This window comes from Amycolatopsis thermalba (assembly GCF_023376025.1).
Classification (GTDB): Bacteria; Actinomycetota; Actinomycetes; order Mycobacteriales; family Pseudonocardiaceae; genus Amycolatopsis_E; species Amycolatopsis_E thermalba.
On record NZ_CP091196.1, the window covers coordinates 1415755 to 1471438 of the forward strand.

Genomic DNA, 55684 nt, shown 5'->3' on the forward strand with positions numbered 1-55684 from the left:
GTCCGGCAGGTGGGCACCGTTGATCGCGTCGACCGCCTGCCCGGCGTCGGTGATGGTCGACGAGCAGACCGACAGCAGGTAGTCCGGCACGGTCAGCGCCGGGTCGGTGCAGCCGACCACCGGCGTGCCGACGGCGGTGACCAGCGGGAACACCGTGCCGGGAATGCCGATCGCGGCTTCCGCGCGGGCCGAGGCCTGCACCGAGGGCACGTCGCTGATCTCGTAGCGGTCCCACAGCGAGCGGTCCTCACGCGGGTGCAGGCCGACGAGGATCCGCTTCCCGGCGGCCGCGAGCTTCTCCGCCGAGGCGAGCAGCAGTTCGGTGCCCGGTGCGGCGGCGCCCGTGCCGTCCGGGTGGGTGACGCTGGTGAGCACCAGGACCAGGCCGGGTTCCGGTGCGCGGACGGGGAGGTTGTCGGTCTGCGGCGAGCCGACGATCCGGATGCGCCGCCGGGTGCCGAGGTAGGCGCCGAACGCGCGCGCCTCGGCGGGGGAGGACGACGTGATCAGCCGCGGGTGCAGTTGCTTCGCGCGCGGGGCCTCGACCGGCTGCTGGTAGGCGAGCGAACTGGCGACGAGGGGCAGGTGCCGGAACCGGGCCGCGCAGTCGGCGGGCCAGTCCCCGGCGCCGGTGACGACGAGCAGGTCCGCGCGTGGGGCGGTGTCCGGGGTCGCCACGGGCACCGGGTCGCCGGGGGTGACGCCGGTGCGGTCCGGCACCAGCTGGGTGAGCCGCCAGCCGCGCCGCGCGGCCTCCGCGAGCAGCGGTTTCACGTGGTAGGTGCCCCACGGTTCGTTCGTCGCGATCAGCACGCGCGGGGCTCGGGACGCGCTGGCGGTTCCGCCACCGAGGGCGGCGAGCGCGAGGGCACCGCCGAGGACCGCGCGCCGGGACACCGGGTTCGTCATGATCGACAAGCTAGGCGCCGTGGGCGGCGGTCAGGTGAACTCCGGATGTCAGCCCCGCGTCACCTGTTCGGCGTAGTGCTTCGTCAGTTCGGCCGTGCGGTCTTCCGGCCAGGGGCAGCGGATGTCGCCGAAGGTGGCGGCGAAGAACAGCTCCAGGTGGGTGTGCCAGGCGGCGAGGGCCTCGGCCCGCAGGTGCGCGAGCGCGGCCGGGACGGTGTGCGTCAGCTCGATCCGCGTGCCCAGCTCCTGGTCCGCCACGACCTCGAAGCGGACCCGCCCGGCCGGTGCGCCGCCGTGCAGCCACTCGTACTCCAGCACGTGCGGCGCCGACGCGGTGACGACCCGGCCCGCCGGGACGTAGCCGTTCGTGGCCGGCAGCGGGGCCGGGTCGCCGGGTTGGGCCGTGCCGTCCTCGGTGAGCAGCCGCCAGATCTCCTCGGCCGGCTTCCAGACCAGGTCGCGCGCGAACCGCAACTGGTAGCCCTCCGCGGTGTCGTGGACCGAGCCCTCGCCGAGGCCGAACTCCTCGGTGTAGCGCTCCACCTCCGCGAGCCAGTCCGGCTGGGGCGGGGCCTCGGTGCCGTCCAGCCGCGCGGTCAGGCCGTCGAGGCAGACGTTCCAGCCGATGGCGTTGCGCCCGGCGGACAGCCGCCCGACGTCGCCGCCGCCGATCGTCTGGGTGAACACCAGCAGGCAGCCGTCACCGTCGGGCACCAGCTCGAACCGCAGCACGTCGAGGTTCCAGCTGAAGGCGAACACCTTCGGCGGGTCGAACTCCAGGACCTCGCCGGTGCCGCCGTCGTCGACCGGCGCTTCGTCGGGGAAGACGAACCGGATGGGCGCGCCGATCCGCGCTTGCGTTTCCACGCGCGCCGGGAACCAGTGCGCGAGCTCGGCCGGGTCGGTGATGGCCAGCCAGACCTTCTCGGGCCGGTGCCGCAGCCGCCGTTCGAAGCGCAGCACGGGTTTGCCTGCGATGGTGCGGAATTCGGTCACCGCGGATCCTCCATCGAGTCCAGGTGGCGTTCGAGGGCGTCCAGGCTGGCGTGCCACATGCGCCGGTAGGGGGCCAGCCACGCGTCGATCTCGGCGAGCGGTTCCGGGCGCAGCCGGTACCAGCGGCGTTGCGCGTCCTGCCGGACCTCGACCAGCCCGGCCTCGCGGAGCACCTTGAGGTGCTTGGACACGGCGGGCTGGGTCAGGCGCAGGCGCTCGACCAGGTCGCCGACCGGCCGCTCGGACGTGCGGAGCAGGTCGAGGATCTCGCGTCGCCGTGGCTCGGCGAGCACCTCGAACGTTGATGCCATATGAGGAATATAGCCAGTGTGGAATATAAGTCAAGTGGACCGCTGGTAGTCGCTCGGCGCCTCCCGTGACATCGATGTTCCCCAGGCGCCCGGAAGTGCCTTCTTCCGCGGCCGCGAAGGCTTCGGTGCCCGGAGGAGAAGCTCATCCGGATGAGCTCGACCGCGGACCGCGCGAAGTGCGCAACCTGCGCCGGGACCCGCGCGCGGTGCTGCACGTCGTGGCGCCGCACGGGATGGCGTACGTCGACGTGTCGCCGGTCAGCACCGAACCGGGGGATGCGACCGGGCGGGAGATGGCCGAGTACGCCAGCCGGTTCGAGGACCCCTACGTCGACCTCGACCGCTTCTACCAGCGCATGGTCGACGAACAGCGCGTGGTGGTCCGGCTCCCGGTGTCGCGGGTGTACGGCCTGCCGCCGGGCGCCCTGCCCGTGCCGGATTAGAGGCCGAGGCCGCGCAGCAGGATGGCGAACCCCTGCCGGAACTCCTCCTCCGGCGGAATCGACCTCGCCTGCGCGGCCGTTTCGGAGAGGATCGGGAACTCCTCGGGCGGCAGCTCGGCCAGCGCGGCGGTGCCCGGGCCGGACAGCGCCCCGAAGTGCTCGACCTGCAGCGCGCCGAACACGTACCCCATGATCGCCCGGAACGCGATCGCCCGGCGCTTGCCGGTGATGCCCGCGTCGGTCAGGACGCTCAGCATCGTCTCGCCCCACCGCGTCGAGCTGGGCGCGCGGTGGCGGTGGATCAGCAGCAGCGGCACGACCGCCGGATGCCGCGACACCGCGACCCGGACCCGGTCGGCCAGCACGCTCAACCGCCTGCCGGCCGAGCCGCGCGGCACCGTCAGGTCGATCGCCCGCAGCACCAGCTCGACGACCAGCCCTTCGAGCTGGTCGCGATCGGACACGTAGCGGTAGAGCGACATCGTGCCCATGCCGAGTTCGCCGGCGACCGTGCGCATCGACAGCGCGTCCAGTCCCTCGCGGTCGAGCACGGCCAGCGCCGCGGCGGCGATCTGCTCGGTGGTCAGCGAACGGGGTCGTGGCATGGCGTTTGACAGCGTACAGGATACGCGCATACGGTCGTAGGCGTACACCGCACGCCTACGAAGGGATTCCCCGATGCGTGAGTTCGAGCTGGTGACCGTCACCGGTGAGCGGGTCCGCGTGCCCGACCCGGGGCGCCTGGTCCACCTCCAGTTCCGGAGATTCGCCGGCTGCCCGATCTGCAACCTGCACCTGCGCTCGGTCGTGCAGCGGCACGACGAGATCGCCGCCGCCGGCATCCGCGAGGTGGTGTTCTTCCACTCGCCCGCCGACGAGCTGCGCGACTACGACCTGCCGTTCGCCGTCGTCGCCGATCCGGAGAAGCGGTACTACCGCGAGTTCGGTGTGGAATCGGGCCGCCGCGCGCTGCTGCACCCACGCACGTGGGGTGCGATCCTGCGCGGCTCGGCGCTGACGCTGCTCGGCAAGTACCGGCCGCCCGCGGCGCGGCAGGAGGGCGGGCGGCTCGGGCTGCCCGCGGACTTCCTGATCGACCCCACCGGCCGGGTGATCGCGGCGAAACACGGCGAGCACGCCTACGACCAGTGGCCGGTCGACGAGCTGCTGGCCCTCGCGCGCACGGCGGTGGTCCGGTGAAGCACGGGCTGATGCTGTTCACCGACTCCTTCGGCAGCGACGCGCCGTCGACGGACGTGCTCGGCTGGGCGCTCACCTACGCCGCCGAGGCCGAACGCGCCGGCTGGGACGAGGTGTGGACCACCGAGCACCACTTCACGTCCGCGGTGCACACGCCCTCGGCGATCGCGATGGCCGCGTTCCTGCTCGGGCGCACCGGCCTCGGCGTCGGCACCGCCGTCGCGGTCCTGCCCAACCACCACCCGGTCGCGCTCGCCGAGCAGACCGCGCTGCTGCACCACGTCGGCGACGGGCGGTTCACGCTCGGCGTCGGACGCGGGCAGCCGCGCGGAGACCTGGAGGTGTTCGGCGACGGCCTGGCCGGGTACCGCGACATCTCGGGCAGGCTCGCGCTGCTGGAGTCGGCGCTGCGAGCGGGCGAGTTCGAGGACGTGCGGCTGGTGCCGGACGTGCCGGAGCGGCCGCCGCTCGCGTTGTCCGCCGCGTCGGTGCCCACCGCGCGGCTGGCGGGGCAGCACGGGATCCCGCTCATCCTCGGCCCGTTCGTGAGCCTCGCCGACAAGCGCGCGATGCTCGACGCGCACGCGGAAACGGCGGCCGGGCACGGGCACCGGATCGACCCGGCGGACCACATCGACTCGACCTACTTCGCGATCGCCGACACCACGGACGCGGCGCGGGAGCTGCTGATCGACGGGCTGCGGGCGCAGTTGCTGCGCGGCGCGCCGGGCACGCGGTCGCTGGTCGAGCAGCCGGAGCTGACCGCCGAGGGCGCCGACGCGATGGCGCGGAAGCTCGCCGCCAACGTCGTCGCGGGTGATCCGGACGAGTGCGCCCGGCAGTTGCGGGAGCGGGAGGAGCTGCTCGGCACTGGGCGGATCATCTTGATGCCGGAGGGCGCGGGTTCGGTCGAGGCGGTGCTGACCACCGTGCGGCGGGCCGGTGCGGAGGTCTTCCCAGGTGCGTGTCGCCCCGCTTGAATCGGATGATGAGCACAGGCGGCTTGTCCGAGGCCCGGCTGGACCGGCTCCACGACGTGATGGCCGGTTACGTGGAACGCGGCGAGGTCCCGGGGGTGATCACGCTCGTCGAACGCCACGGTGAGGTGCCGGCCGGCGGGTGCTGACCCGGATCGACGGACCGCTGGCGGAGACGGTGCCCGCCGGGCGGGCCATCACGCTGCGGGACCTGCTGACCTTCCGGATGGGGTTCGGCCAGCTGTACCTGCCGGAGGAGCCGCCGATCGTGCGGGCGGCGAACGAGGCCGGCATCGCGATGGGGCCGCCGAAACCGTCGGAGATGCCGGAGCCGGACGAGTGGATGCGCCGGCTCGGCTCGTTGCCGCTGATGTGCCCGCCGGGTGGCCGCCGGCTCTACGGCACCGGCTCGGACGTGCTGGGCGTGCTACTGGCGCGGGTGGGCGGTGCGCTGGAGGAGGTGCTGCGCGAGACCGTGCTGGACCCGCTGGGGATGGACGACACCCGGTTCACCGCGGACGCCGAGCGGCTGGTCACCTCGTACGGCGGCGACCTGACGGTCGTCGACCCGCCGGATGGCGAGTGGTCCCGCCCGCCCCGGTTCCCGTCCGCGGCGGGCGGGCTCGTGTCCACAGTGGATGACCTGCTGCGCTTCGGCCGAATGATGCTCCACTTCGGACGGTTCGGCAGCGAGCGGGTGCTGGCGCGGCCCACGGTCGAGGTGATGGTGACCGACCAGCTGACGCCGGGGGACAAGGCGGTGTCCGGCTTCTACCCCGGCTACTTCGACACGCGCGGCTGGGGATTCGGCCTGTCGATGACGACCGCGCGCGACGGCATCGCGTCGGTGCCCGGCCGCTTCGGCTGGGACGGCGGGCTCGGCACGTCGTGGTTCTCCGACCCGGCGGAGGACCTGGTCGGGATCCTGCTCACGCAGAAGGCCGGGTTCCCGCAGGACAGCAACCTGTACCTGGACTTCTGGACCTCGGTGTACCAGTCGATCGCCGATTGGGGAGTCATAGCGGGCGGCGCGTGTGGCCAGAGGCCCGCAGCTGGATCAATTACCGGGCACTCGCCAGCGCGGCCTCCTCCTCGGGGGTGAGCCCGGCCTTGCGCGGGCGGTCCAGGCCGCGGGCGCGTTCCTCGTCGAGCGCGGCGTGCACGGTGTCGGCGAGCGGGCGGATCTCCAGCCCGGCCGCGCGTGCCGCCGACGCGTCGTGCGCGGCGAGGCCGTGGTGGCTCTCCGGCAGCCACAGCGGCAGCGACTTCGGCCCGGACCACGGCTGCACACCCGCCGCCAACAGGGCCTCCTCGGCGACCGGGACCAGTTCGGTGCCGGGCGGGGCAACGAGGTCCGCGATCTCCTCCAGGACGGGGCCGAGCGGGGTGGTGGGGCTGACCGCGTCGAAGGCGCCGGTGAGGCGCTGCTCGCCGGCCGTCACGATCCACGCGGCGAGGTCGCGCACGTCGATGTGCTGGAACGGCTGCTTCGGGGTGTCCGGCACCACGACGCGTCCGCCGCGGGTGAAGCGAGCCGGCCAGTAGCCGAAGCGGTCCATGTAGTCACCCGGCCCGGTGATCTGGCTCGGTCGCACGATGAACAGCCGGTCACCGAGTGCGTCGCGGGCCGCGTGCTCGCAGGCGACCTGGACCCCGCCGTAGACCTCGGGCGTCATCTCCGCCAGGTCGATCCGGTCGCGTTCGATCGGGTCGTGCTGCGGGGAATCCGCGGTCTGGCCGAGCGTCGCGGTGTCGGCGTAGGTGTTGATCGTGGAGACGTACGTCCAGTGCCGCGTGGTGATGGTGCGCAGCGCGTCCCGGACCCAGCGCAGCCCGGTGTAGGCGATGTCGACCACCGCGTCGAAGCGCTCGCCGGCCAGGACGTCGATGGAGCCCGGCTCGTCCCGGTCGACACGCACGTGCCGCGCGCCCTCCGGCACGCTCCCCGACACCCCGCGAGCCGCGCACACGACGTCGTGGCCGCGCCGGACCGCTTCCGCCGCAACGGTTTTCGACAGGAACGACGTGCCACCCAGAACGAGAACCCGCATGTGATCGACTTTGCCCGAGAACGGCCGCGCGGGCCAGGAATTTCGCCCAGAGCGAGATCAGCCCAGCGGGGTGAGCAACCGGTGCGGTTCACGCAGGGCGACGCTGACCGGATCGTCCCGGTAGTCGGGTTTGGCGCCCGGGCCGAGGCTCACCACCAGGTCGGCCGGGGCCGGCACCGACTGGCAGCGCGGGCACAGCCCGGACGCGGTCACGGTAGTGCCGCAGGCGGCGTGGCTGAAGACGCGCCGGGGCCCGGCCGGGGGCCCGAACTCGTGCTCCCCCCACTGCGCCAGGGCGAACACCGCGGGCCACAGGGCGATCCCGCGCCCGGTGAGGACGTAGTCGTGGCCGGACGGGCGCGGGCGCCGTTCCAGCAGGCCCGCGGCGACCAGGGATTTCAGCCGGTCGGTCAGAACGGCGCGCGGGATGTCGAGGTGCGCGCACAGGTCGCCGAACCGCCGGACCCCGTAGAAGCAGTCCCGCAGGACGAGCAGCGTCCACCGCTCGCCGACGACCTCGAGAGCCCTGGCCAGTGAGCAGTCCTGGGTCGCGTAGTCCTTGCCGAGTGCCACGCGCCCCAGCTTACCGCCTGGTTCAGTTATTGAACTTCTCCTGCTAGGGTCCGTTTCAGTTCAATCACTGAACCGGAGGGGTGATGGCAACTCTGGTGATCGCCAGCGCGGCGGCGTTCCTGGTCCTGGTGAACTTCACCGCGCCGCTGGCCACGCTCGGCGAGATCGCGGGCGCGCTCGGCGCGGGGCCAGCCGGGCAGACGTGGATGCTCGGGAGCATCAGCCTCGGCCTGGCCGCGGCGCTGCTGATCGCCGGCGGTTTCGCCGACACGTTCGGTCGCAGGCGCGTGTTCGTGCTGGGCGGATCGGGGCTCGCGGTGGGCAGCGTGCTGTGCGCCGTCGCGCCAGTGACCTGGATGTTCGTGCTGGGGCGGATCGTGCAGGGCGTGGCGAGCGCGGCGCTGCTGGTGTCGAGCCTGGGACTGCTCGCGCACGCCTACCCGGCCGGGGCGGAACGGGTGCGGGCGACCGGGTGGTGGGGCGCCATGCTCGGCGGCGGGATCGCGGTCGGGCCGGTGCTGGCCGCGCTGCTGACCGCTCCGGCGGGCTGGCGGTCCGTCTACTGGCTGATCGCGGTGCTCGGCGTGGCGGTGGCGGCCGGAGGTGCGCGCCTGGCCGAGTCGCGGGGGATCCCGCGCCCGACGGACTTCGCCGGTCTGGTGACGCTGGGGCCGGGGATCGCGTTGCTGGTCGCCGCGCTGACCGAGGCGCGCGCGGGGTGGGGAGCCGCCGTGCTGGCCTGGGCGGCGCCGGCGGTGGTGCTGCTGGCCGTGTTCGTCGTGGTCGAACTGCGGTCCGCCGAGCCGATGATCGACCTGCGGTTGTTGCGTGCGCCGGCCTTCCGCGCGGCGACGGCGGGGGCGTTGACCAGCGGGATCGCGGTGGTGTCGTTCATGACGTACCTGCCCGGCCTGCTGCACCGCCTGCTCGGGCTGACCCCGCTGGCCGCGGCCGCGGTGGTGTCGATCTGGTCCGGGGTGTCGTTCGTGGTGGCCGCCCAGGCGCGGCGGGTGACCGCGTGGCTGGGCGACCGCCGCCAGGCGGCGCTGGGACTCGGGCTGTGCGCGGCCGGGGAGCTGGCCACGCTCGGGCTGACCGCGCAGTCGTCGTGGTGGCATTTCGCGCCCGGCCTGGCGATCGCGGGCGTCGGGACGGGATTGTGCAACGCGGCCCTGGCGGGACTGTCGGTGCGCACGGTGCCGGCCGACCGCGCCGCGATGGGCACCGGGGCGAACAACACGGCCCGGTACCTCGGTTCGGCGCTGGGCATCGCGCTGGTCGCGGTGGTGCTGGCGGCCGCGCCCGGCACCGCCGGGGTGAACTACACCGCGGCGATCACCGGCACGCTGGCCCTGCTGGGAGCCCTGATGACCGCGGCGAGCCGGGAGCGAGCGCCGGCGCGGGTGGGTTCGTAGGGCGCAGCCGCGCTACCGGGTCAGGAGGTCGCGCAGCGCCTTGATCACCTCGGCCGGCCCCTCCTCCGCCATGAAGTGCCCGGACGTGACCGTGCGGTGGTCCAGGTCCGGTGCCCAGGCCCGCCACAGCGCCTCGGCGTCGAAGCCCAGCGCCGCGCCCCAGTCCTGCTGCAGCACGGTCACCGGCATCGCCAGGCGGCGGCCGGCCTCGCGGTCGGCGGTGTCGTGCGTGATGTCGATCGTCGCGGTGGCGCGGTAGTCGGCGACGATCGAGGTCACCGCCTCGCGGGACGCGCGCAGGTACTCGGCCCGCACGTCCGCGGGGATGGCGTCCGGGTTCTGCGTCCAGGCGTCCAGGAAGTAGCCGAAGAACTCGTCGGGCACCGCGCCGATCATCTTCTCCGCCAGCCCGGGCGGCTGCGCCATCAGGTACAGGTGGAACCCGACCGCCGCGCTCGCGCCGTGCATCACGTCCCACATGTCCAGCGTCGGCAGCACGTCGAGCGAGGCCAGGTGCGTCACCGCGTCCGGGTGGTCCAGACCGGCCCGGATCGCGACCAGCGCGCCGCGGTCGTGCCCGGCCAGCGCGAACCGCGGGTGCCCGAACGCCCGGGCCACCGCCACGACGTCGGCCGCCATCGTGCGCTTCGAGTACGTCTCGCCGGTGTCCGCGGGCTTGTCGCTGTCGCCGTAGCCGCGCAGGTCCGGCACGATCACGGTGTGGTCGGCGGCGAGGTCGGCGGCCACGTGCCGCCACATCAGGTGGGTCTGCGGGAACCCGTGCAACAGCACGATCGGGCTGCCGGAGCCGCCGATCGCCACGTTCAGTGAGACGCCCTCGGCGACGGAAACCCGCTGGTAGTCGAATCCGGTGATCTGCATGATCCGAGCGTGCACCGGCCGGATCAGCAACGAATCAGCACGCGCTGAGCGGTTACAGTGCCCGGTGATGGGCTCGTCCGTGCGGTTCGCCGTGCTCGGGCCGCTGGTCGCCGAGACCGAGCACGGTCAGCTCGACCTCAAGGGACCGCGGCACCGGGCGGTCCTCGCGCGCCTGCTGATCGCCCGCGGCCGGGTGGTCCCGGTCGACCGCCTCGTCGACGACCTGTGGGCCGACCCGCCGGACGGCGCGGTCGGGGCCATCCAGACGTTCGTCGCGGCGCTCCGCCGCGCGCTGGAACCCGACCGGCCGCCGCGTGCCCCCGCGCGGCTCCTCGTCACCACCGGCTCCGGCTACGCCCTGCGCGCCGAGGAGGTCGATGCCTGGCGCTTCGAGGAGGCGGTCACGAAGGCCGCGGATCTGGCACCCGCGGCGGCACTGTCCGTTGTGGACGAGGCGCTGGGCTGGTGGCGCGGTCCCGCCTACGCCGAGTTCGCCGACCAGGGCTGGGCCCGCGCGGAGATCGCCCGGCTGGACGAGCTGCACCTGCTCGCCCTCGAACGCCGGGCGGAAGCGTTGCTGGGACTCGGGCGCGCGGCCGAAGCCGTGCCCGGCCTGGAGGCCCACACCGGCGCGCATCCGTTGCGGGAGGACGCGTGGCGGCTCCTCGCGCTCGCGCTGTACCGGGCCGGCCGGCAGGGCGACGCGCTCGCCGCGTTGCGCCGGGCGCGGCAGGTGCTCGCCGACGAACTGGGCGTCGATCCCGGTCCCGCGCTGCGTGAGCTGGAGGCCGGCATCCTCGCCCAGACGCCCGCGCTGACCGCCGCCGTGCCCAGCAGCCTGGTCGGACGGGATGCCGAACTGGCGCGGCTCACGGAGGCCGCCGGACGGGCGCGGCTGGCCCTGATCTCCGGCGAGGCCGGCGCTGGCAAGACCGCGCTCGCCGAGGCGTTCACCGCGTCGATGGAGGCCCGCGGGTGGACCGTCGCGTGGGGCGTCAACCCGGAGCACGAAGGCGTGCCCGCGGCGTGGCCGTGGACGCGGATCCTCGGCGCGCTCGGCATTTCCGTGCCGGACGAGCCGAACCGGTTCCAGTGGCACCGGGCGGTGCGCGAGCAGCTCACCCGGCGGGGGAAGTTGTTGCTGGTCCTCGACGATCTGCACTGGGCGGGGGAGGAAACCCTGGCCCTGTTGTCCGCGTTGGTCACCGATCCGCTGCCCGGGCCGGTGCTGATCGTGGGCACGTACCGCAGCACGGACGTCGCGCCCGGCCTCGCTGGTTTCCTGGGCAGGATCGCGCGCGCCGAGCCGGTGCGGATCTACCTCGGCGGGCTGCGGGCGGAGGAGGTGCCCGCGCTGGTGCGGGCCACGACGGGGCGGGAGGTCGACCCCGGGACGGCGCGCACCATCTACGAGCGCAGCGGTGGAAACCCGTTCTTCGTGCGGGAACTCGCGCGGGTGCTCGACACCGGGGGCGCGCTGTCGGCGGTACCCCCGGGCGTGCGCGACGTGGTCCGGTACCGGGTGGCGCAACTGCCGGCGGCGGTGCAGGCGGTGCTGCGGCAGGCCGCGGTCATCGGAACGGAGATCGACCTCGATTTGCTACCCGCGGACGCTGCGGCGCCCACGGCCGGGCGCGGGCCGGGCGGGTTCCGTCGTGACCTGCCGCCCGGGGAGGCGGGCGGCGTTTCGGAACTCACTGCCGGGCGCGGGCCGGGTGCGTTGCGCCGTGATCTGCCGCCCGGGGATGCGGGCGGCGTTTCGGAACTCTCTGCCGGGCGCGGTCCGGGCCGGGGCCTTCCGCCCGGTGACGCGGCTGAGGCTTCGGAACTCACCGCCGGGCGCGGGCGGGGCGGGTTTCGTCGTGACCTGCCGCCCGGGGAGGCGCGTGACGCTTCGGAACTCACTGCCGGGCGCGGGCCGGGTGCGTTGCGCCGTGATCTGCCGCCCGGGGACGTGCTCGACGCGCTCGAACTCGCCGCCGAGCGTGGGTTTCTCGTCGAGCACGGGGCCGGCCGGTTCCGGTTCGCGCACGCGCTGGTCCGCGACACGATCTACCAGGACCTGTCCCAGTCGCGCCGGGCGCGCCTGCACGCGCGGATCGGCGAGACGATCGAACGCCTGCGGCCTGGCGATGTCGCCGCGCTGGCGCACCACTTCCTGCTCGCCGAGGCACCCGAGGCGGTCCGGTACGCGCGGGCGGCGGCCGAGGACGCCGAGCGCCGGTTCGCCCCGCACGAAGCCGCCCGGTTGTGGCAGGCCGCGCTCGACCACGCCGGTGCGGCGGGTGTGTCGGAGCGGCTCGAACTGATCATGGGCCTGGTGCGGGCGCTGGCCGTGACCGGGAGGCTGGACCGGGCCCGGCAGCACCGGGCCGAGGCGCTGACGCTGGCCGAGCGCGTCGGCGACCCGGCGCTGACCGCACGCGTGCTCACCGCGTTCGACGTGCCCGCGATCTGGACCGCGAACGATGACCCGGCGCTGGCCCGGCGGATCGCCGCGGTGACCGAGCGGACCCTGGAGGCGTTGCCGCCGGGCGAGGACGCGGTTCGCGCGCGCCTGCTCGCCACCCTCGCCCTCGAACTACGCAACACCGCCGGCGCGCGCGGACCGCGGGCCGCGCGGGAGGCCGAGACGCTCGCGCGGCGCCTGGACGATCCCGCGCTGCTGGCGTTCGCGCTGAACGCCCGGTTCATGCAGTCGTTCGAGCGGGCGGGGCTCGCGCCGGAGCGGGCCCGCATCGGGCGCGAGCTGGTCGAGCTGGCGCAGCGCCACGAGCTGGTGACGTTCGAGGTGCTCGGCCACCTCGTGCTGATGCAGGCCGACTCGGCCCTCGCCGATTTCCCGGCCGCCGACCGCCATGCGGAGGCGGCCGACCGGCTCGGCGAGAAGCACGAGATCCCGCTGGTCGGCGTCTTCACACAGTGGTACTGGGCGATGCGGGCGTCCGCCACCGGACAACCCGCCGAAGCGGCGTACCGCGCCGCCGCGGCCCGGCTGGCCGGCACCGGGATGTCCGGTGTGGACAGTGGGATCCTCGGCTTCGCCCTGCTGAGCGACCGCATCCAGCGCGGCGCCGCCGCCGGGGGCGACCTCGACTTCGGCGCCTACGAGCCGTGGTGCCGACCCGTGGTGTCCGACGACGGTTCGGACATCCCGCCCTCCCGCGGGACCTGCTCTTCGAGGCGCGCACCTGCCTGCACGCGCTGGTCGCGATCCGCCGCGGCGACCGCGCCACGATGGCCCGTCTGCACGCCGAACTGCTGCCCGCCGCGGGCGAACTGGCCGGCGCGGGCAGCGGACTGCTCACACTCGGCCCGGTGGCCCGATACCTCGAAGCGCTGGCCCGCCACGGCGCTGTCTGAAGTGGGGGCCGCGTCTCGTATGTGCGGTGCGGTTTGGACGGAGGATCGCACCGCATGTGGCCGCCGGTGCTCGCCACGGTGCCGTTCGACGCGGGAGCTACGCCTCGCGTGTGGCTGGTGGTGCCCGGCGCAGTGCCGCTTGAAGCGGGATCACACTCATCGCGAGGTCAGCTGTCGTCGCGGTGGCCGGGGGTGCCCGGAGCCGCGTCGTGTGTGTGGCCGGGGGTGCCCAGCGCGGTGGTGTCTGGAGTGAGGGCGCGTCGCGCGTGTAGCTGGGGGTGCCCAGCGCGGCGCTGCCTGACGCGAGATCGCACCGGCGTGTGGTCGGCGTGGGTGACGCGGGCCGCTGGGCGGGGTGCCGCGGTGGCTTTGCGTGGGGTCCGGTTTCGCGTCGGTTGGCGGGGGTGGGTGACGCGGCTCCGATGTGGAGCTGAGTGGATCCACGCCGGTGGCCTTCGGCGGTTTTGCCGTCAGGCGGCCGAAATGATTCGTGGGTCGTGTGGCAGTGAGTTGCTCCTCTCTGGTCGGCTCGTGCGACTTCAGCGGCTGACCATCCGCCGCCCGGCACGCGTTCCGGGAGCGGCAGTCATTGCGGGCGGTGGGCGAACCTCACCCGCCTTCCGACCAGACGCCCAGTTCGTTTCCGCTTGGGTCGGTGAAGTGGAAGCGCCGGCCGCCGGGGAAGGAGTACGGGCCGTTCACCACCCGGCCGCCTGCCTGCTGCACCGCTGACACCGACTGCTCCAGGTCGGCGGAGTACAGCAGCACGAGCGGGCCGCCCGGGCGTCCGGCCTCGCCGGCGCGAAGGTTCCCCGGGGGCACGGCGTCGTCGGCGGGGAGGTCCTCCGGGCGCACCGCGTCCCCGGCGCGGAGGCCGCCCACTTCCGGTCCGGTGCCGTCCCGGGGGTTGCGGATTCCGGCGTACTCCGGGCCGCAGTCGTTGAACGTCCAGCCGAACGCCTCGCCGTAGAAGCGCTTGGCCTCGCCGACGTCGGTCACCGTCAGCTCGATGTAGTCGAAGGAGTGGTGCTGGTGTGTGGTCGTCTCGGTCATGTCAGGCAGTGTGCCCGGGGAGTACGACAGTTTCGGCCCCGGCAGGTGATCGGCTTCACGAGATGGCACTCTCATCGACCTTTACCTCCACTAAACTGGAGCTTTCAGACTTACCGTATGAATACGACAACCGGTGAAATCACAGTCCTCGGCCTCGGTGAGATGGGCTCGGCCATCGCCCGGGTGTTCCTCGACCGCGGATACCGCACGACGGTCTGGAACCGGACCGCGAGCAAGGCCGCGCCGCTCGTCGAGGCAGGTGCCACCACCGCCCCGACGGCGGCGGAAGCCGTGGCAGCCAGCCAGCTCGTCGTGGTGTGCCTGCTCGACGGCACCGCGGTCGACGAGGTGCTGTCGACCCTCGGGGACACGGCCCAGGGCAAGGTCCTGGTCAACGTCACCAGCGGCTCCCCGGACCAGGCGCGGGCCTATGAACGCTGGGCGCACGAGCACGGCGCGCAGTACATCGACGGCAAGATCATGGGCGACCCGCCGTACGTGGGCACGCCGAACGCGCGGTTCCTGTTCAGCGGCTCCGCCTTCGAAGCGCACCGCGACGCGCTGAACCTGCTGGGCGCGGTCAGCTACCACGGTGACGACGCCGGCGCGGCGGCCGTCGAATTCCTGGCCCAGGTCGCCATGGGCTACGAAGTGCTCCTCGGCTTCCTGCACACGCTCAAGCTCGTGCGGTCCGAAGGCGCCGACGTCACCGGGTTCGCCGACCGCTTCGCCGCCTCGCTGACCGCCTATCAGCCCCTGCTCACCTCGATCGCGAAGGCCGTCGAGAGCCGCGAGTACCCGCCGGACCTCGGGCCGCTCGACGTCCAGTTCGCGCTGATGGACGACCTGATCGGCCACCGCGAGTCGGTCGGCGTGGAGGCCGTCCGGATGCGGGAGACCAGGGAGCTGATGGCGCGCCGGATCGCCGACGGTCACGGCGGCGAGGGCTTCTCCGGCGTCTACGAGCTGCTGGCCGGCGCCCCGAACCAGCGGGCGAGGTGATCGTCCAGGTCGCGCTGATCGTCGCCGATCCAGGCGACGTGCCCGTCCGGCCGTAGCAGGACGCCCGGAACGTCCAGGGCCGCCGTGGGATCCGCGACCTGGTCGACCCGGTCCGACCAGCCGCCGACGGTCAGGCGTCCGGTGCGGTCCAGCAGCAGGCCCCGGCCACGGTGCAGCAGGTCGTAGAGGCGCCCGCCCTGCACGTCGACGTCACGCAGGCGGCGGCCGAGCAGGGCGGGGCCTTCGCCGAAGTCGTAGCGGACATCGATCGCGGTGATCTTCTCGATCAGGTAGCGGTTCACCTCGTCGAAGTCCATCAACTCGGTGAGCAGCCTGCGCACCGCCCGCGGCCCCGGTTCGGGCGACAGCAGTTCCATCTGGGCGCGGGTGTTGTCCAGCACGTCCGCGGCGACCGGACGGCGTTCGTGCTCGTAGGTGTCCAGCAGTGGGCCCGGCGCCCAGCCGCGGACCTGCGCGGCCAGCTTCCAGCCGAGGTTGACCGCGTCCTGGACACCCAGGTTGAGGCCCTGCCCGCCGGTGGGCGGGTGGATGTGCGCCGCGTCGCCGGCGAGCAGCACCCGCCCGACCCGGTAGCGTTCGGCCAGCCGGGTGGCGTCCCCGAAACGGGACAACCAGCGCGGGGAGTGCACGCCGAAATCGGTGCCCGCAACCGCGCGCAGCTGGTGCTGGAAATCCTCGAGGGTGGGCGGTTGCGCGCGATCGCTGACTTCAGCGGCGGGGACGACGACGCTGTAGATCCCTCCGCCGAACGGCCTGAGCCAGAACGGTTGGTGGGTTTCCGGGACTTCGGCGACCCTGGCGGCGATCTCCTCCGGCGGCACACCCACTTCCATTTCACCCATCAGTGTTTCGGTCCGCGAGGGGTCGCCGGGAAAGCCGACGCCGAGCAGTTTGCGCACCGTGCTGCGTGCGCCGTCGCAACCGACGAGATAACGCGATCGCACCTGTTCCCCAGTGGACAGCGTGACCGTCACACCCTCGTCGTCCTGCTCGAACCCGGTCACCGGACAACCGCGCCGGATCTGCGCGCCGAGCCCGGCGGCGTGTTCTGCAAGCAGGTCTTCGATGACCGGCTGCGGTATTCCCAGCAGATAGGCGTGCGCGGAATCCAGACCGGTGGGCGCGGGTTTGCCGATGGCGGCGAAGAATCCGCCCGCCGGACGCTTCCTGCCGTGCGGGAGGACGCGATCCAGCAGTCCGCGCATGGCCATCAGCTCGATACTGCGGATGTGCAGACCGACGATGCGGATGAACGACTTGGGCTCGGTTTCCTGTTCCAGAACGAGTACTCGCACGCCGTGCAGCCGGAGCTCGGCGGCCAGCATGGCGCCGGTCGGCCCGCAGCCGGCGATGATCACATCGAAACGTGGAGAATCCATGACGGTGCCTTTCGGGAGTGCCTTGATGTCGAGGCGCTCCCGGCGACACCTACGTCGATCGCCCGGCCGTGACGGGATGGGGGAGCACCCACTTCGGTACTGCGGTCATGGGGCTCACCTCCTCTGGCGGTGTCACGGTCGACTACAAGCTACAAGCCGCGCGTCACCCCGTCCACCCAATTGATCACAGCGTGAGAACCACCGATGAGAATTCCTCCGCCGCGTCGTCAGTTCTGGTAGCCCCCGCACCGGTGGAAGGATCGATGACCATGACCGACGACAGATCGCTGGGTGACGACATCGCGGCGGTTCGCTCCGGTGACACGGCGCGGTTCGCGGCTCTCACCGAGCGCTACCGCCGTGAGCTGCAGGTGCACTGCTACCGGATGCTCGCGAACTACGCCGACGCCCAGGACCTGACGCAGGAGACGTTCCTGCGAGCGTGGCACAAGCGGGAGTCGTTCAAGGGTCACGCGGCCCTGCGGACCTGGCTGTACCGGATCGCGACGAACGCCTGCCTCGACTTCCTGGACAAGCGCAACGACCGCACACCCGTACCGTCCGAGCTCGCCTCCGAGTTGCGGTACCTCCAGCCCTACCCCGACCGGATGCTCCCCGAGGACCCGCAGGAATCGGTGGTGGCGCGGGAGACCATCGAGCTGGCGTTCATCGTCGCCGTCCAGCACCTGCCGCCGCGGCAGCGGGCGGTGTTCATCCTGCGCGACGTGCTCGGCTGGCCGGCGTCGAAGGCCGCCGAGGCCCTCGAGCTGACCGTCGCATCGGTGACCAGCGCGCTGCAGCGGGCGCGCGTGACGATGCGCGAGCAGCTGCCCGGCCGCCGCCTCGACTGGCGCAGCCCCGCCACCCACGAGCTGTCGGACGACGAGCGCAGCGTGGTGCGGTCCTACATCGACGCCCATGAGCGCAACGACCTCGGCGGCCTGTCGTCCCTGCTGCGCGACGACCTGCGCTTCGCGATGCTGCCCGATTCGGGCACCGTGACCACGACGGCCAAGGACGCGGTGGACGGCTGGGTCTCCGGTGGGCTCTTCCAACCCGGCCACGACGACTGGCGCGGTGTCCCCACGACGGTCAACCGCATGCCTGCCGCCGCGCTGTACCTCCGCGCCCCCGGCGACCCGGAGCACCGGCTGTTCGCCATCGCGGTCCTGCACGTCGTCGACGGGAAGATCGCCGAGCTGACCGGCTTCGACGCCACCGGCCAACCGTGGCTGGACCTGCCCCCGACACTGTGAAGAACGGCGTCAGGCTTCGCGCGACCTCGCCCCAGTGCCTCGGCTCGTTGGTTGTCGATGGGGGACCAGTCGGCCGTCAGCTCGGCGAAGACCTCCGTTCGTGAGCGCCGCGCCGCGAACCCGCTGATCCCGCCCGGCCTGTTCGCCTCACGATGCCTGGCGAGGTCCATCGTCGTGACCGGGCTCGGCGTCGTCCTCATCGCGGGACTCGCTGTGGCGCCCCGGACGCTCGACGAACCCCGAGGAAGCAACAGAGGCTAACTCGCCGGGCGGCCGGCTCCCGCGTAGTCGTCCGTGCGGGTGCGGTACGTCGCGATCTGGATGGCCATGCCCTGCGTCGGCGCGTTGATCATCAGTCCGTTGCCCAGGTAGAGGCCCACGTGGTGGATGCGCGTCGCCGGGTTGCCGTAGAACACCAGGTCGCCCAACCGCGGCTCGGTGACCGCCTGGACGGACCGGAACTGCATGTCCGCGGTGCGCAGCAGGCTCACCCCGGCCGCGTCGTAGGCCGCCTTCGTCAGGCCCGAGCAGTCGAACCCGGCCGCGCCCGCCTCCGGGCCGTTGCCGCCCCACACGTAGGGCAACCCCAGCTGGTCGAGGGCGAACCGGGTGGCCCGCACCGACGGCGCGGACGCCGACGCCGGCTCCAGCGAGAGCTGCGCGTACAGCTGCGCGTTGCCGAGCGCCTGCTGCCGGAACAGGTCCGAGTCGCGGTAGGACTCGATCGCCTTCCACCAGCCCTGGCCGGCCTGCAGGTCGGTGTTGCCCGCGCACAGGGTGCGGCCCGCGGCGACGGACGCGTCGTCGATGTCCTGGATGTCGCCCCGCGCACCGGCGCGCTGCCACTCCGCCTGCGTCAGCTGCATCGGGCCGCCACGCGGCTCGGTGGCGGCCTCGCCCGCGGCGCCGGTCAGCGGCACCGCGCCCAGCGCCTTCGTCAGCGTGCCGTTCGCGTCCAGCGACCCGCCGCCGAACCGGCCGTGGTTCGAGCTGGCCTTGCCGATGCCGGCGAGCGTCACCCACGACAGGTGGCAGCCCGGGTCCTCCTCGCGCAGCGTCAGCTCACCCGTGGCGTACCCGATCAGCGCGCGCTCCGGGATGTCGAGCGGCCCGCTCAGCCCGGCCGCCCACTTCTCCAGCTCGCTTTGGCCCTGTTCCCGCGGCGCCTGCGCCTGCACCGGCGCGTTCGGTTCCAGCACGGTCGGCGCGGACGCGAGCGCCGCACCGCCCGCGGGCGGCTCCGGCGGCAGCACGTCGGCGGCGGCCGCCACCTGCTCCCGCGGCGGCTCGACGAGCAGCCACCCGCAGGTGGCCACGGCGGCGACGAGGATCAGCGCGATCAGGGCACGCCCGGCGGCGGCCCGCCCCCAGGATCGGAAACGCATGGTCACCTCGCCAACACTAAAAGACAACGGCCGGGCCGGACACAGTGATCCAACGACCGGACCCCCTCTTGCGTGACGGAAGACGAATAGGCTGCCCCATGAACGCGATCAACGCCGGGCGGCTGCGCGCCGAACTGCTCGCCCCGCAGGGTCCGTACGCCGCGCTGGACGTCGTCCCCAGCACCGGGTCCACCAACGCCGACCTGCGTGAAGCCAGTGTCGAGGGCGCGGCGGACCGGACCGTGCTGATCGCCGAGGAGCAGACCTCCGGCGTCGGCAGGCGCGCGCGGCTGTGGGCGTCCCCGAAGGGCAGTGGCGTCTACCTGAGCGTGCTGCTGCGTCCCGTGGAGGTGCCGTTCAGCGCCCTCGGCTCACTGGCGATCGTGGCCGGGCTCGCGGTGACCGACCTGACCGCGGAGCTGGGCGTCGACGCGGTCCTCAAGTGGCCCAACGACGTGCTCGCCGGCCCGGCCCGGGGCAAGTGCGCGGGCATCCTGTCCGAGGCCGTCGCCGGGGACGAGCTGGCCGTCGTGCTCGGGATCGGGCTCAACGTCCGGCCGCTGGGCCCGGGTGTCGAGCCGGGCGCGGGCGGGCTGCTGCCCACCTCCCTGGCCGAGAACGGCGCCCGCACCACCGACCGCACCGACATCGCCGCGCTGCTGCTGGCCGCGCTCGCCGACCGCGAGGACCGCTGGCGCGCCGCGCGCGGCGACCTCGCGAAGGCCGGTCTGCTGGCGGACTACCGGGACCGCTGCGAGACGATCGGCCAGGAGGTCCGGGTGCTGCTGCCGGGCGACCACGCGATCACCGGCACGGCCGAGGACGTCGACGCCGCCGGCCAGCTCGAAGTGGCCGGTCAGGACGGGAAGCGGCACACCGTGTTCGCCGGAGACGTCGTGCACCTGCGCCCGGTACGGTGAGGCGGTCGCGAGAGGAGTTCGCAGTGGCCTACCCCGACGATCTGCTCAGCGAGAACGAGCAGGTCATAGTGCACAGCCATCCGCACGCGAAGATGCTGATCTGGCCGGTGATCGGTTTTCTCGTGACGGTGGGGCTGGGCATCTGGCTCGTCACGCTCGCCGCTGACGCGCCCGCGCCGTGGGACGACGTGGCCCGCATCGCGATCGCCGTGGTCGCGGTCGTGCTGATCGTCTGGTCCTTCCTGGTGCCGCTGATCCGCTGGCGCACCACCCACTTCATCGTCACGACCGACCGGCTGATCGTGCGCGAGGGCGTGATCAAGCGCACCGGCATCGACATCCCGCTCGGCCGGATCAGCAGCGTGCAGTTCGAGCACGGCATCGTGGACCGGCTCTTCGGCTGCGGAACGCTGGTGATCGAGTCCGCTTCGGACGAGCCGCTGCGCTTCGAGGACATCCCGCGCGTGGAACGGGTGCACACGATGATCTACCGCCAGGTCAACGACAACCCGTACGACGACTTCCCGGGCGAGCAGGGACCGCAACCCCGTGGCCGCGGCGTCTCCTGATCTCACCCGATCCAGCGATCTTCGGCTCGCGGAGCTGACCGCGGGTAACTGACCGCCGTCCGAGCGAGCCGGGAAACCGTTGGCACCGCTGGGTAATCCTCGGCGACGGGAAAGCGGGCCGCGGGCGATTCCCACCACGGCGGAATCGAGATGATCGCCGCGGCAGGTTGCGATTTGACCGCACGCCGCGACACGGTTCGGGCACTCATGCGTATTTCGGCTCGATGGGGCAACCTGATGCCGAGGGGGAACCGGAGCGCCGTGGCGCGCGTCCGAGTCCGAGCCGACTGCTGTACTCGCGAGGAGGGGTGCCGTGACCGAGCATCGGGCGCAGGTGGAGGAACTGCTCGCCGACTACCGCCGCAGCCGCGAAGATCTCGCTTCCGCGCAGCGCGCGCTCGCCGCCGTCACGGCCTCGGCCACCGACGCCGACGGGCTGATCACCGCGACCGTCGGCCCGCGCGGCACCCTGACCTCTCTCACCATCGCCGACGGCGCGTACTGGCGGTACCGGCCGAACGAGCTGGCGCAGCAGATCGTGCGCGTCACCGCCGAGGCCACCGTGCGGGCGCTCGCGCGGGCCGGTGAGGTGCTGGCGCCGGTGCTGCCGTCCGGCACGGACCCGCAGGCGCTGCTGCTCGGCACCGGTGACCTCGACGCGACCGAGATCGCGCCCGCGAAACCCCGTCCCGCGCCGGACGAGGAGAGCCTCGAAGACCAGACCTGGATGACCCGATGAGCGCCGGGTTCGAGGCCGACGCCGCCCGGCTCGCGGCCTCCGCAGGCGACTTCGACGGCCTCGCGGTGCGCGCGGCGGCCATCGCGGAGCGGCTGGAGCGGACGCTCGACGGCGCGGGCCAGGCGTGGGGCGACGGCGCGGTCGGGCAGGCGATCGCCGCGTCGCACGTCTCGCGCGCCGAGGAGACCCTGGACCGGCTGCGGAGCCTGTCCGGGCGGCTGACGACGTTCGGACGGACCGTCGGCGAGGCCGCCGGGCGCTACCGCGGGTCCGAAGAGGACGCCGAGCGGGCGATCATCGACACGGCACAGGGGTAGCGCATGGGCATCGAGCTACCGCGGGAACTCGCCGGCCTGGCGGGGGAAACCGGCCTGGAGTGGCCGGACGCGGACGAGGACAAGCTGCGCGAGCAGGCCGGCGCCTGGCGCGACGCGCACCGCGAACTGACCGCGCTCGCCGCGGAGGCCGACGAACACGCGGGCGCCGCGGTCGCCGCCCTGTCCCGGGACGCGGGCGAGGCGGCCGGGCACGCGTGGTCGGCGTTCGTCGATCCGGAGAACGGGCACCTGACCGCGGCCGCGCGCGGCGCCGCCGAAGCCGCCGACCGGCTGGAGACCGCGGCCGAGCAGGTCGGCGCCGCGAAGGTCGAACTGGTGCGGCAGCTCGTCGAGGCCGCGAAGAACCGGGACGCGACCCTCGCCGCCGCCGAGCACGGCCACCCGACCGCGATCCTCGGTGTGGAGCCGATTCTGCGTGGCACGGCGGCGAACCTGGCGGTCGTCACCCACGGCCTGGCCGCGACGCTCGGGCCCGGGCCGGTCGGCTCGCTGGTCACCCCGGTCGTCGAGCCGAACCCGGGCGCCCGCACCCCGGACGGCCAGGGCGCGCTGCTCGGGGTGGTCACCGGTCTGGCGCCGGAACTGGTGGCGCCCGTGGTGACGCCGTCGCCCGCGGTGCTGGGCACGGCGCCGCCAGCCGCGCCGGCCGTGGTGTCCTCGGCCGTGCTGACGCCGCCGGTGGTGCCGCCCGTGGTTCCCGAACCGGCCTTCGCCGACACCGACACCGGTCCGATCCAGCTCCCGGACCCGCCGACCCCGCCGTCACTGCCGCAGTACGAGGGCTTGCTGGACGCGGGCGGCTTCGACGAGGTGCCGACGCCCTCGACCGGGTTGCCCAACGCCACCGTCGCCGCCGGGTTCGCCGAGGCCGCCGTGCCGTCGCCGCCTCCGGTGGGAGCGCCGGGAATGCCGGGTGCACCGGCTCCGGCCGCTCCCGCCGCCGGGTACGCGCCGGCCGGTTACGCCCCGGCGCCGTACGCGCCTGCCGCGCCCGCGGCCGGCTACGCCCCGCCGGCGGGGCACGCGCCGTTCGCGCCCGGGCCGCGTCAGCCGAATGTCGCGCCGTATGCCGAGCCGGCGCCGCCGCGCGCGCCGGAGCCGCCGCCGATGGGGACGCCACGGCAGGAGCGGGAGACGATCGTCGCGCTGTTCCGGGTGCACATGTTCCCGATCGGCCACCTGCCCGTCGCCACCGACAAGCCCGCGCGGCAGCTGCCCGTGCCGCCGTCCGAGGTCGACTACGCGCCCGGGCTGCGGTTCCCGCCGCACGACCACCCGCGCTCGGACCTGGTCCGGACCGACGACGCGCTGGCGAAGGTCCAGGCCGGGTACGGCCGTCTGCCCTCGCCGGCCGGGACGCCCCCGGCGGAGCTGCTCGCCGGGTACGACCCGCTGGGCGGCCTGCACGAGCGCGACTGGGATCGCCGGTTCCTGGCCGGGAAGCGCCGTGAGGTGCCGGAATACGCGTGGCCGCCGGGCGAGCTGTACCCCGAGGGCGGCGCCGCGGAGGGCGAGCCGGAGGTGCTGGCCGAGGGCGCGGTTCTGGACCGCTTCGGCGATCCACGCGGCCGGGTCTTCGCGCCGGCGGGCACCCCGTTCGCGCGGCGGTCGCTGCCGCCGTCGGCCCGGACAGCCGGCTACCGGCGCTACCGCGTGCTGCGGGACACGCCGGTGTGGCGGGCGGTGTCGGCGCCGTGGTTCGGGCAGCCCGGCGGCGGCGAGCGGTACCGCGCGACCTACTCGGCCGACGAGCTGGTCACCCTGGGGTATCTGGCGGACATCACGTTCGAGGAGGGCGCTGCGCAGTGAACGTCGAGTCGATCGTGCGGTGGCTGGCGGCCATCGGGGTGCCCGGCGAGGTGATCTCGATCGGCAAGGAAGCCGACAACGCGTGGTGCCTGCTGCGGGTCGAGGAGTCCGAAGAGGGCGGTCCGGTGTGGGAGGTGTTCTGGCGCGAGCAGGGCAACCGCTACGACTGGGCCCGGTTCACCAACGAGCAGGTCGCCTGCCACTACCTGTTCGGCAGGCTGGCCTGGTCGCAGGTCGCGCGCGGGGCCGTGGGGCTGCTGCCCGCGCCGGCTTAAGGAGAGCTGACGGCACCGTTAAGCGATCCGGACTGGTGCTCGCGGGTTCCGGCGATGATGCTCGACGCATGATCACCCCCGACACCAAGGACTGGACCTGGGTGCTGCGCACGCCGTGCCCGGAATGCGGTTTCGACGCCGGCACGTTCTCCCGTGAGGACGTGCCCGCGTTGCTGCTTGCGAACGCCGAGGGGTGGCGCCGGGCGCTGGCCGAGCCGGACGTGCGGGAGCGGCCCGCGCCGGACAAGTGGTCCACGTTGGAGTACGGCTGCCACGTGCGGGACGTGTGCCGGATCTACCTGGAGCGGCTGCGGTTGATCCTCACGGAGGACGGCCCGCTGTTCCCGGACTGGAACCAGGACGCGACGGCGATCGAGGACCGGTACGAGACACAGGACCCGCGAGTGGTGGCGGACGAGCTGACCACGGCGGCGTCCCGGCTGGCCGAGGCGTTCGCCCAGGTCTCCGGCGAGCAGTGGCAACGCCCCGGCACCCGCAGCGACGGCGCCCAGTTCACGACGGACACCTTCGCGCGCTACTTCATCCACGACCCGCTGCACCACCTCTGGGACGTGACCGGGCAGCGGGCCGGGTGAGCTACCGCCGCAGGTGGCCGAGAGCCTCGTCGTGCAGGTGCCCGTTGGACGACAGCGCCGAGCCGCCGTCGAAGCGCTCCACGCCGGTCAGATCCGAGAACCGCCCGCCGGCCTCGGTGAGCAGGATCTGCATCGGCGCGACGTCCCACGGGTTGACGATCGGCTCGGCGGCCAGGTCGATCGCGCCCTCCGCCACCAGGCAGTGCTGCCAGAAGTCGCCGAAGGCGCGGGTCTCCCAGCACGCGTCGACCAGTCCCAGGTAGGCCTCGCGCGAGTGGTACTCGGTCCACGAGCCCAGGTCCGTGGTGGACAGGTAGGCGTCCGACAGCGACGACACCGCCGACACCGAGATCCGGCGCTCGCCCGCCGAGTCGCGCATCCACGCGCCGTCACCCGCCGCGGCCCACCAGCGGCGGCCGAGCAACGGCGCGCTGACCATACCGACCACCGGCTGCCCGTCCTCGACCAGCGCGATCAGCGTCGCCCACACCGGACCGCCGCGCAGGAAGTTCTTCGTCCCGTCGATCGGGTCCAGCACCCACGCGCGGCCCGACGCCCACGCCGTCCCGCCGCGCTCCTCGCCGGCCACGTTGTCGTCCGGGCGCTCGGCGGCGAGCACCTCGCGCACCGCGTCCTCGACCGCGGTGTCCGCGTCGGTGACCGGGGTGCGGTCCGGCTTGCTGCTGACCTTCAGGTCGCGGGCGCGGAACCGGGCCGTGGTGATCGAGTCCGCCGCGTCCGCGAGCTTCTCCGCCAGGATGAGATCGTCCGTGTAGCTCGCCACGCCACGATGTTTTCACGTGGCGCGGTCGTAGAGTTGACCAGGTGAGCATGGTGTTGCTGGCCGAGGACGACCCGGCGATCGCGGACCCCCTGTCGCGTGCGCTCGAACGGGAGGGCTACGACGTCGAGGTGGTCGGGGACGGGCCCGCGGTACTCGACACCACCCAGGCCAAGCGGGTCGACCTGCTCGTGCTCGACCTCGGCCTGCCCGGCATGGACGGGCTCGAGGTGTGCCGCCGGTTGCGCGCGAACGGCAGCGAGCTGCCGGTGCTGATGCTCACCGCCCGCACCGACGAGGTGGACTTCGTGGTCGGCCTCGACGCCGGCGCCGACGACTACGTGGCCAAGCCGTTCCGGCTGGCCGAGCTGCTGGCCCGCATCCGCGCCCTGCTGCGCCGGCGGGCGCCCGAGGTGCTCGAGGCCGGTGGCGTGCGGATGGACCTGGGCGCGCGGATGGTGCTGGTGGACGGCCGCGAGGTGCAGCTGGCGAACAAGGAGTTCGAGCTGCTGCGGGTGCTGATGAGCCACGCCGGGCAGGTCGTCAGCCGCGACGAGATCCTCGCCGAGGTGTGGAACGACCTGGAGTCCAAGACCTCGAAGACACTCGACATGCACATGTCGTGGCTGCGCCGGAAGCTGTCGGTGACCAGCGACGGCAAGGGGTCGGTGATCCACCACGGCGACGGTGAGCGGCGCATCGCGACGGTCCGCGGCGTCGGCTTCCGGTTCAACGCAGACTAGTGCGCCGCCGGATCCTGCTCGCCATCCTGCTGGCGGTCGCGGTCACCGCGGCGGCGCTGGGCATCCCGCTCGGCGTCACCGCGTGGAAGCTCGTCGACAGCATCTACAACGAGGACCTCGCCGGCCGCGCCGCGCAGATCGCCGCGACGCTGGACACCGAGCTGGCCGACGGGGCGCTCGACCAGAACGACCTCACGCAGGTGTCGGTGGCCATCCCGCAGGGCGGGAAGCTGGTCGTCGAGGTGCCGGGGCAGGAGCGGATGACCGAGGGCGCCGATCCGGGGGCGGATCCGGTGACCGCGACGGTCCAGCTGGCGCGGCAGGGGCACCTGGAGCTGTCGATCCCGTCCGGGCCGCTGCGGTCGCGGCAGACCACGGTGACGCTGGCCGTGCTGCTGCTGGTGGTGTTCTCGGTGACGATCGGGACGGTGGTGGCGACCGTGACGGCCCGGCGACTGGCGAAACCGCTGCGGCACGTGGCCGAGCGGGCGGCGCGGCTCGGTGGCGGGGACTTCCGGCCGGACACGAGCCGGTACGGCATCGGTGAGCTGGACATGGTGGCCGAGGCGCTGGACACGTCGGGCACCGCGCTGGCGCAGCTGGTGCAGCGGGAGCGGCAGCTGGTCGGGGACGTGTCGCACCAGCTGCGGAGCCGGCTGACCGCGCTGCAGCTGCGGCTGGAGTCGCTGACGGTCGCCGACGACCCGGACACGGCGGAGGAGGCGCGGGCGGCGCAGGAGCAGGCGGACCGGTTGTCGGAGGCGCTGGAGGAGCTGCTGGCGGCGGCGCGGGCGGCGAGCGAGGTCGACACGGAGGCGCTGGAGCTGGCCGCGGAGCTGCCCGAGGTGTCGCAGGAGTGGCGGCAGTTGCTGCGCGCGGAGGGCCGCAACCTGCGGCTGAAGATCGGCGAGGGCCTGATGGCGCGGGCGACGCCGGGCCGGCTGCGCGAGGTGGTCGGCGTGCTGCTGGACAACGCGCTGCGGCACGGGGCGGGGACGGTCACGCTGGCCGCGCGCCGGGGCGAGACCGAGGGCACGGTGGTGGTCGAGGTGAGCGACACCGGTTCGGGCATCCCGGACGACCTGGCGCCGCACATCTTCGAGCGGGGCTTCTCCGGCGGCGGATCGACCGGGGTCGGGTTGGCGCTGGCGCGAGCCCTGGCCGAGGCGGACGGCGGGCGGCTGGAGTTGTCGAGCCGTCGGCCGGCGGTGTTCAGCCTGTTCCTGCGGGTGCCGAATCCGGGGGATGTGCCGGAGGTGCGCTGGCCGGCGGAGCGCGTGCCGCGCTGAGCGGCCGGCCGGGTGGATCAGGCCGTCGGGTCTGGCTCGCGGGACGTGTCGCGGCGGCGTTTGCCCAGTTCGTCCGGGAAGACCCACCTCTTGAAGCCCCAGAAGCGGAACACCATCGCCAGCAGCATGCCGATGATGGATCCGCTGACGAAGTCCGCCGCTTCCTGCGCGAACCGGCTCACGTGTGGCAGTTCCAGGTGCAGCACGTACCGCGAAACCCACAGCGGAATCAGGTTCACGACCACGGCCAGGCCGCTGATCACGAAGAACAGCGCGGCCTCGTGATGCCTTTCCCGGCCCCCACGAGTGCGGAACGACCATTCGCGATTGAGAACGTACGACACGATCGTCGCGACGATGATCCCGATCGCTTTCGCCGTGGTCGGCTTGTCTTCCAGCACGCTCAGTTTCAGCAGGTACCAGACACCGTTGTCGACGATGAAGGTCGTTCCGCCGACGATCCCGAATTTGAGCAGCTCCCGATGCTTGATCAACACCGAGCGCAATGGCTCGGGCGTGTGCGACAACACGCTTTCCACAACGGTCACTCGGGCAGTCTACGGAGTCCGCGAAACCGGGGAGCGTCAGGCGGCGCGTGAGCCGGTTTCATCCGATTCCGCGACGCGTCCCGGATGTGCGTCCTCCTGCGGGAACACCCATTTCCGAAACGACACCCAACGGAACGCCGTACCGAGCAGCGTGCCCACGATCATGCCGCTCACGTAGTCCGCGATCTCCTGCGTGACCAGCCCGACCTCGGGCGTGTGCAGGTGCAGCACGTACCGCGACACGGCCAGCGGCAGCGCGCCCAGCCCCAGCGAGATCGCGCTCATCAGGAAGAACAACGCGGCTTCGTGACGCCGTTCGCGGCCGCCGCGGGTGCGGAAGGACCACTCGCGGTTGAGCACGTACGACACCACCGTGGCCACCAGCGTCGCGACCGCCAGCGCGGTCACCGGCTTACCGGTCAGCACGGTCAGCTTCAGCCCGTAGTTGACGACGTTGGTGATCACGAAGCAGGTTCCGCCGACCAGAACGAACTTCAGCAGCTCACGGCGCCGGACGAGGAACTTGCGCACCCCCCGGGGCAGGAACCGCAACAGTGCCGCGAAACCCGTCATGGCGGGTCACGGTACTCCGGGAGATCAGTACGGGATCCAGGGCAGCCACCACCACGGCCGCCCGTGGTCCTTCGACGTCGTGGTCGTCGTCGTGGTCGTGCGGCTGGAGGTCGTCGTCGTGGTGGTGGTCGTTTCGCGCGAGGTCGTGGTGGTCGTGGTGGACGGCGACGGGGTCACCGAAGTGGTGGTCGTCGTGGTCGGCGCCAGGCCCGGCAACGGCACCCCGCAGTGCGGGAACCAGCAGTCGAACGTCACCGTCTGCGACGCGTGCGCGGTGCCCAGCGTCGCCGACACCGTCACGGTCCGGGCCTGCTTCTCCGGCCCGTCCAGCTCGAACCACAGCCGCAGGTGCTCGCCCGGCTCCAGCGCGTTCAGGCTGGTGCACGTGGTCGTCGGGCCGCTGTCGCACGCCGCCCGGAAGCTGCCCAGGATCAGCCGCGCCTCGTCGTCGATCGAGAGGGTGACCGGCTTGGTGTTCGGGCCGGTGTTGGTCACGTCGACCGACAGCCACACCGAGCGGCCCCACACGTGCTGGCCGCTCCGCACGGCCTTCGCCTCCAGCGCCACCTGGTCCGGCGCCTCGGCCACGGACACCGGCACGCTGACCGACACCCGGACGTTCGACCCGGCGTTCACCGAACCGGTGACCTGGCCCGACGCCGCACCCTGCTCCGCCTTGAGCAGGAACGTCAGCACCGCGCTCTCACCCGGCCGCAACCCGCGCGGGGTGGTGCAGGTGACCGTGCCCTCGCCCGGCGGGCAGTTCACCAGCAGCGGCCCGGGCGCGGCCTGCGTCCCGAATCCACCGGCGCCGCCGCCACCGCCGCCCGCCGGCACCACCCGGATGCCGGGCGGCAGGTTCAACGTCGCCGCGACCGGGTCCGACACCGATCCGCCGTTGTTGCGCACCGTGATCGGCAGGGCGACCGGGTCACCGCCCGGTTCCAGTTCGAGCGCCGAGGACGGTCCCTCGGCGGTGATGTTCGCGGGCGCGCCGGGCGCCGGCGGCGGTGGCGCCGGGGCCGGCCCGGGCGCCGGGGGCGCGACGGGCGCGGGGGCCGGTTCGACGACCGGAGCCGGTGGCGGCGCGGCCGGCGGAGCGGCGGGCGGGGCCGGGGGCTGCGCGGGCGCGACCGCCGGCGGTGGCGCCGGAGCCGACGCGGCCGCCGGGATCTCCTGCGTGCCACCACCCGCGGCCAGCGCGGCGGCGACCGCGGCGGCCACCGCGACACCGGACACGCCGACCCCGACGAACTGCCGCGGCCCGGCGGCCGCGACGGAAGCCGCACCACCCGCGGACCCGGCCGCGGCACCGGCGGTCGCCACCGTCGCGGCCGTCGCCTTGCCCGCGGTCGCGAGGTAGCCCAGCGCCGCGCCACCCAGCACGATCGGCGCGATGATCGCCCGCAGCGCGCCGTTGACCTCGGCCAGCTCGGCGGCCAGCGCCCGGCAGTCCGCGCACTCGTCCAGGTGCGCCTCGACCTGGGCGCGTTCCCGCTTGGACAGGCCGTCGCGGGTCCACGCGCCGAGCCGGTCGGCGCATGCGCGGCACTTGTCGGCGGACGTCTCGGCCAGGTGGACCTGCAGGTACGCCTGCCGCAGGCCCTCACGGGCCCGGTAGGCGAGTGCGGACACGCCGTTGGGCGTCAGGCCGAGCAGCGGCGCGACCTCGGCCGGGCTCTGCTGCTCGATCTCGGTGTGCCACAGCACGGCCTGCCAGCGCTCGGGCAGCGACGCGAACGCCTTCGCCGCCATCGTCCGCTCCAGCCCGGCCACGGCGGTGTCGGAGAACTGCACGGTCAGCGCCTCCGCGCTGACCGTGGTCATGTCCTCGTTGAGGTCGACGCGCTTGTCCTTGCGGGTCTTGTCGTAGGCGGTGTGCCGGAGCGCGGTGAGCAGGTACGCGCGGAAGGCGCTGTCCGGGCCCTTGCCTGCGCGCAGCGTGTCGAGGACCTTCGCGAACGCGTCGGAGACCAGGTCGTCGGCCTCGGCGGTGGACCGGGCGAGCTGCCGCGCCAGGTTGTAGGCCGCGCTGACGTGCCGTTCGTAGAGCGTGCCGTACGCGGCCAGGGTGCCGGTGCGGACGTCGGTGATCAGCTCCGCGTCGCTCTTGCCCTCGAAATCGGCCGAAAGGGTGGACACCGCTCTCCTTCATCCCCGCTGCTGCGCGCGATCAGTGTGACTGACCGGTCCCGGCCCGTCACGCAACACCTGGCCCTATTGACCCGCACGGTGTAATTCCGTCACGACGCGCCGCTTCGATCGTCACATCACCGGAACAGCGGTCGCGGGACGAGAGGACGGTTGCCAGTGGACGTGCCGGCCATGGGGCTGCGGCTCGAACCGGAGCCCGGCGGCGGCGGATCGCTGCGCGAGCTGCGGGCGCGCTGGCAGGCCGCGAGCCTGGCCGCGGGATGGCGTTTCCCCAGCGACTGGGCGCTTCCCGAGGTCGACACGGTGTGCGCGGCGATGCTGCGGAACGGCTCCGCGGAGATCCCCATCGCGAGTCTGGTCAGGGCGCGGGCCGCGGCCGGCGCCGGGCTGGGCGAGACCCTCGCCGATCTGGCGGCGTTGCACGCGGTAACCACCCCTCCGGGGGAGTCCGGCGATCTGGTGAGCCCGGACGTGGACGCCCTGCCCGCCCGGCTACTGCGGGTGGCGGCGCTGGCGTGGGCCGATGTCGCGATGGACAAGCTCGCCACCACCGAGGTCGTCGACCCGCTGACCGGCCTGCCCACCGCGTCCTACTTGCGCACCCGGCTGCGCGAGCTGTACCGCCGGCCCGGGCACCAGGTGTCCGACGACCACACCCTGCTGGTCGTCTCGGTCGACCTGTCCGCCGTCAGCGGCTGGCCCCGGCTCACCGCGATGATCCTGATCGCCGAGGCGCTGCGGGTGGTGTTCGACGGCGGCGAGAGCATCGCGAAGCTCGGGCCGTCCACGGTCGCCGCCGCGGTCCCGCGCGACGGCCGGATCGCCGCGAAGGCCGTGATGCTGCGGCGCGAGCTGCACGAGCGGCTCTCGGTCGACGACCAGCTCGAACCGGTCGGCCCGCCGAAGATCAAGCTGGTCCGGCTGCCCGCGACCCACGAGTCCGCGTGCGACCTGCTGCAGCGACTCGCACGAACCTGACCCTGTGGCCGCCGGAACCCGACCCTTCCGCGCACGCTGTAGTCGTTTCGTGATTTCCTGAAAGGGTGACCCAGTCAGTGCCCGCCACCGGCGGCGAGCCGCTCGGCGAGCCGGCGCACCCGCGCCTGGCCCTGCGCACCTCGCTCGCCCGGTTGTCGGTGCGGCCGCGTTCGATCCTGCTGCTGTCGCTCGTCCCGCTGCTCGCACTCGTCTTCGGCATCGTCGGCTGGCTGTTCGACTGGCGGCTCGGCGTGGACAGCGCGGTGTACCGGGCCGGGGCGATCACCCTCCTGCACGGCGATCCGCTCTACGACGCGAACACCCTGCCGCCGGAGCCGTGGTGGGCGCTGCTGCCGTTCACCTACCCGCCGACGGCCGCGCTGCTGTTCGTGCCGCTGGCGATCCTGCCGGTCCAGATCGCCTGGGGCGTGCTGACCGCGATCTCGGTGCTGGCGATGGCGCTGGTGATCCGCGTGGCGATCGGCTCGCTGCCGACCCCGCCCGCCGTGCGCCGCTGGTGGTCCTCACCGGCCCGCGCGACGCTGGTGTTCTCCCTGGTCATGCTGGGCCTGGAGCCGGTGTGGCGGACGATCTTCCTCGGCCAGATCAACCTGATCCTGATGGCCGTGGTCGTGCTCGACGTCCTCGTCGTCACCACGCGGAACACCCGCTGGGGCGGGGTGCTGGTCGGCATCGCGTCGGCGGTGAAGCTGACGCCGCTGGTGTTCGTGGCGCACCTGTTCCTGACCGGCCGCCGCCGCGAGGCGTTCCGCGCGTTCGGCGTGTTCCTCGGCCTGCAGCTGCTGATGCTGGCGCTGATCCCGGGCGACACGATCCGCTACTGGACCAAGACCATCTCCGACACCGGCCGCATCGGCCCGGTGCACTGGGCGGGCAACCAGTCGCTCAACGGCCTGATGAACCGGCTCACCGACCTGGCGCCGTGGGCGTCGAAGGCCGCGCTGGGCGTCGCGGCGCTGCTGGCGATCCCGGCCGTGTGGCTGATGCTGCGCTTCCACCGCCGCGGGCAGGCGCTGGCCGCCCTGCTGGTCACCGCGTTCTTCGGGCTGCTGGCCTCGCCGATCTCGTGGTCGCACCACTGGGTCTGGGCCGTGCCGCTGCTGGTGCTGCTCGTGTCGCGGCTGCCGCAGACCACGCCCGCCACCGCCTGGAGGCGCTGGGTCGCCACCGGGGCGGTGGTCGCGGTGTTCATCAGCTGCGTGCTGCTGGCGCTGCCCAACGGGCGCAACATCGAGCTGCACTGGAAGTTCTGGCAGACCGTGCTGGGCAACGCCTACATCCTCACGCCACTGGTGCTGACCGTGGTGCTGGTGACGCGGTGGGCGCTGCAGCGCCGGCGGGAGCGGGCGCGTGACGACGTTACGGTCGCGGGCTGAGCCCGCCCTGGTCGGCGCCCTCGTCCTGGGCGCGCTCGCGGTCGGCGTGGCCGGCTGGCTCGCGGGCTGGCAGCTGGGCGCGGACAGCGCCGTCTACCGCGCCGGCGCGCTGACCTTCCTGCACGGCGACGCGGTCTACACGCCGGAGCGGCTGTCCACGCTGCCGTCCTGGGTGTCGCTGCCGTTCACCTACCCGCCGGCCGCGGCGCTGCTGTTCGTCCCGCTGGCCGCGCTGCCCAGCGGACTGACCTGGGGCGTGCTGGCGGCCGCGTCGGTGCTGTCGCTGGCCGTGGTGATCCGCGTGAGCGGGCGGTTCCGCGGCTGGGCGGTCGCCGGGCTGACCGTGGCGGCGCTGGGGCTGGAGCCGGTCTGGAAGACGATCTTCCTCGGGCAGATCAACCTGGTGCTGCTCGCGCTGGTCGTGCTCGACGTGCTGGTCCTGGCCGGCTCGCGCTGGTCGGGCGTGCTGATCGGGGTCGCGGCCGCGGTCAAGCTGACGCCGCTGATCTTCGTGGCGCACCTGTTCGTCACCGGCCGGTGGCGGGACGGGCTGCGCGCGCTGGGCACGTTCGCCGGGCTCCAGATCTTGATGTTCGCGCTGATGCCCGGCGACGCCGCGCGTTACTGGGCGGAGGCGGCGTTCGACCCGCACCGCGTCGGCGGGGTGTCGTGGATCTTCAACCAGTCGCTCGGCGGGCTGGTCAACCGGCTCTCGCACGAGGCGTCCTGGTCCACCGCGGTCGCGCTGGGCATCGGGGCGGTGCTCGCGGTACCGGCGGTGTGGCTGGTCCGGCGGCTGCACCGGCGTGGCGAGACGCTGGCCGCGTTGCTGGTGACCGCGTTCCTCGGGCTGCTGGTCTCGCCGGTGTCCTGGTCGCACCACTGGGTGTGGGCGGTGCCGCTGATCGTCCTGCTCGCGTCGACGGCGCGCTGGGTGTGGGCGGGCCTGGTGACGGTGTTCTTCGCCAGCTGCGTGGTGATGCTGGTGCCCAACGGCGGCGACACCGAGTTCGGCTGGGGACCGGAGCTGTTCGTGCCCGGCAACGCCTACGTGCTGGCCGCGGCGCTGGGAATCCTCGGCCTGACGGCTCGTGAGCTGCGTCTCCCCGTAATCTAGAGCCGTTATGGACAAGCGCACAGGCCTCCCGATCGTCGGGATGGTGGGCGGCGGCCAGCTCGCCAGGATGACACACCAGGCCGCGATCTCGCTGGGACAGTCGATGCGGATCCTCGCCGTCGACGCGAACGACTCGGCCGCGATGGTCGCCGGGGACGTCCAGCTCGGGCACCACACCGACCTCGACGCGCTGCGCGAGTTCGCCAAGACCGTCGACGTGGTGACCTTCGACCACGAGCACGTCCCGTGGGAGCACCTGTTCGCGCTGGTCAACGAGGGCTTTACGGTCCGCCCTGGGCCCGACGCGCTGGCGTTCGCGCAGAACAAGCTGGTGATGCGCGACCACCTGTCCGCCACCGGCTTCCCGTGCCCGCCCTACGCCGAGGTGTCCGAAGTGGAGGACATCCTCAAGTTCGGCGCCGAGCACGGCTGGCCGGTCGTGCTGAAGGCCGCCACCGGCGGCTACGACGGCCGTGGCGTGTGGATGGTCGAGTCCGACGCCGAGGCCCGGACGCTGGTGCCCGAGCTGCGGGCCGCCGGCACCGAGCTGCTGGTCGAACAGCGCGTCACGATGAAGCGGGAGCTGTCCGCGCTGGTCGCGCGCTCGCCGTTCGGGCAGGGCGCGGCCTGGCCGGTCGTGGAGACCGTGCAGGAGAACGGCATCAACACCGAGGTGCTGGCGCCCGCGCCGGGCCTGACCTCGCGCCAGGTGCACGAGGCGCAGGAGCTGGCGCTGCGGCTGGCCGACGAGCTGAACGTGGTCGGCATCCTGGCGGTCGAGCTGTTCGAGACCGACGGCGGCCTGCTGGTCAACGAGCTCGCGATGCGCCCGCACAACTCCGGCCACTGGACCATGGACGGCTCGGCGACCTCGCAGTTCGAGCAGCACGTGCGCGCGGTCCTGGACTACCCGCTGGGCGTGACCGACCTGATCGCGCCCACGGTGATGGCCAACGTGCTGGGCGCGCCGGAAACCCCGCGGATGGCGCCCGACGAGCGGCTGCACCACCTGTTCGCCCGCTTCCCGGACGCCCACGTGCACTTCTACGGCAAGGGCGAGCGGCCCGGCCGCAAGCTCGGGCACGTCAACTTCGTCGGCGGCGACCTGGAGAGCCTGCGGACCCGCGCCAAGCTGGCCGCGCACTGGCTGTCGCACGCCGAATGGCCCGACGGCTACGACATCCACTGAGAGGGGAGCACGCGTGACCGACGTCGGCGTGATCATGGGCAGCGACTCCGACTGGCCCGTGCTCGAAGCGGCCGGGACGGCGCTGGACGAGTTCGGCGTGTCCTACGAGGTCGGCGTGTACTCCGCGCACCGGACCCCGCAGCGGATGCTCGACTACGCCCGCACCGCGGCCGACCGCGGCATCAAGGTGATCATCGCCGGGGCCGGGGGAGCCGCGCACCTGCCCGGCATGGTCGCCTCGGCCACGGTGCTGCCGGTGATCGGCGTGCCGGTCCCGCTGAAGTACCTGGACGGGATGGACTCGCTGCTGTCGATCGTGCAGATGCCGGCCGGGGTCCCGGTGGCGACGGTGTCGATCGGTGGCGCCCGCAACGCCGGGCTGCTGGCCGTGCGGATCCTGGCCGCGCAGGACCCGGCGCTGCGGGAGAAGATGGCCGCCTTCCAGGCCGACCTGGAACAGCTGGTGCTCGACAAGGACGCCAAGCTCCGCGAGAAGATCGAGTCCTAACTCGCGGTGTACTGCTTCGCGATGAAGGCTGCGGCCTGGTCGACGCTGCCGTCCGTGGCGTAGCTCAGGTGGCCGTCTTGATCGTCTGCCCGTACAGGCCGAGCGGGTTGCCGAACGCGATCACCGCGACCACCCGGGGCGCCAGCTCGGCAGGGATGGTCTGGCCGGTGCCGAGGTAGGTCCGGATGCCGATCGCGGCGCTGGTCTGGTCGTAGCTCGCGGCGTAGTCGACCGCGTAGGACGACACCGAGGCCGAGGGCAGCGCGGACTTCACGTCGGACACCAGCGGGGTGCCGGTGATGCCGAGGCCGGGGACCTCGCCGCTGCCGCGGGCGAACACGATCTCGAGGTCCGCGCAGGCCGCGGTGGTCGCGGCGGTGCCGGTCGCCGCGGCGCCGGCCAGTCCGAGGACGGCGCAGGCGAGCAGGGTCAGGGTGCCGAGTCTCGTGTGGAGCGTTCACCGAGTGTCCCGCCATCGTGTTGGCCGGGCATCGGTGAGATCACCAGTGTCGGTGAACTCTCGGTCGGTCCGGTTTCCGCCGGGTATCCGGCGATCATGGAGTTCTCGCGCCGCACCCTGGGCATGTTCGCCGCTTCCGCCGGATTCGTCCGCGTCGAGCCGCCCGCGGCGCGAGCGCCGGTCGGGCTGGTGCTGTCCCACGAGCAGTTCCGGACGCACCGGCTGCTGGACTTCGCGCGGCAGGCGGAGGCGGCGGGCTTCGCGTTCGTCTGGGCCAGTGACCACCTGCAGCCGTGGCAGGACAACCAGGGGCACTCGATGTTCCCGTGGCTCACGCTCGCCCTGGTCGGTGAGCGCACCCGGCGCGTCACCTTCGGCTCCGGGGTGACCTGCCCGAGCTACCGGCACCACCCGACCGAGGTAGCGCAAGCGTTTGCCTCCCTCGAACTGCTCGCCCCGGGACGGACGTTCCTCGGTCTCGGGACCGGTGAGGCGGTCAACGAGCAGGCGGGCACCGGCCAGTACGGCCGCTACGCCGAGCGGCACGACCGGCTGGTCGAGGCGATCGAGCTGATCCGGCGGCTGTGGACGGGGGAGCGGGTCACCTTCCGCGGCCGGTTCTTCGCCACCGACCAGCTCAAGCTGTACGACCTGCCGGCGAAGCCGCCGCCGGTGTACGTGGCCGCGCAGGGGCCGAAGAGCGCGCGGCTGGCCGGCCGCTACGGCGACGGCTGGATCACCCAGGCCGGAGCGTCCCTCGACCCGGCGCTGCGGGAGGCGTTCGCCGCGGGCGCGCGGGAGGCGGGCAAGAACCCGGACGCGATGCCGAAGTGGGCCGAGCTGTTCGCGGTGGTCGGCGACCAGCGGGAGATCGACCTGGCGGCGCAGCGGTGGCGGTTCACGGTCAAGCCGGCCGACCTGCCCAACCCGGTCGCGATCCAGGAGGCCGCGCAGGCCACCCCGCTGGCCGAGGTGGCCGGCCGCTGGACGGTGGGCACGGATCCGGCGGTCCACGTCGCGGCCCTGCGGAAGCTGCTGGACGCGGGTGTGACGCCGTTCCTGCACCTCCCGCAGGAGGACCCGGGCGTGGCGATCGAGTTCTACCGCGCCCGGGTCCTGCCGCTGCTCTAGAGCCGCTGCCGCAGCTCCCGCTTGAGGATCTTGCCCGCCGCCGACACCGGGATCTCGTCGACGAACCGCAGCTCGCGGATCCGCTTGTAGGGCAGGACGTTGTCGTTGACCGCGGACAGGATCTCCGCCTCGGTCACGTTCTCGTCCGCCCGCACGACGAAGGCCACCGGCAGCTCGCCGACGTCGGTCTGCTTGCGCCCCACGACGGCCGCCGCGGCGACGCCCGGGTGCGCGATCAGCAGCTCCTCCAGCTCACGCGGGTACACGTTGTACCCCTTGTACAGCAGCATGTCCTTCTTGCGGTCCACAATGGACAGGTAGCCGTCCTTGTCCAGCACGCCGATGTCGCCGGTGTGCAGCCAGCCGTCCACCAGCACGGCGGCGGTCTCGTCGGGCCGGTTGTGGTAGCCCGCCATCACCTGCGGCCCGCGGATGCACACCTCGCCCTGCTCGCCCTCGGGCACCGGGTCCTCGCCGCCCTCCAGCGGCACGATCTTGACCTCGGTGTCGAACACCGGCACGCCCACCGACCCCTGTTTGCGCAGGCCGGAGCGGAACGCCGGGTTGATCGTGGCGCCCATGGTCACCTCGGTGAGGCCGTAGCCCTCGGTGATCACCGCGTCCGGGAACCGCGCGGCCAGCGCCTTGAGCATCTCGTGCGGCAGTGGCGCGGCGCCGGAGCTGATGCCGCGCACGCTCGACAGGTCGCGCGTGGCCAGGTCCGGGCTCGCCAGCAGGGCCGCGAACAGGGCGGGCGCGCCGCCGATCGAGGTGACCCGCAGGCGTTCGGCGTCGGCCAGGTAGGCGACCGGGTCGAAGCGGTCGTGCAGCGTGGTCGAACCACCGCCCATGACCGGCACGTTGAGCCCGCCGATGGTGCCCATCGCGTGGAACCACGGCGTGAGGTTGATGCCCGAGCCGGTGCCCAGCCGGGTGGGCCACTCGTCGGGGCTGCCGACCTGGTCGAGCGTGAGGTCGCCGTCGTCGTCCAGCGCCGGCAGTGATCCGGTGCCCCAGCAGGCGTACTGCAGCGTGTTGACCACGACGTTGCGGTGCGGCAGCCGGACGCCCTTCGACCGGCCGGTGGTGCCGCCGGTGTAGGCGAGGTGGGCGAGGTGGGTGCGGGTGTCGATGTCCAGGTCGGGACGGGTGTCCGGCTGGCCGTCGGCGAAGGCCTGGAACTCCACCTGGCCCTCGGCGAGCCCGGCCGGGTCGTCCGGGGCGACGACCACGACCAGCTCGACGGCGGTCTGGGCGCGGACCGCGGTGACCACCGGCGCGACCTTGCCGAGCGTGACCACCGCGACGGCGCCGGAGTCGGCGAGCTGGTGGGCGAGGTCCGCGGGCGGGAGCAGCGGGTTCGCCGGGGTGAAGGTGGCGCCGGCGAGCAGGATCCCGTAGTAGGCGACGGGGTAGGCGAGGCAGTTGGGCAGGTGGATGGCGACCGTGGCGCCCGGCCCGATGCCCCGTGCCCGGAGCGCGTTGGCGAACCGGCACGCGGCGGCGTAGGTCTGGGCGTAGGTGAGGGAGCGGTCGTGGTGGGTGAACGCGGTTCGGTCGCCGTAGCGTTTCGCGGCACCGGCCAGGATCGATCCGGCGGGGACGTCGGGGTAGTCCAGCGATCTCGGGAGGTGGGGCGGCCATGACCCAGCAGTGATCGGCATCACCCCACCATAGAGCGAAGGTGCGGCCCAGAACACAATTCCGGCTAGTGAACGAGCACTAACATGGATGACGGACTTCTTACCCGCTCGATGAAAGGTGACGCAGGTGTCGGAGACCCCGGGCCTCTACCAGCTGGCCGAGGAGCACGAAGAGCTGCGTGCTGCCGTGCGTGCGCTGGCGGAGAAGGAGATCGCGCCGTACGCCGCCGAGGTGGACGAGCAGGAGCGGTACCCGTACGAGGCGTTGAAGGCGCTGAACGCGTCCGGCTTCAACGCGGTGCACATCCCGGAGGCCTACGACGGTCAGGGCGCGGACGCGATCGCGGCGTGCATCGTGATCGAGGAGGTCGCGCGCGTCGACGCGTCGGCGTCGCTGATCCCGGCGGTGAACAAGCTGGGCACGCAGCCGATCCTGCTGTCGGCGTCGGAGGAGCTGAAGAAGCTGGTCCTGCCGGAGATCGCGGCGGGGGCGACGGCGTCGTACGGGCTGTCGGAGCGGGAGGCCGGCTCGGACACCGCGTCGATGCGCACCCGCGCCCGGCTGGACGGTGACCACTGGGTGCTGAACGGGACGAAGGCGTGGATCACCAACGCCGGCGAGTCGACGTGGTACACGGTGATGGCGGTGACCGACCCGGACGCGCCGAAGAAGTCGAACGGGATTTCGGCGTTCGTGGTGCACAAGGACGACCCGGGCTTCTCGGTGGGGCCCAAGGAGCGCAAGCTCGGCATCAAGGGCTCGCCGACGCGGGAGATCTACTTCGAGAACTGCACGATTCCGGCGGACCGGATCATCGGTGAGCCGGGGACCGGTTTGAAGACGGCGCTGCGGACGCTGGACCACACGCGCCCGACGATCGGGGCGCAGGCGCTGGGCATCGCGCAGGGCGCGCTGGACGCGGCGGTCGCGTACGTGAAGGAGCGCAAGCAGTTCGGCCGCGCGATCGCGGAGTTCCAGGGCGTGCAGTTCATGCTGGCGGACATGGGCACGAAGATCGAGGCGGCCCGGCACCTGGTGTACGCCTCCGCGGCGGCCACCGAACGCGGCGACGCGCGTGCCGGTTTCATGGCCTCGGCGGCGAAGTCGTACGCGAGCGACGTGGCGATGTCGGTGACGACGGACGCGGTGCAGTTGTTCGGCGGCGCCGGCTACACCCGCGACTTCCCGGTGGAACGCATGATGCGCGACGCGAAGATCACGCAGATCTACGAGGGCACGAACCAGATCCAGCGCATGGTGATGGCGCGGGCTCTGTTGAAGGGTTGAGAGGTTTTTTGGCGGCGCGGTGCCCGGGTTGGGCGCCGCGCCGCTTCTTTTTGCGGGGGCTTCCTGCGGCAGCCAGGCACGGTTCGGCAAGCGCTGGACTCGGACGATCGCTCATCGGTCCCGGTGTTCCACATGCTGACGGCCGGTCTGGACAACCTGCGGCAAGCGTTGGACGTGGCGATCCGCAACTTTGATGCTGCCGATGATGAAGCCGAGAGGCACCTCCGGCGATTCAAGGAATGAGTGTCGAGTGACTCGTCTGTCGCGGTACATCTGCCTTCTTGCCGGTTCTGGTGCCGTCCTCCTGGCGATGGCCGGATGTTCCGAAACTGTTGCCGGGATGCCATCGCCCGCCGAAGAAGTCTCTGCCTCGCCTTCCGCCAGGTCCCCCGAGGAAGCGTTGGCCGACATGGACGCGTGCACCGTCCTCGGTCAGTTGCTCGAAGGTGAGGGATTCGCGCCCGGCGAGCGGAAGACCGCGCGCAACGAATGCCATGCTTCCAAGCCTGATTACGGGACGTATTCCCTTGCGCTTGATCCCGTTCAGGGGCTTTCGGAGTACTCAAGGCAAGTACCCGGTAGCGCTCCGGCGACCGTCAACGGCCGGGAAGCGCGCCAAGGGGAGCCGTTCGGCGCGGGGCAGGGTATGTGTGACTTCGCGCTGAAGGTCGGTGCGCATGGGCGCGCCGTGGCGACCGCGACGATGCTGCGTGCGGAACAGCGTGCGCGCGCCTGTGACGCCGCGCGGGAGTTGGCTGCCGAGCTGGAGCCCCTCCTGCCGAAGCAGTGACCACGCCTGTGGCCCTGCTCACCTGTTCATGTCCAAAATGTGGTTATTTCACCACCCGCTCACCTCGCTCCGGTACCGTCGGTGCCGCTAGTTGAAACTTCAACAAGAACGGGGAGCAGGGATGTACGACCGAGTCAAGGACGTGGCGGCGCTCGTCGGCCGGGTCGCGGTGGGTGTGGTCTTCCTCGCGCACGGCCTGCAGAAATGGGACACCGGCCTGGACGGTGTCACCACCATGATGAGCGGCATCGGCGTACCACTGCCGACCCTGTCCGCCCTCTTCGTCATCGTCCTCGAAACGATCGGCGCGGCCGCGTTCATCCTGGGCGCCGCGCTGCCCGTGCTGGGTGTGCTGTTCGCCGTGGACATGGTCGGCGCGATCTTCTGGGTCCACCTCGACGCGGGCCTCACCGGCCAGGGCGGCTACGAACTCGTGCTCGTCCTCGGCGCCGCGGCCCTCGCGCTCGGGTTCAACGGTGGGCGCCTCTCGCTGGACCACCTGCTCCTCGGCCGGCGGGCACGCAAGGCCGAACTGCAGACCGCCTAGGCGAGCAGGTCGACCGTCGTCCGTTCGGCGGCTCGGCGGTCGTCCAGCTTCGCCGGGTCCGGGTTCGAGATCTGCACCAGGTGGGCGCCGGCTGACAACGGGGTCAGCAGGCCCTCCAGCACACCCTCCGGCACGGCCCACTCCACAGTGGACAGCACCCGTGCGCCGGAACCGAGCTTTTCCGCCCGGCCACGGGCTTCCGACAGCACTTCGTCCACAGTGGAACCAGCGAGCGCCGGGGTGTCGCCGGAGATGGGGATCATCGGGCTGAAGTCGTCGCCGTAGGCGCGTGCTTCGTTGAGGTAGTCCAGCGCGCCCGCAACCGGTGCGGTCAGCCCCCGCCCCATCGGGTCCAGCGCCACGACCGCCGTGGACTCGGCGCCCTCGCCGGAACCGCCGGGCGCGACGAACGCCACCCGGGCACCCGACGGCGAAGCGACCACCTCCGCCCCGCACCACCACGCCCCGAGCAGCACCCCGGCCGTCTGCCAGTGCGCGGGCAGCACCACCGCCACCGGATCGCCCGGCTCCACGTCGAACTCCTCGACCAGCCAGTTCGCCGTCTTCGCGGCCCAGTTCGCGGTCGTCGCCACCGACAGCTCCACCCGGGTGCCCGCGGCGTCGTCGTAGTGGGTGATCAGCGGCTTCCCCGGCTGGGCCAGCAGGGGACGGAACAACGCATCGGTCAGGGACACCACATCAACCTAGTTGACGCAGGTGACCCCCGCCGGCACCGCCTGCACCACCGCGCCACCCGGAGCCGCCCCGCCGCCCGAACCGGGGCTCCGCCCGGCCAGCCCGGCGAAGAACTGCCGCACCGCCACCGGGTCGACCTCCACGATGCTCTGCTCCCCGTCCGGGCTGCGGCCGTTGATCGTGATCACCGGGATCGTCGTGAACGTGACGTCCCCGGACGCCAGCCCCTTCGCCTTGTCCGCGAACTGCAGCAGGTCGAAGTCCGGGTCGAGCACCAGCGACCGGTGCAGCGCGTCGGTCAGGTCGCCGAGCGTGCCCGGGTTCGCCAGCACCCCGGCCGACAGCACCTGGTGCAGCGCCGAGGACAGGAACGCCTGCTGCCGCACGATCCGGTCCAGGTCCCCGCGCGGCAGGTTCTTCCGCTGCCGCACGAACGACAGCGCCTCGCCGCCGGACACGGTCTGCACCCCGGCTCGGAAGTCGGCGCCGGAGTCCTTGTCCTCGGTCGCGTGGTTCAGGCACACCTCGACCCCGCCGAGGGCCTCGGTGATCAGGTAGAACCCGAGCAGGTTGACCTCGGCGTAGTGGTCGATCCGCACCTGCGTGAAGTCCTGCACCGCCTGCACCAGCGCCTGCCGCCCGGCCTGGTCGGAGTCGCGCTCGACCTCGGCCGAATCCCGCTTGCCCCGGCCCCGCAGCTCGTCGGCCTTCGCCTGCTTGGCGAGGCCGTACACCGAGTTGATCTTGCCCTGTCCGCCGCGCGGCACGTCGATCCAGGTGTCCCGCGGGATCGACACCGCGAACGGTTTCGCACCGTTCTTCGGAATCCGCACGACGATGATCGTGTCGGTGTTCACCCCGCTGGTCTGCTCGGTGCGCAGCGTCTTGAGCACCTGCAGCGGCAGCGCGTTGCCCTGCATGTCCGTGCGGGCGTCCGCGCCGACCAGCAGGATGTCGTCGCCCCCGTCGTCGGCAGGCGGCGCCGGCTTGTCCTCGGGCAGGTCGAGGGCATCCGTGGTGTGCACGTTGCCCTGCACCTCGTGGTAGGTCGCCCAGGCGTACCCGGTGGCGGCCAGCGCGACCACCGACACCAGCGCGACCACCGCCTTCCCGGTCGCGCGGAACGGGTGACGACGGCGGCGCGGCGCTTCCTCGGCCGGCGGCTCCTCGGCGGGGGCCGTCGACCGCGGGTAGGGCGTCGGTTTCGGCTCGTCGTCCATCCCCGTGTCTCCCCCCTCGTCATCCCCTGGAACCAGGTTAAGGCACCGGGCGTCAGTTCACACAGGGCACGTCGCCCGCGGTGATGGGCGGCGGCGCGGGGGAGGAGGAGGTCACCACCGGGGTGCTCGTCGTCGTCGCGGGCCGCCGGCTCGAGGTGGGTGGCGCGCTGGACGACGTCCGGGCCGGCGACGTGGGGGTGGCCGAACTCGACGCCGGCGCGCCCGAGTCGGAGGTGAGCTGGTCGACGAACGCGTGCACGGCCTGCGGGTCGACGCGCACGACGTCCGCGCCGCCGATGGTGGCGTTGCCGATCACCGGGATGGTGCGGAACTCGATGTTGCCGCCGTTGAGCCCGCGCATCTGGGCGGCGAACTCGGGCAGGTCCCAGTTGTCGGAGAGCACCACGGACTTCTTGACGGCGGTGATGACGTCGGAGAGCTTGCCGGGGTTGGCCAGCACGTCCCGGGACAGCATCTTGCGGGCCAGCCCGGACAGGAACGCCTGCTGCCGCGCGATGCGGTCGAGGTCGCCGCCCGGCAGGTCGTAGCGCTGCCGCACGAACGCCAGGGCCTGCACGCCCTCGACCGTCTGCCGCCCGGCGGGCAGGTCGACCCCGGACTTGCGCTCCCGCACCGGCGCCTTGAGGCACACCTCGACGCCGCCGAGGGCCCGCGTCACCTCGTAGAAGCTCGCCAGGTTGACCTCGGCGTATCGGTCGATCATGCCGGGCTTGCCGATGAACGTCTCCAGCGTGGCGATCAGGTTCTTCCGGCCGGTGACCTTGGCCTGCTCGTCGGCGGTTTCCAGGTCGACGCCCTGCTGCTGGAGTTCCTTGAACTTGTCGTTGTAGGCGTAGACGAACGCGCCGTTGAGCTTGTGCTTGCCGAAGCCGCCGGCCAGCTCGACCCACGAGTCGCGGGGGAACGAGATCGCCACCGCGCGGCGCCCGTCCTGCGGGATGTGCACGAGGATCATGGTGTCGGTCTGCTTCTCGCCGTCGGACTCGCCGGCGTGCAGCATGTCCAGCACCTCGCGGGGCAGCGGGTTGCCCTGCGCGTCGGTGCGGCTGTCCATGCCGACCAGCAGGATGTCGATCGCGCCGTCGAGCGGCACCGCGTGCAGTTCCTCGTCGAACACCTGGGTGGTGGACAGGCCGGAGTTGGGGTCGCCGATGAACTGCCAGCCGTACCAGGTGATGGTGAGCACCGCGACCGACACGAGCGCGACGACGAGCTTGCCGCCGCGCCGGACGATGACGGCGATGCGGTGGCGCCGTCGTCTGGGAGACGGGATGGGCCGCGCGGGCCACGTGACCTCGTCCGCGGCCTCCAGGCGGGTGGTAAGCCCGTCGGTCACACTCGCTCCCTCCCAGCCCCCGACCCGGGTGAATGCCACCAGATTACTGTTCGGGTGAGTGAAGCGGCCGTGGGCTGGTCCATGACGATCTTGAGGAGGAGCAGGCGATGCGGGTCCTGGTGACCGGGGGCGCGGGTTTCATCGGCTCGCACTACGTCCGGCAGGCGATCTCGGGGGCCTACCCGGCGCTCGCCGACGCCGAGGTGGTGGTGCTCGACAAGCTCACCTACGCCGGCAACGAGGCCAACCTGGCGCCGGTCGCGGACTCGCCGCGGCTGCGGTTCGTGCGGGGCGACATCACCGACGCGGAGGTGGTCGCCCGGGTCGTGCAGGGCGTCGACCTGGTCGTGCACTTCGCCGCCGAGTCGCATGTGGACCGCTCCATCCTCGGCTCCGCCGACTTCGTGCTGACCAACGTGCTGGGCACGCAGACCCTGCTGCAGGCCGCGCTGGACGCCGGGGTGGGCAAGTTCGTGCACGTCTCGACGGACGAGGTGTACGGCTCGATCGAGAGCGGATCGTGGTCGGAAGACCACGTGCTGGAGCCGAATTCGCCGTACTCGGCGTCGAAGGCGTCCTCCGATCTGATCGCGCGGTCCTACTTCCGGACGCACGGACTACCCGTGTGCGTGACGCGGTGCTCGAACAACTACGGGCCGTACCAGTTCCCGGAGAAGGTCATCCCGCTTTTCGTTACCAACTTGTTGGACGGGCTCACAGTCCCGCTCTACGGCGACGGGCTGAACGTTCGTGACTGGCTGCACGTGGACGACCACTGCCACGGCATCCAGCTGGTGGCCGACGGCGGCCGTCCGGGGGAGATCTACAACATCGGTGGTGGCACGGAGCTGACCAACCGTGAGCTGACCGAGCGACTGCTGGCCGCGGTCGGGGTGGGCTGGGAGCGCGTCGAGCGGGTCGCCGACCGCAAGGGGCACGACCGGCGGTACTCGGTGGACATCACCAAGATCAGCACCGAGCTCGGGTACGCGCCGAGGGTTTCCTTCGACGAGGGTCTGGCGGATACCGTGCGCTGGTACGCCGACAATCGCGCGTGGTGGGAGCCGCTGAAGCGGCGCGCCGCGCTGGTGGGGAAGTGACGATGCTCAGTGTGCTCGTGCCCGGCGGAACGGGGCAGCTCGGCAGCGCCCTGTCCGCGCTCGCCTCGTCCGAGGTCCAGGTGGTCGCGCCGTCGTCGGGCGAAGTCGACCTGACCAGCGCCGGTTCGGTGATCGCCGCGGTCAACGCGCTGGCCGCCGAAGCCGCGGAGGCCGGGCGCAGCCCGCTGGTGATCAACGCCGCCGCGTACACCGCGGTGGACGCGGCGGAGACCGACGAGCCGCGCGCGTTCCGGATCAACGCCGACGGCGCCCGGGTGCTGGCGGCGGCCTGTTCGTCGCGGCGGGTGCCGCTGATCCACGTGTCGACCGATTACGTGTTCCCCGGTGACGCGTCGCGGCCGTACGAGCCGGAGGACCCGCTGGGGCCGCGCAGCGCGTACGGCCGGACCAAGGCGGCCGGTGAGGACGCCGTGCTGGGGTCCGGGGCGCGGGCGTGGGTCGTGCGGACGGCGTGGGTGTACGGCGCGGGCGGGTCGAACTTCGTGGAAACCATGCGCCGCCTGGAAGGCGAGCGGGACACGCTGTCCGTTGTGGACGATCAGCGCGGCTCGCCGACGTCGGCCGCCGACCTGGCCGCGGGGCTGCTGGAGCTCGGCCGGGCCGTGGTGAGCGGGCACGGGCCGCAGCGGCGGGTGCTGCACTGCACCAACGCCGGCGAGACCACCTGGTACGGCTTCGCGCGGGCGATCTTCGAGGAGCTGGGGGCGGACCCGGAGCGGGTGGAGCCGTGCACGACGGCCGAGTTCCCCCGGCCGGCGCCGCGGCCGCCGTACTCGGTGCTGTCCAACGAGGCGTGGCAGCGGGCCGGGCTCACGCCGCTGCGGCCCTGGCGGGAGGCGCTGCACGCCTACCTCAACGGGGACGCAGACCGTCCACGATGACCGCCACGATCCGGTGGGCCCGCGCGTCCCACTCGGCTTCGGGGACTCGGGACAACGCGCCCAGCAGCAGGATGACGTCCGCGGCGTCGACCTCTTCGCGCACTTCGCCGGCGGCCTTCCCACGTTCCAGCAGCATCCCGAGCGCCTCGTCCAGCCGGTGGTGCTGGTCGGTGTAGAGGTCCTGCCACGCCGAGGCCTCGATCGCCGCCATCACGCCGCGCTTGACCCGCGCGTAGCCGAGCAGCCGCTCCAGCCAGCCGGTCAGCGCGCGGAGCGGGGGGTGCTCGGCCAGCAGCGGTGCGACGGCGTCGACGAGCTGGGTCATCTCGTGCCGGTACACCTCGGCGAGCAGGTGCTCGCGGGTCGGGAAGTGCCGGTAGAGGGTGCCTTGGCCCACGCCCGCGGCCTTGGCGACCGCGTGGAGCTTCAGGTCGTCGGAGGTGTCCAGTTCGGCGCGCGCGGCCTCGACGATGCGGTCCCGGTTGGCCGCGGCGTCCGATCGGCGAGCGGGCACGGCACTCCTCCTTCGCTGAGCGGACAACTGTCCGGTACAGTAAACGGACAGTTGTCAGCTTAGGGGGAGGGTCCGTCGTGAGCGGAGTGGACGGCAAGGTCGTCGCCATCACCGGAGCCAGCAGCGGCATCGGTGAGGCAACGGCACTGGAGCTGGCGGGTCGGGGCGCGGCGATCGTGCTGGGGGCCCGGCGAGGTGATCGGCTCGACGCGCTGGTGGCGCGCATCCGGGGCGAGGGTGGCCGGGCGGAGATGCTGGCGGTCGATGTCACCGAGCGGGCGGGTGTGGCGGAGCTGGTGGCCTTGGCGGTGGACCGGTTCGGGCGGCTCGACGTGCTGGTGAGCAATGCCGGCGTCGCCCGTCTCGCGCCGGTGGCCGATCTGGACGTGGACGACTGGGACGCGATGATCGACGTCAACCTGCGGGGTGTCCTGTACGGGATCGCCGCCGCGATGCCGGTTTTCCGCCGTCAGGGGCGGGGGCATTTCGTCACCACGGTGTCGACGTCGGGGTTGAAGATCGTGCCGACCCAGGCTGTGTACGCGGGGACCAAGAACGCGGTGCGTACCGTGCTGGAGGCACTGCGGCAGGAGTCGACCGACGGGGTGGTGCGGACGACCGCTGTTTCGCCGGGCTACGTGCGGACCGAGCTGGTCGATCACGTCGAGGATCCGGCGCGGCGGGAGGCGGCCCAGCGGGCGATGGCGGACCTCGGCATCAGCCCGGAGGCGGTGGCACGCGCCATCGCGTTCGCGATCGAGCAGCCGGACGACGTGGAGATCGGGGAGCTGGTGATCCGGCCCGCCCGGCAGGGATGACGCGCGGTCGGGAAAAGATCAAAAGATGTCCTCGCCGGACAGGCAGGCTCCGGGATGACCAAGGGCACGCCCGTCGCCTTGGGTGGGTGGTCGCTGGGTTGTGTTCGGGGCTCGCGCTAGCGCTGCGTGGCTTGCCGGTAGGCCGCCAGCGTCGTCTCCGCTGTCCGGCGCCACGTGAAGCTCGCCGCGTGGGCGCGTCGCTCGATGGACCTCGATGCCAGCGGGGGTTCCGCGACCGCCTCGCGCAGGGCGGCGATCAGGGCGTCCACCTCGCCGTAGGGCGCCAGGTGCGCGAAGCCGCCCGAAATCTCGCGCAGCGCGGGGATGTCGGAGCACACCACGGGCACGTCCGAGGCCAGCGCCTCCAGCACGGGCAGGCCGAACCCCTCGTCCCGGGACGGGAGCACCAGCGCGGCCGCCCCCGCCATCACGTTGTGCAGGTCCCGCTCGGACAGGTACCCCAGCCGCCGGCTCCGCGGGCTCCCCGGCGCGGGCCCCGGACCGGAGAACACCAGGGGCGGCAGGTCCTCCGCCGCGGCGTGGGCCTTCAGCAACCAGTCCAGGCCCTTGCGCGGACCCGCCGCGCCCACGAACAGCAGGTACCGCTCGGGCAACCCCAGGCGCTCGCGCATCGGCTCGTCCGGTGGGCGTCCGGTGAACCACGCCGCGTCCACGCCCAGCGGCGTCACCACGACCTTCGCCCGGTCCACGTCCAGCCGCGTCGCCACCGCGTCCGCCACCGCCGCCGTCGGGGTGCAGATCACGTCCGCGCGGGCGGCGCCGCGGCGGACCAGCTCCGGCAGCTCCCGGTCACTCGGCGGCAGCTCGCCCGGCGCGTCCAGGAACGCCAGGTCGTGGATCGTCAGCACACCCGCGGCCCGCACCGCGCCAGGCAGCACGAAGTTGGTCCCGTGCACCACATCCGCCCGGCCGGCGAACAGCTCGATCGGCGGGAACGCCGACCGCAGCCACGCCTTGCGCAGCATCCGCGCGGCGACCGGCATGCCGCGAGCCCGCGCGCCGTGCGGCAGCACGTACCGCAACCGGCGCCAGCCACGCAACGTGAACGCCACCGCACGCATGTCCACATCGGACATCGAGGCGAGCTCTTCGGCCAGGGACGCCGTGTAGCGCCCGATGCCGGTCCGGTCACCCAGCAGCGGCGTGCCGTCCAGCAGGACCCGAAGCGCTCGCTCAGCCACGACGGCGGGCAACCTTCCGCACCCGGCCCGCGACCCGCCGCGCCAGCTCCTTCGGGCCGCCGTCGGCGAGGTACTCCTTGACCAGGGCCAGATCCCGCCGCACCGCCTCCGCGCCACGCACCGGCTCCTCCGCGGTCAGCGGGGCCGCGCCGATCAGCCGGTCGGCCGCCGGGCGCGGGTTGCGGCAGAACTCCACCAGCGGCGCCAGCGCGGTCGGCCACGCGAACCGCTGCGCGACGACCTCGATCCGCGCGCGGCACCCGGCGGCGAAGTCCTCGTCGTACAGCACCCGCTCCAGCGCGTCGGCCAGTGCGTCCACGTCCTCGGCCGGCACCACGACACCCAGCTTCTCGTCGCGCACCAGGTCGGCGAACGCGTCACCGTCCGTGGTCACGATCGGCAGGCCGGCCCACAGGTAGTCCAGCACCCGCGTGCGGAACGCGAACGTGGTCTCGACGTGCTCGTAGTGCGTCGTCACCCCGCAGTTCGCGTCGAGCAGCCAGTTCTGTCGCTCGCCGAAGGGCACCCACTGCTCGTTGAAGTACACGTGCTTGTCGGTCAGCCCGAGCCGGTCGGCCAGGTGGATCGTGCGCGCGCCGATGTCCATCTCGGCGACCTCGGGGTTCGGATGCTTCATCCCGAGGAACACCAGCTTCACGTCAGGCCGTCGCTGCCGCAGCCGGTCGATCGCGTGCACCAGCGTCAGCGGGTCGAACCAGCTGTAGACCCCACCCGCCCACAGCACGACCCGGTCGCTGCCGTCGATGCCCAGCGTCGACCGCAGGCCCGGGCCGGTCCGCACCGGCGGCTCCGGCGACAGGCCGAACGGGACGACCGACAGCAGCGACTGCGTGGTCGGGTCGGCGTCGTACAGCCGCGGCGACAGGCGCCCCAGCGCGGCCAGGTGGCCCAGCCAGAACAACCGCTGCCGCTCCGACGCGCACAGGAAGAAGTCACCGCGCAGCAGCTGCGCGTCCAGCACCCGCGTCACCCCGGCCAGATCGGCGGCGCGGCGGTCGTCCGGCGCGCTCTTGCCCTGTTCCAGCAGCTCCAGGTGCATCGGGTCGTACAGGTCGCAGACCACGATCTTGTTCGAGTCCTGGGCCTTCAGCGCGGGCGCCATCTCCAGCACGTGACCCTGCAGGATCACGATGTCCGCCCACGCGACCGGCTCGGTCAGGTCCCGCTTCTTCGCCGCGCTGACGGGGAACGGCGCGGGCGGCGGCGCGGCCAGCGGGTTGACCGTGACCAGGCGCACGTCGTGCTCGGCGGACAGGACCGTGGCGATGTTCCAGGCGCGGATCGCCGGGCCCGCCATGCGGTCGGTGATCGCGTCGCCGGTGATCACCAGGACCTTGCGGCGCTGCCCGAACACGGCCTCGATGCCGAAGACCTCGGCGAGCACGTCGTGCGCGGCGAGGTAGCGCGGCAGGGGATAGGCCGGCTCCAGGGCCTTGCGCATGAGCGGGATCAGGTCGGCGTCGGTGCGCACGCGCGTGGCCTGCTCGGCGGCGCGCGACTCGGCCAGCGACGGCAGCAGTTCGACGAACTGGTCGATGGCCAGCACCCCGGCCAGCGTGGTGCGCGGGATCGGCACCGGCGCGGTCTCGACCGGACCGGCCTTGGCGAGGTCCAGCTGCGTCGGGTCCAGCTCGCCGCGGGCGGTGGCGCGGCGCACGGCCAGCGCCAGCGCGGCGGGCAGCACCTTCGCCAGCGTCTCGTCGGAGAGGTTCTTGTAGAGGGCGGCCAGAGCGTTGCGCTCCAACAGGAAGGTCTCGCGGCCGGTGTCCGGGGCGTCCACTTCGGACATCGTGCCGTGGTGGCGGTGGTAGGCGATCGACTCCGGCACGTACCGCACGCGCCAGCCCCGCAGGTTGAGCCGCCAGCCCAGGTCGACGTCCTCGTAGAACATGAAGAAGCGCTCGTCGAACCCGCCGAGCGCGCGGAACACGTCGGCCCGCACGAACATCGCCGAACCGGTGGCGAACAGCACGTCCTTGGCGACGTCGTGCTCGCCGGGCGCGACGTCGGCCAGCGGTCCGCCCGCGTGCCGCTTGTAGCCCATGCCGAACCAGGTCAGGCCCGCGTCCACGAAGTCCACGCCGGTGCCGTCCCAGTCCAGGACCTTGCTGGCCACGGCGGCGACGGTCGGTTCGGCGCGCAGCACCTCGACCGCCGCCTTCGCCCACGCCGCGTCCGGGCGGGCGTCGTTGTTGAGGAACGCGAGCACGCTGCCCTGGGCGTGCCGGGCGCCGAGGTTGCACCCGCCCGCGAAGCCGGTGTTGGTGTCCGACTCGATCACCCGCGCGTCGCCCGCCGCGGCCTTGATGCGCGCGACGTCGTCACCGCCCGAGGCGTTGTCGACGACCAGCACCTCGAGGTTCGGGTAGTCGAGGTCCTCGCGCAGGGCGCGCAGGCAGGCGATCGTGTGCGCCGCACCCCGGTAGTTCACCAAGATCACCGAGACCAGCGGCAGTGGTGTGTCCCCCTGGACCAACGCCCGACCTCCGTACTCGCGTGTGTCCGGCAGAGACTATCGGGAGGTCCAGGCCGCCCAGACCGCGCCTCGGCGGACCGTCGAGCGGCGCGTGATCGACTTCCGCGCGGCCAGCGCGCCGGGCAGCCGGAGGATCACTTCGCCCAGGACGCGGCACCGCAGGCCGAGGCGGAAATTGGGCGCCTCCGGCACGTTCCGCTTCAGCGGCAGCAGGGCGGTGATCGCGGCGAACCGGGCCAGCTCGCGAGCGGCGATCGTGGCCGGGGCGCAGCGCAGGAGAGTGAGCAGCCGGTTGCGTTCGTTCCACCGGTGGAACCTCGCGGATCCCGGGTGCGTGCTGGCGCCGTGGCGGTGCGTGACACGTGCCGTGGGGACCGTCACGATGTCGTGGCCGGCGAGCCGCAGGCGCCACGCGGTGTCGGTGTCCTCGTAGTAGCAGAAGAAGCTCGACGGCACCCCGCCCACGTCACGGAGCGTGCGGGTGCGGATCAGCGCGGCGCCGCCGCAGAAGGCGAACGCCGGGGTCTCCGTGGTGTCGTAGCCGTGGCCGTCCGGGGTGAGGTTCACGCCGAGGGACTGGACCCGGCCGTCGGCGTGTTCGAGGCGGGACGCGGCGGCCGCGGCGTCGCCGACGTGGTCCTCCAGTTCGGCGAGCCAGTCCGGGGCGGGGGCCGCGTCGTCGTTGAGCCACACCGTGAACTCGGTGTCCACTTCGGACATCGCGTGGGCGGTGGCGCCGGCGTACCCGGCGTTGCGGGGCAGCCGGCGGACCTCCGGCGCGGACGGGTGCGTGGCCAGCAGGCGGGCGGTGCCGTCGTCGGAGGCGTTGTCGATCACGAGCAGCCGGTGGGGGCGCGTCTGGGCGGCGAGGGCGTCCAGGCAGGCGGTGATGTGCGCGGCACCGCGCCAGGTGACCACCACGACGGTGCTGCGGATCGGCACACCGGAAGAATACGGGCCGTGCCGGAACTCGTGGTCATCGCCGAGCAGCTGCTCGCGCCCGTGCCCGGCGGGACGGGCCGCTACACCGCCGAGCTGCTGCGCGCGCTGGCCGAGACCGCGCCGCCGGGGTGGACGGTGTCGAGCGTCACCGCGCGGCACGCCGAGAGGCTGCCCGGTGCGCGGATGCTGCCGTTGCCGCCGCGGGCGCTCGTCGCGGCGTGGCAGGCCGGGCTGCCGTACTGGCCGGGCGGGGACGCGGTGCACGCGCCGACCCCGCTGGCCCCGGCGCGGGTGCCGCGCGGGCGGACGTTGTCGGTCACCGTGCACGACACCGTGCCGTGGACCCATCCGGAAACGCTGACGCCACGGGGGGTGCGCTGGCACCGGGCGATGATCGCGCGGGCGGCCCGGCGTGCTTCGGGACTCGTCGTGCCGACGCGGGCGGTGGCCGACGACCTCCGCACGCGGGTGCCCGTGGCGGTGCCGGTGACCGTGGCCGGGCACGGGGTGGCGGAGGTGTTCACCCGCGACGACCTGCCCGAGGTGGACGTGCCGGACCGCTATGTGCTGGCGGTCGGGACCATCGAGCCGCGCAAGGGGATCGACGTCCTGGTGCGGGCGATGGAGCGGGTCGGGGTGCCGCTGGTGCTCGCCGGTCAGCCGGGCTGGGGTGGTCTGGACCCCGTCGCGATGGCCGGAAACCGGGCCGACGTGCGGGTTCTGGGCCGGTTGACCGACGTGGCGCTGGCGGCGGTGCTGCGGCGGGCGTCCGTGCTGGCCGCGCCGAGCGTCGCGGAGGGCTTCGGATTGCCGGTGCTGGAGGCGATGGCGGCCGGGGTGCCGGTGGTGCACTCGGACGCTCCAGCGCTGGTCGAGGTCGCCGGGGGAGCGGGCGTGGCGTTCCCGCGCGGGGACGCGGCGGCGCTGGCGGCGGCGTTGACCGACGTGCTGACCAGCCCGGAACGCGCGGCTGACCTGGCACGTCGTGGACGGGCGCGGGCCGCGGCGTTCTCCTGGGCGGGTGCGGCGCGGGCCGTCTGGGTCGTGCACGACCGCACCACTTCGTGAGTTCCCGACCACGGCGATCCTCATCAGCCGTACCCTGCACGAGTGGGAAGAGGCGAACCCAGCGTCCTGATCGATGCCACGGCCGTGCCTGCGGACCGGGGCGGGGTCGGTCGCTACGTGGACTCGCTGGTGGCGGCCCTGGACGACGACGGCGCGCGCATCACCGTGGTCTGCCAGCCGCGGGACTTCCGGCTCTTCGACCGGCTCGCGCCGCACTCGCGGGTCGTCCCGGCGGTCCAGTCCACCGCGACGCGCACCGCGCGGCTGATCTGGGAGCAGACGACGCTGCCGTCGCTGGCGCGGCGGCTGGGTGTGGACGTGGTGCACTCGCCGCACTACACGATGCCGCTGGCGGGGCCGTCGGCGTCGGTGGTGACGTTGCACGACGCGACGTTCTTCACCGACGCGGTGCTGCACTCGTCGGTGAAGGCGCGGTTCTTCCGCGGCTGGACGCGGACGGCGCTGCAGCGGGCGACGTTGTGCGTGGTGCCGTCGAAGGCGACGGCGTCGGAGCTGGCGCGGGTGGCGCGGGTGCGGCGGCAGCCGGCGATCATCGAGCACGGGGTGGACGTCGAGCGGTTCCACCCGCCGACGCCGGACGAGGTGCGGGCCGCGCGGGCGGCGATCGGGCTGGAGCGGATGCCGTACGTGGCGTTCCTGGGGGCGCTGGAGCCGAGGAAGAACGTGCCGGCGCTGATCCGGGGTTTCGTGAAGGCGGTGGAGCACCGGCCCGACCCGCCGGCGCTGGTGCTGGCCGGGCAGCCGGGCTGGGACACGCAGGTGGAGAAGGCGCTGGCGGCGGCGCCGTTGCGGTTGCGGGTGATCCGGGCCGGGTACCTGCCGTTCGGTTCGCTGGCGGGGTTCCTGGGCGGGGCGGAGCTGGTGGCCTACCCGAGCCTCGGGGAGGGCTTCGGGCTGCCGGTCCTGGAGGCGATGGCCTGCGGGGCGTGCGTGCTGACCACGCGGCGCCTGTCGCTACCGGAGGTGGGCGGCGACGCGGTCGCGTACTGCGGCGTCGGCCCGGGCGACGTGGCCGTCGCGCTGGGCGAGCTACTGGACGACCCCGCACGGCGCGCGTTCCTCGCCTCGGCCGCCCAGAGGCGCGCGAAGGAGTTCTCGTGGGCCACGAGCGCGGAGAAACACCGCGAGGCGTACGCCAAGGCGTGGCACCTGCACAAGCGGGAGCAATAGCCGTTGGACGGTGTTCGGCCGGATGGGGTATAGTCGTTGATGCGAGGCCCCGGTGGGGCCGAGAAGTGAGCCCGCGACGCGTCCGGACGGTCGTCTCGCGGGCTTTGCGCTGTTCAGAGCTCGATCACATCCTGCAGGACCGGGATCGTCCGGCGCCGCCAGTCCCCGCCGGCGCCGTAGCACCAGCCAACGGCGTCCGAGATCCACAACAGGGGCTCGACGGCGGAGTCGAGGTGCTCGTAGGTCAGCTCCGTCTTCGACGGATGCGAACCCAGCGAGCGCTGCAGCGTTGAACGGTCATGCACATCCCGCGAGTCGCGGCTGTCCAGCACCACTCGATGCGCTCGTAGCTCCAGCAGGTCGTTCACAATCTGCTTCAGGCATTGCTGCCGCGTGCGTTCTTCTTCCTTGCGATCGCATCTGCCGAAGTAGACGCGAGACGAGACGGGCAGGGCTGCGATCCGGTCCGCCAGCTGTCTCCGGCGCGGAGGCTTCTCCTTGCAGAAGTGCAGCTCGCGGGCGCCAGGCAGCAGAAGCCTCGCCAACGCCCGGCGCGTAGTCGCGAGGTGGGCAGGCTCG

Annotated in this window: 56 protein-coding genes (2 of these 56 running past the window's edge); 32 read left to right on the forward strand and 24 right to left on the reverse strand. The window is 72.7% G+C overall.

Features of this window, described 5'->3' with window-relative positions; translation table 11 throughout:
- The 3 genes in view from L1857_RS06930 to L1857_RS06940 are tightly spaced (at most 48 nt apart) and all read right to left on the reverse strand, a layout consistent with a single transcriptional unit that may run on beyond the window.
- On the reverse strand, window positions 1–909 hold the 5' portion of the coding sequence (locus tag L1857_RS06930) for a hypothetical protein (protein WP_205413268.1). The gene continues 84 nt to the left of window position 1, outside the view; 909 of the gene's 993 nt are visible here — the first part of the coding sequence; its start codon is at window positions 907–909; the stop codon falls past the left edge of the window.
- 48 nt (window positions 910–957) lie between these two features.
- Window positions 958–1905 (reverse strand): SRPBCC family protein, encoded by a 948-nt coding sequence (locus tag L1857_RS06935; RefSeq protein WP_116110963.1) that lies wholly within the window; start codon window positions 1903–1905, stop codon window positions 958–960.
- Window positions 1902–2216 carry an ArsR/SmtB family transcription factor gene (locus L1857_RS06940; protein ID WP_249464668.1) on the reverse strand — a complete coding sequence of 105 codons (315 nt, stop codon included), beginning with the start codon at window positions 2214–2216 and terminating at the stop codon, window positions 1902–1904. The genes L1857_RS06935 and L1857_RS06940 overlap by 4 nt, the downstream gene beginning before the upstream one ends.
- Window positions 2217–2392: 176 nt before the next feature.
- On the opposite strand from L1857_RS06940, the gene L1857_RS06945 reads away from it, so the two are divergent.
- A complete protein-coding gene (locus L1857_RS06945; protein ID WP_240323208.1) occupies window positions 2393–2659 on the forward strand; it encodes a pyridoxamine 5'-phosphate oxidase family protein in 267 nt (88 codons plus the stop codon).
- Here L1857_RS06945 and L1857_RS06950 read toward each other — a convergent pair.
- Window positions 2656–3264, reverse strand: coding sequence for a TetR/AcrR family transcriptional regulator (locus L1857_RS06950; protein ID WP_094008895.1), 609 nt, complete (start codon window positions 3262–3264; stop codon window positions 2656–2658). The genes L1857_RS06945 and L1857_RS06950 overlap by 4 nt on opposite strands.
- Window positions 3265–3337: 73 nt before the next feature.
- Here L1857_RS06950 and L1857_RS06955 point away from each other — a divergent pair, with 73 nt between their 5' ends.
- The 4 genes from L1857_RS06955 to L1857_RS06970 are packed head-to-tail and all read left to right on the forward strand — an operon-like array spanning window position 3338 to window position 5938.
- Window positions 3338–3859 (forward strand): peroxiredoxin-like family protein, encoded by a 522-nt coding sequence (locus tag L1857_RS06955; protein WP_116110961.1) that lies wholly within the window; start codon window positions 3338–3340, stop codon window positions 3857–3859.
- Window positions 3856–4839 (forward strand): LLM class flavin-dependent oxidoreductase, encoded by a 984-nt coding sequence (locus L1857_RS06960; RefSeq protein ID WP_116110960.1) that lies wholly within the window; start codon window positions 3856–3858, stop codon window positions 4837–4839. The genes L1857_RS06955 and L1857_RS06960 overlap by 4 nt, the downstream gene beginning before the upstream one ends.
- Window positions 4840–4847: 8 nt before the next feature.
- The gene (locus tag L1857_RS06965; RefSeq protein WP_233157535.1) at window positions 4848–4985 is read left to right on the forward strand and encodes a hypothetical protein; all 138 of its coding nucleotides are present in this window, start codon (window positions 4848–4850) and stop codon (window positions 4983–4985) included.
- Window positions 4979–5938 carry a serine hydrolase domain-containing protein gene (locus tag L1857_RS06970; protein ID WP_233157534.1) on the forward strand — a complete coding sequence of 320 codons (960 nt, stop codon included), beginning with the start codon at window positions 4979–4981 and terminating at the stop codon, window positions 5936–5938. Before L1857_RS06965 ends, L1857_RS06970 begins: the two co-directional genes overlap by 7 nt.
- Here L1857_RS06970 and L1857_RS06975 read toward each other — a convergent pair.
- Both L1857_RS06975 and L1857_RS06980 read right to left on the reverse strand, forming a co-directional pair.
- Window positions 5898–6887: an NAD-dependent epimerase/dehydratase family protein gene (locus L1857_RS06975; RefSeq protein WP_094008892.1), complete on the reverse strand. Its 990-nt coding sequence runs from the start codon at window positions 6885–6887 to the stop codon at window positions 5898–5900. The two genes, L1857_RS06970 and L1857_RS06975, sit on opposite strands and share 41 nt — an antisense overlap.
- 57 nt (window positions 6888–6944) lie before the next feature.
- Window positions 6945–7460, reverse strand: coding sequence for a winged helix-turn-helix transcriptional regulator (locus L1857_RS06980; protein ID WP_094008891.1), 516 nt, complete (start codon window positions 7458–7460; stop codon window positions 6945–6947).
- Window positions 7461–7543: 83 nt separating this feature from the next.
- On the opposite strand from L1857_RS06980, the gene L1857_RS06985 reads away from it, so the two are divergent.
- Entirely contained in the window at window positions 7544–8875 is a 1332-nt protein-coding gene (locus tag L1857_RS06985) for an MFS transporter (RefSeq protein ID WP_116110959.1), read from the forward strand.
- Window positions 8876–8887: 12 nt separating this feature from the next.
- Here L1857_RS06985 and L1857_RS06990 read toward each other — a convergent pair whose 3' ends face one another.
- The gene (locus tag L1857_RS06990) at window positions 8888–9757 is read right to left on the reverse strand and encodes an alpha/beta fold hydrolase (protein WP_094008903.1); all 870 of its coding nucleotides are present in this window, start codon (window positions 9755–9757) and stop codon (window positions 8888–8890) included.
- Between the two features lie 67 nt (window positions 9758–9824).
- Here L1857_RS06990 and L1857_RS06995 point away from each other — a divergent pair, with 67 nt between their 5' ends.
- Window positions 9825–13373, forward strand: a complete 3549-nt coding sequence (locus L1857_RS06995; RefSeq protein ID WP_249464670.1) for an ATP-binding protein — start codon at window positions 9825–9827, stop codon at window positions 13371–13373.
- A gap of 356 nt (window positions 13374–13729) precedes the next feature.
- On the opposite strand, the gene L1857_RS07000 is transcribed toward L1857_RS06995, so the two are convergent.
- A complete protein-coding gene (locus L1857_RS07000; protein ID WP_094006936.1) occupies window positions 13730–14173 on the reverse strand; it encodes a VOC family protein in 444 nt (147 codons plus the stop codon).
- 117 nt (window positions 14174–14290) lie between these two features.
- Here L1857_RS07000 and L1857_RS07005 point away from each other — a divergent pair, with 117 nt between their 5' ends.
- A complete protein-coding gene (locus L1857_RS07005; RefSeq protein WP_094006935.1) occupies window positions 14291–15175 on the forward strand; it encodes an NAD(P)-dependent oxidoreductase in 885 nt (294 codons plus the stop codon).
- On the opposite strand, the gene rox is transcribed toward L1857_RS07005, so the two are convergent.
- Window positions 15133–16575 (reverse strand): rifampin monooxygenase, encoded by a 1443-nt coding sequence (rox, locus tag L1857_RS07010; RefSeq protein ID WP_094006934.1) that lies wholly within the window; start codon window positions 16573–16575, stop codon window positions 15133–15135. The genes L1857_RS07005 and rox overlap by 43 nt on opposite strands.
- A gap of 269 nt (window positions 16576–16844) precedes the next feature.
- On the opposite strand from rox, the gene L1857_RS07015 reads away from it, so the two are divergent.
- Window positions 16845–17831, forward strand: coding sequence for an RNA polymerase subunit sigma-70 (locus L1857_RS07015; protein WP_094006942.1), 987 nt, complete (start codon window positions 16845–16847; stop codon window positions 17829–17831).
- A gap of 257 nt (window positions 17832–18088) precedes the next feature.
- Here the strand turns inward: L1857_RS07015 and L1857_RS07020 are convergent, their stop codons facing one another.
- Complete coding sequence (locus tag L1857_RS07020; RefSeq protein ID WP_094006933.1) at window positions 18089–19216, reverse strand: C40 family peptidase; 1128 nt, start codon at window positions 19214–19216, stop codon at window positions 18089–18091.
- 98 nt (window positions 19217–19314) lie between these two features.
- Here L1857_RS07020 and L1857_RS07025 point away from each other — a divergent pair, with 98 nt between their 5' ends.
- The 7 genes from L1857_RS07025 to L1857_RS07055 all read left to right on the forward strand — a co-directional run bounded on the left by L1857_RS07025 (window position 19315) and on the right by L1857_RS07055 (window position 24462).
- On the forward strand, window positions 19315–20136 hold the full coding sequence (locus L1857_RS07025; RefSeq protein WP_094006932.1) for a biotin--[acetyl-CoA-carboxylase] ligase: 822 nt from the start codon (window positions 19315–19317) through the stop codon (window positions 20134–20136).
- Between the two features lie 23 nt (window positions 20137–20159).
- Window positions 20160–20705, forward strand: a complete 546-nt coding sequence (locus L1857_RS07030) for a PH domain-containing protein (RefSeq protein WP_116110956.1) — start codon at window positions 20160–20162, stop codon at window positions 20703–20705.
- Window positions 20706–21018: 313 nt separating this feature from the next.
- Complete coding sequence (locus tag L1857_RS07035; protein WP_094006930.1) at window positions 21019–21444, forward strand: YbaB/EbfC family nucleoid-associated protein; 426 nt, start codon at window positions 21019–21021, stop codon at window positions 21442–21444.
- On the forward strand, window positions 21441–21761 hold the full coding sequence (locus L1857_RS07040) for a hypothetical protein (protein ID WP_094006929.1): 321 nt from the start codon (window positions 21441–21443) through the stop codon (window positions 21759–21761). Before L1857_RS07035 ends, L1857_RS07040 begins: the two co-directional genes overlap by 4 nt.
- Window positions 21762–21764: 3 nt before the next feature.
- Window positions 21765–23591, forward strand: coding sequence for a TNT domain-containing protein (locus L1857_RS07045; RefSeq protein WP_249464672.1), 1827 nt, complete (start codon window positions 21765–21767; stop codon window positions 23589–23591).
- Window positions 23588–23866, forward strand: a complete 279-nt coding sequence (locus L1857_RS07050) for a hypothetical protein (protein WP_017986852.1) — start codon at window positions 23588–23590, stop codon at window positions 23864–23866. Before L1857_RS07045 ends, L1857_RS07050 begins: the two co-directional genes overlap by 4 nt.
- Window positions 23867–23934: 68 nt before the next feature.
- Complete coding sequence (locus L1857_RS07055) at window positions 23935–24462, forward strand: DinB family protein (protein WP_116110954.1); 528 nt, start codon at window positions 23935–23937, stop codon at window positions 24460–24462.
- Between the two features lies 1 nt (window position 24463).
- Here the strand turns inward: L1857_RS07055 and hisN are convergent, their stop codons facing one another.
- A complete protein-coding gene (hisN, locus tag L1857_RS07060; RefSeq protein ID WP_249464674.1) occupies window positions 24464–25246 on the reverse strand; it encodes a histidinol-phosphatase in 783 nt (260 codons plus the stop codon).
- 47 nt (window positions 25247–25293) lie between these two features.
- On the opposite strand from hisN, the gene L1857_RS07065 reads away from it, so the two are divergent.
- Both L1857_RS07065 and L1857_RS07070 read left to right on the forward strand, forming a co-directional pair.
- On the forward strand, window positions 25294–25986 hold the full coding sequence (locus L1857_RS07065) for a response regulator transcription factor (protein WP_026153804.1): 693 nt from the start codon (window positions 25294–25296) through the stop codon (window positions 25984–25986).
- Complete coding sequence (locus L1857_RS07070; RefSeq protein ID WP_094006925.1) at window positions 25986–27275, forward strand: ATP-binding protein; 1290 nt, start codon at window positions 25986–25988, stop codon at window positions 27273–27275. Before L1857_RS07065 ends, L1857_RS07070 begins: the two co-directional genes overlap by 1 nt.
- 17 nt (window positions 27276–27292) lie before the next feature.
- Here L1857_RS07070 and L1857_RS07075 read toward each other — a convergent pair whose 3' ends face one another.
- The 3 genes from L1857_RS07075 to L1857_RS07085 are packed head-to-tail and all read right to left on the reverse strand — an operon-like array spanning window position 27293 to window position 30538.
- Window positions 27293–27823 (reverse strand): GtrA family protein, encoded by a 531-nt coding sequence (locus L1857_RS07075; RefSeq protein WP_162830707.1) that lies wholly within the window; start codon window positions 27821–27823, stop codon window positions 27293–27295.
- A 36-nt stretch (window positions 27824–27859) separates the two neighbouring features.
- Window positions 27860–28396, reverse strand: coding sequence for a GtrA family protein (locus tag L1857_RS07080; protein WP_094006923.1), 537 nt, complete (start codon window positions 28394–28396; stop codon window positions 27860–27862).
- Window positions 28397–28420: 24 nt separating this feature from the next.
- The gene (locus L1857_RS07085; RefSeq protein WP_249464676.1) at window positions 28421–30538 is read right to left on the reverse strand and encodes a sigma-70 family RNA polymerase sigma factor; all 2118 of its coding nucleotides are present in this window, start codon (window positions 30536–30538) and stop codon (window positions 28421–28423) included.
- Between the two features lie 168 nt (window positions 30539–30706).
- On the opposite strand from L1857_RS07085, the gene L1857_RS07090 reads away from it, so the two are divergent.
- The 5 genes from L1857_RS07090 (at window position 30707) to purE (ending at window position 35739) form a co-directional block, all read left to right on the forward strand.
- Window positions 30707–31528 (forward strand): GGDEF domain-containing protein, encoded by an 822-nt coding sequence (locus tag L1857_RS07090; RefSeq protein ID WP_116110949.1) that lies wholly within the window; start codon window positions 30707–30709, stop codon window positions 31526–31528.
- A 65-nt stretch (window positions 31529–31593) separates the two neighbouring features.
- Window positions 31594–32925, forward strand: coding sequence for a glycosyltransferase 87 family protein (locus L1857_RS07095; RefSeq protein WP_094006920.1), 1332 nt, complete (start codon window positions 31594–31596; stop codon window positions 32923–32925).
- Window positions 32900–34042, forward strand: coding sequence for a glycosyltransferase 87 family protein (locus L1857_RS07100; RefSeq protein WP_094006919.1), 1143 nt, complete (start codon window positions 32900–32902; stop codon window positions 34040–34042). Before L1857_RS07095 ends, L1857_RS07100 begins: the two co-directional genes overlap by 26 nt.
- 7 nt (window positions 34043–34049) lie before the next feature.
- Window positions 34050–35231: a 5-(carboxyamino)imidazole ribonucleotide synthase gene (locus tag L1857_RS07105; protein ID WP_249464680.1), complete on the forward strand. Its 1182-nt coding sequence runs from the start codon at window positions 34050–34052 to the stop codon at window positions 35229–35231.
- Window positions 35232–35265: 34 nt separating this feature from the next.
- A complete protein-coding gene (gene purE, locus L1857_RS07110) occupies window positions 35266–35739 on the forward strand; it encodes a 5-(carboxyamino)imidazole ribonucleotide mutase (RefSeq protein ID WP_116110968.1) in 474 nt (157 codons plus the stop codon).
- Window positions 35740–35803: 64 nt separating this feature from the next.
- On the opposite strand, the gene L1857_RS07115 is transcribed toward purE, so the two are convergent.
- Window positions 35804–36079: a cutinase family protein gene (locus L1857_RS07115; protein ID WP_198958295.1), complete on the reverse strand. Its 276-nt coding sequence runs from the start codon at window positions 36077–36079 to the stop codon at window positions 35804–35806.
- Window positions 36080–36295: 216 nt separating this feature from the next.
- Here L1857_RS07115 and L1857_RS07120 point away from each other — a divergent pair, with 216 nt between their 5' ends.
- A complete protein-coding gene (locus tag L1857_RS07120; protein ID WP_116110946.1) occupies window positions 36296–37330 on the forward strand; it encodes a F420-dependent hydroxymycolic acid dehydrogenase in 1035 nt (344 codons plus the stop codon).
- Here L1857_RS07120 and L1857_RS07125 read toward each other — a convergent pair.
- A complete protein-coding gene (locus tag L1857_RS07125; protein ID WP_116110945.1) occupies window positions 37327–38994 on the reverse strand; it encodes a class I adenylate-forming enzyme family protein in 1668 nt (555 codons plus the stop codon). The genes L1857_RS07120 and L1857_RS07125 overlap by 4 nt on opposite strands.
- Before the next feature lie 97 nt (window positions 38995–39091).
- On the opposite strand from L1857_RS07125, the gene L1857_RS07130 reads away from it, so the two are divergent.
- The 3 genes from L1857_RS07130 (at window position 39092) to L1857_RS07140 (ending at window position 41598) form a co-directional block, all read left to right on the forward strand.
- Entirely contained in the window at window positions 39092–40261 is a 1170-nt protein-coding gene (locus tag L1857_RS07130) for an acyl-CoA dehydrogenase family protein (protein WP_094006915.1), read from the forward strand.
- 250 nt (window positions 40262–40511) lie between these two features.
- Complete coding sequence (locus L1857_RS07135; protein ID WP_162831071.1) at window positions 40512–41051, forward strand: DUF3558 domain-containing protein; 540 nt, start codon at window positions 40512–40514, stop codon at window positions 41049–41051.
- A 121-nt stretch (window positions 41052–41172) separates the two neighbouring features.
- On the forward strand, window positions 41173–41598 hold the full coding sequence (locus L1857_RS07140; RefSeq protein WP_094006913.1) for a DoxX family protein: 426 nt from the start codon (window positions 41173–41175) through the stop codon (window positions 41596–41598).
- Here L1857_RS07140 and L1857_RS07145 read toward each other — a convergent pair.
- Genes L1857_RS07145 through L1857_RS07155 form a run of 3 tightly spaced genes read right to left on the reverse strand, consistent with a single transcriptional unit; the run spans window position 41595 to window position 44871 of the window.
- On the reverse strand, window positions 41595–42293 hold the full coding sequence (locus L1857_RS07145; protein WP_094006940.1) for a TIGR03089 family protein: 699 nt from the start codon (window positions 42291–42293) through the stop codon (window positions 41595–41597). The two genes, L1857_RS07140 and L1857_RS07145, sit on opposite strands and share 4 nt — an antisense overlap.
- A 9-nt stretch (window positions 42294–42302) precedes the next feature.
- Complete coding sequence (locus L1857_RS07150; protein WP_249464683.1) at window positions 42303–43514, reverse strand: LCP family protein; 1212 nt, start codon at window positions 43512–43514, stop codon at window positions 42303–42305.
- A gap of 52 nt (window positions 43515–43566) precedes the next feature.
- Window positions 43567–44871, reverse strand: a complete 1305-nt coding sequence (locus L1857_RS07155; protein WP_116110942.1) for an LCP family protein — start codon at window positions 44869–44871, stop codon at window positions 43567–43569.
- Window positions 44872–44978: 107 nt separating this feature from the next.
- Between L1857_RS07155 and rfbB the strand changes: the two genes are divergently transcribed.
- Window positions 44979–45971: a dTDP-glucose 4,6-dehydratase gene (gene rfbB / locus L1857_RS07160; RefSeq protein WP_116110941.1), complete on the forward strand. Its 993-nt coding sequence runs from the start codon at window positions 44979–44981 to the stop codon at window positions 45969–45971.
- Window positions 45972–45973: 2 nt separating this feature from the next.
- On the forward strand, window positions 45974–46873 hold the full coding sequence (gene rfbD / locus L1857_RS07165; RefSeq protein WP_198958299.1) for a dTDP-4-dehydrorhamnose reductase: 900 nt from the start codon (window positions 45974–45976) through the stop codon (window positions 46871–46873).
- On the opposite strand, the gene L1857_RS07170 is transcribed toward rfbD, so the two are convergent.
- Window positions 46845–47387: a TetR/AcrR family transcriptional regulator gene (locus L1857_RS07170; protein WP_094006908.1), complete on the reverse strand. Its 543-nt coding sequence runs from the start codon at window positions 47385–47387 to the stop codon at window positions 46845–46847. The genes rfbD and L1857_RS07170 overlap by 29 nt on opposite strands.
- Window positions 47388–47464: 77 nt before the next feature.
- On the opposite strand from L1857_RS07170, the gene L1857_RS07175 reads away from it, so the two are divergent.
- Window positions 47465–48205, forward strand: coding sequence for an SDR family oxidoreductase (locus tag L1857_RS07175; protein WP_116110940.1), 741 nt, complete (start codon window positions 47465–47467; stop codon window positions 48203–48205).
- Between the two features lie 116 nt (window positions 48206–48321).
- Here L1857_RS07175 and L1857_RS07180 read toward each other — a convergent pair whose 3' ends face one another.
- The 3 genes from L1857_RS07180 to L1857_RS07190 are packed head-to-tail and all read right to left on the reverse strand — an operon-like array spanning window position 48322 to window position 52846.
- Entirely contained in the window at window positions 48322–49407 is a 1086-nt protein-coding gene (locus L1857_RS07180) for a glycosyltransferase family 4 protein (protein WP_116110967.1), read from the reverse strand.
- Entirely contained in the window at window positions 49400–51904 is a 2505-nt protein-coding gene (locus L1857_RS07185; RefSeq protein ID WP_116110939.1) for a glycosyltransferase, read from the reverse strand. Before L1857_RS07185 ends, L1857_RS07180 begins: the two co-directional genes overlap by 8 nt.
- 36 nt (window positions 51905–51940) lie before the next feature.
- Entirely contained in the window at window positions 51941–52846 is a 906-nt protein-coding gene (locus L1857_RS07190) for a glycosyltransferase family 2 protein (protein ID WP_094006904.1), read from the reverse strand.
- Between the two features lie 18 nt (window positions 52847–52864).
- On the opposite strand from L1857_RS07190, the gene L1857_RS07195 reads away from it, so the two are divergent.
- Both L1857_RS07195 and L1857_RS07200 read left to right on the forward strand, forming a co-directional pair.
- A complete protein-coding gene (locus tag L1857_RS07195) occupies window positions 52865–53914 on the forward strand; it encodes a glycosyltransferase family 4 protein (RefSeq protein WP_094006903.1) in 1050 nt (349 codons plus the stop codon).
- Window positions 53915–53956: 42 nt separating this feature from the next.
- Window positions 53957–55105: a glycosyltransferase family 4 protein gene (locus L1857_RS07200; protein ID WP_094006902.1), complete on the forward strand. Its 1149-nt coding sequence runs from the start codon at window positions 53957–53959 to the stop codon at window positions 55103–55105.
- 113 nt (window positions 55106–55218) lie between these two features.
- Here the strand turns inward: L1857_RS07200 and L1857_RS07205 are convergent, their stop codons facing one another.
- Window positions 55219–55684 carry the 3' portion of a hypothetical protein gene (locus L1857_RS07205; RefSeq protein WP_116110937.1) on the reverse strand. It continues 68 nt past the right edge of the window, so the window shows 466 of its 534 coding nt (coding positions 69–534); its start codon lies off the right edge, out of view — the gene reads right to left on this strand; the stop codon is at window positions 55219–55221.

What these genes read in the sequence shown, in the direction of transcription:
- L1857_RS06940 (WP_249464668.1), bottom strand. Translation starts at nt 2,216, where the DNA reads ATGGCATCAACGTTCGAGGTGCTCGCCGAGCCACGGCGACGCGAGATC.
- L1857_RS06950 (WP_094008895.1), bottom strand. Translation starts at nt 3,264, where the DNA reads ATGCCACGACCCCGTTCGCTGACCACCGAGCAGATCGCCGCCGCGGCG.
- L1857_RS06955 (WP_116110961.1), top strand. Translation starts at nt 3,338, where the DNA reads ATGCGTGAGTTCGAGCTGGTGACCGTCACCGGTGAGCGGGTCCGCGTG.
- L1857_RS06965 (WP_233157535.1), top strand. Translation starts at nt 4,848, where the DNA reads ATGAGCACAGGCGGCTTGTCCGAGGCCCGGCTGGACCGGCTCCACGAC.
- L1857_RS06975 (WP_094008892.1), bottom strand. Translation starts at nt 6,887, where the DNA reads ATGCGGGTTCTCGTTCTGGGTGGCACGTCGTTCCTGTCGAAAACCGTT.
- L1857_RS06985 (WP_116110959.1), top strand. Translation starts at nt 7,544, where the DNA reads ATGGCAACTCTGGTGATCGCCAGCGCGGCGGCGTTCCTGGTCCTGGTG.
- L1857_RS06990 (WP_094008903.1), bottom strand. Translation starts at nt 9,757, where the DNA reads ATGCAGATCACCGGATTCGACTACCAGCGGGTTTCCGTCGCCGAGGGC.
- L1857_RS06995 (WP_249464670.1), top strand. Translation starts at nt 9,825, where the DNA reads ATGGGCTCGTCCGTGCGGTTCGCCGTGCTCGGGCCGCTGGTCGCCGAG.
- L1857_RS07000 (WP_094006936.1), bottom strand. Translation starts at nt 14,173, where the DNA reads ATGACCGAGACGACCACACACCAGCACCACTCCTTCGACTACATCGAG.
- L1857_RS07005 (WP_094006935.1), top strand. Translation starts at nt 14,291, where the DNA reads ATGAATACGACAACCGGTGAAATCACAGTCCTCGGCCTCGGTGAGATG.
- rox (WP_094006934.1), bottom strand. Translation starts at nt 16,575, where the DNA reads ATGGATTCTCCACGTTTCGATGTGATCATCGCCGGCTGCGGGCCGACC.
- L1857_RS07015 (WP_094006942.1), top strand. Translation starts at nt 16,845, where the DNA reads ATGACCGACGACAGATCGCTGGGTGACGACATCGCGGCGGTTCGCTCC.
- L1857_RS07020 (WP_094006933.1), bottom strand. Translation starts at nt 19,216, where the DNA reads ATGCGTTTCCGATCCTGGGGGCGGGCCGCCGCCGGGCGTGCCCTGATC.
- L1857_RS07025 (WP_094006932.1), top strand. Translation starts at nt 19,315, where the DNA reads ATGAACGCGATCAACGCCGGGCGGCTGCGCGCCGAACTGCTCGCCCCG.
- L1857_RS07040 (WP_094006929.1), top strand. Translation starts at nt 21,441, where the DNA reads ATGAGCGCCGGGTTCGAGGCCGACGCCGCCCGGCTCGCGGCCTCCGCA.
- L1857_RS07045 (WP_249464672.1), top strand. Translation starts at nt 21,765, where the DNA reads ATGGGCATCGAGCTACCGCGGGAACTCGCCGGCCTGGCGGGGGAAACC.
- L1857_RS07055 (WP_116110954.1), top strand. Translation starts at nt 23,935, where the DNA reads ATGATCACCCCCGACACCAAGGACTGGACCTGGGTGCTGCGCACGCCG.
- L1857_RS07065 (WP_026153804.1), top strand. Translation starts at nt 25,294, where the DNA reads ATGGTGTTGCTGGCCGAGGACGACCCGGCGATCGCGGACCCCCTGTCG.
- L1857_RS07080 (WP_094006923.1), bottom strand. Translation starts at nt 28,396, where the DNA reads ATGACGGGTTTCGCGGCACTGTTGCGGTTCCTGCCCCGGGGGGTGCGC.
- L1857_RS07105 (WP_249464680.1), top strand. Translation starts at nt 34,050, where the DNA reads ATGGACAAGCGCACAGGCCTCCCGATCGTCGGGATGGTGGGCGGCGGC.
- purE (WP_116110968.1), top strand. Translation starts at nt 35,266, where the DNA reads ATGGGCAGCGACTCCGACTGGCCCGTGCTCGAAGCGGCCGGGACGGCG.
- L1857_RS07120 (WP_116110946.1), top strand. Translation starts at nt 36,296, where the DNA reads ATGGAGTTCTCGCGCCGCACCCTGGGCATGTTCGCCGCTTCCGCCGGA.
- L1857_RS07125 (WP_116110945.1), bottom strand. Translation starts at nt 38,994, where the DNA reads ATGCCGATCACTGCTGGGTCATGGCCGCCCCACCTCCCGAGATCGCTG.
- L1857_RS07140 (WP_094006913.1), top strand. Translation starts at nt 41,173, where the DNA reads ATGTACGACCGAGTCAAGGACGTGGCGGCGCTCGTCGGCCGGGTCGCG.
- L1857_RS07150 (WP_249464683.1), bottom strand. Translation starts at nt 43,514, where the DNA reads ATGGACGACGAGCCGAAACCGACGCCCTACCCGCGGTCGACGGCCCCC.
- rfbB (WP_116110941.1), top strand. Translation starts at nt 44,979, where the DNA reads ATGCGGGTCCTGGTGACCGGGGGCGCGGGTTTCATCGGCTCGCACTAC.
- rfbD (WP_198958299.1), top strand. Translation starts at nt 45,974, where the DNA reads ATGCTCAGTGTGCTCGTGCCCGGCGGAACGGGGCAGCTCGGCAGCGCC.